53 protein-coding genes (1 of these 53 running past the window's edge) are annotated in these 57,671 nt (G+C 45.4%); 23 read left to right on the top strand and 30 right to left on the bottom strand.

The features are described 5' to 3' along the window. Positions 1-872 precede the first annotated feature (872 nt). Positions 873-2,672 (top strand): bifunctional 2',3'-cyclic-nucleotide 2'-phosphodiesterase/3'-nucleotidase, encoded by a 1,800-nt coding sequence (locus B3157_RS06565; RefSeq protein WP_292589886.1) that lies wholly within the window; start codon positions 873-875, stop codon positions 2,670-2,672. A 560-nt stretch (positions 2,673-3,232) separates the two neighbouring features. On the opposite strand, the gene B3157_RS06570 is transcribed toward B3157_RS06565, so the two are convergent. After that, complete coding sequence (locus B3157_RS06570) at positions 3,233-4,318, bottom strand: DUF4097 family beta strand repeat-containing protein (protein ID WP_214079111.1); 1,086 nt, start codon at positions 4,316-4,318, stop codon at positions 3,233-3,235. A 976-nt stretch (positions 4,319-5,294) separates the two neighbouring features. On the opposite strand from B3157_RS06570, the gene B3157_RS06575 reads away from it, so the two are divergent. Further along, positions 5,295-7,088, top strand: coding sequence for a S9 family peptidase (locus B3157_RS06575; protein WP_214079110.1), 1,794 nt, complete (start codon positions 5,295-5,297; stop codon positions 7,086-7,088). Between the two features lie 828 nt (positions 7,089-7,916). Here the strand turns inward: B3157_RS06575 and B3157_RS06580 are convergent. The 3 genes from B3157_RS06580 to B3157_RS06590 all read right to left on the bottom strand — a co-directional run bounded on the left by B3157_RS06580 (position 7,917) and on the right by B3157_RS06590 (position 10,496). Then, a complete protein-coding gene (locus B3157_RS06580; protein ID WP_214079109.1) occupies positions 7,917-8,741 on the bottom strand; it encodes a DegV family protein in 825 nt (274 codons plus the stop codon). A gap of 189 nt (positions 8,742-8,930) precedes the next feature. Next, positions 8,931-9,494 carry a DUF2202 domain-containing protein gene (locus B3157_RS06585; protein ID WP_099828628.1) on the bottom strand — a complete coding sequence of 188 codons (564 nt, stop codon included), beginning with the start codon at positions 9,492-9,494 and terminating at the stop codon, positions 8,931-8,933. A gap of 246 nt (positions 9,495-9,740) precedes the next feature. Further along, positions 9,741-10,496 carry an SDR family NAD(P)-dependent oxidoreductase gene (locus B3157_RS06590; RefSeq protein WP_292589793.1) on the bottom strand — a complete coding sequence of 252 codons (756 nt, stop codon included), beginning with the start codon at positions 10,494-10,496 and terminating at the stop codon, positions 9,741-9,743. A 100-nt stretch (positions 10,497-10,596) separates the two neighbouring features. Here B3157_RS06590 and B3157_RS06595 point away from each other — a divergent pair, with 100 nt between their 5' ends. After that, positions 10,597-11,061 carry a hypothetical protein gene (locus B3157_RS06595; protein ID WP_292589796.1) on the top strand — a complete coding sequence of 155 codons (465 nt, stop codon included), beginning with the start codon at positions 10,597-10,599 and terminating at the stop codon, positions 11,059-11,061. A gap of 507 nt (positions 11,062-11,568) precedes the next feature. Then, on the top strand, positions 11,569-12,630 hold the full coding sequence (locus tag B3157_RS06600) for an amidohydrolase (protein ID WP_292589799.1): 1,062 nt from the start codon (positions 11,569-11,571) through the stop codon (positions 12,628-12,630). 1 nt (position 12,631) lies between these two features. Here the strand turns inward: B3157_RS06600 and B3157_RS06605 are convergent, their stop codons facing one another. From B3157_RS06605 to B3157_RS06620, 4 genes are all read right to left on the bottom strand, one after another. Then, positions 12,632-13,336 carry a protein-L-isoaspartate O-methyltransferase family protein gene (locus B3157_RS06605; RefSeq protein ID WP_214061141.1) on the bottom strand — a complete coding sequence of 235 codons (705 nt, stop codon included), beginning with the start codon at positions 13,334-13,336 and terminating at the stop codon, positions 12,632-12,634. 20 nt (positions 13,337-13,356) lie between these two features. Next, a complete protein-coding gene (locus B3157_RS06610) occupies positions 13,357-14,007 on the bottom strand; it encodes a sulfite exporter TauE/SafE family protein (RefSeq protein WP_292589802.1) in 651 nt (216 codons plus the stop codon). Positions 14,008-14,105: 98 nt separating this feature from the next. Beyond that, the gene (locus B3157_RS06615) at positions 14,106-14,591 is read right to left on the bottom strand and encodes a MarR family winged helix-turn-helix transcriptional regulator (protein WP_292589805.1); all 486 of its coding nucleotides are present in this window, start codon (positions 14,589-14,591) and stop codon (positions 14,106-14,108) included. Next, positions 14,588-15,067 (bottom strand): glutathione peroxidase, encoded by a 480-nt coding sequence (locus B3157_RS06620; RefSeq protein ID WP_214061139.1) that lies wholly within the window; start codon positions 15,065-15,067, stop codon positions 14,588-14,590. Before B3157_RS06620 ends, B3157_RS06615 begins: the two co-directional genes overlap by 4 nt. Positions 15,068-15,433: 366 nt before the next feature. Here B3157_RS06620 and B3157_RS06625 point away from each other — a divergent pair, with 366 nt between their 5' ends. From B3157_RS06625 to B3157_RS06695, 15 genes are all read left to right on the top strand, one after another. Continuing rightward, positions 15,434-16,255 carry a fumarate hydratase gene (locus B3157_RS06625; RefSeq protein WP_214079107.1) on the top strand — a complete coding sequence of 274 codons (822 nt, stop codon included), beginning with the start codon at positions 15,434-15,436 and terminating at the stop codon, positions 16,253-16,255. Continuing rightward, positions 16,242-16,742, top strand: a complete 501-nt coding sequence (locus B3157_RS06630) for a FumA C-terminus/TtdB family hydratase beta subunit (RefSeq protein ID WP_214061137.1) — start codon at positions 16,242-16,244, stop codon at positions 16,740-16,742. Before B3157_RS06625 ends, B3157_RS06630 begins: the two co-directional genes overlap by 14 nt. Positions 16,743-16,746: 4 nt before the next feature. After that, positions 16,747-17,970, top strand: coding sequence for an NAD(P)-dependent malic enzyme (locus B3157_RS06635; protein WP_214079106.1), 1,224 nt, complete (start codon positions 16,747-16,749; stop codon positions 17,968-17,970). A 234-nt stretch (positions 17,971-18,204) separates the two neighbouring features. Then, on the top strand, positions 18,205-19,434 hold the full coding sequence (locus tag B3157_RS06640; protein ID WP_099828637.1) for a PLP-dependent aminotransferase family protein: 1,230 nt from the start codon (positions 18,205-18,207) through the stop codon (positions 19,432-19,434). A gap of 12 nt (positions 19,435-19,446) precedes the next feature. After that, positions 19,447-20,502, top strand: a complete 1,056-nt coding sequence (gene buk, locus B3157_RS06645) for a butyrate kinase (RefSeq protein WP_214061135.1) — start codon at positions 19,447-19,449, stop codon at positions 20,500-20,502. Then, the gene (locus B3157_RS06650; protein ID WP_214061134.1) at positions 20,499-21,398 is read left to right on the top strand and encodes a bifunctional enoyl-CoA hydratase/phosphate acetyltransferase; all 900 of its coding nucleotides are present in this window, start codon (positions 20,499-20,501) and stop codon (positions 21,396-21,398) included. Before buk (B3157_RS06645) ends, B3157_RS06650 begins: the two co-directional genes overlap by 4 nt. Next, positions 21,398-22,483, top strand: coding sequence for a butyrate kinase (gene buk / locus B3157_RS06655; protein WP_214061133.1), 1,086 nt, complete (start codon positions 21,398-21,400; stop codon positions 22,481-22,483). Before B3157_RS06650 ends, buk (B3157_RS06655) begins: the two co-directional genes overlap by 1 nt. Next, the gene (locus B3157_RS06660; RefSeq protein ID WP_214061132.1) at positions 22,480-23,154 is read left to right on the top strand and encodes a cobalamin biosynthesis protein CobQ; all 675 of its coding nucleotides are present in this window, start codon (positions 22,480-22,482) and stop codon (positions 23,152-23,154) included. The genes buk (B3157_RS06655) and B3157_RS06660 overlap by 4 nt, the downstream gene beginning before the upstream one ends. Then, positions 23,147-23,371, top strand: a complete 225-nt coding sequence (locus tag B3157_RS06665; protein WP_099828642.1) for a 4Fe-4S dicluster domain-containing protein — start codon at positions 23,147-23,149, stop codon at positions 23,369-23,371. Before B3157_RS06660 ends, B3157_RS06665 begins: the two co-directional genes overlap by 8 nt. Positions 23,372-23,384: 13 nt before the next feature. Next, complete coding sequence (locus tag B3157_RS06670) at positions 23,385-24,443, top strand: 3-methyl-2-oxobutanoate dehydrogenase subunit VorB (RefSeq protein WP_099828643.1); 1,059 nt, start codon at positions 23,385-23,387, stop codon at positions 24,441-24,443. Between the two features lie 9 nt (positions 24,444-24,452). Continuing rightward, positions 24,453-25,205: a thiamine pyrophosphate-dependent enzyme gene (locus B3157_RS06675; protein WP_099828644.1), complete on the top strand. Its 753-nt coding sequence runs from the start codon at positions 24,453-24,455 to the stop codon at positions 25,203-25,205. Then, a complete protein-coding gene (locus tag B3157_RS06680; protein ID WP_099828645.1) occupies positions 25,202-25,741 on the top strand; it encodes a 2-oxoacid:acceptor oxidoreductase family protein in 540 nt (179 codons plus the stop codon). Before B3157_RS06675 ends, B3157_RS06680 begins: the two co-directional genes overlap by 4 nt. Before the next feature lie 127 nt (positions 25,742-25,868). Beyond that, positions 25,869-26,663 carry a zinc transporter ZupT gene (zupT, locus tag B3157_RS06685; RefSeq protein WP_214079105.1) on the top strand — a complete coding sequence of 265 codons (795 nt, stop codon included), beginning with the start codon at positions 25,869-25,871 and terminating at the stop codon, positions 26,661-26,663. A 133-nt stretch (positions 26,664-26,796) separates the two neighbouring features. Beyond that, complete coding sequence (locus tag B3157_RS06690) at positions 26,797-26,997, top strand: hypothetical protein (RefSeq protein ID WP_214060456.1); 201 nt, start codon at positions 26,797-26,799, stop codon at positions 26,995-26,997. 213 nt (positions 26,998-27,210) lie between these two features. Next, entirely contained in the window at positions 27,211-27,873 is a 663-nt protein-coding gene (locus B3157_RS06695; protein WP_292589825.1) for an ArsR/SmtB family transcription factor, read from the top strand. A 13-nt stretch (positions 27,874-27,886) separates the two neighbouring features. Here the strand turns inward: B3157_RS06695 and B3157_RS06700 are convergent, their stop codons facing one another. The 3 genes from B3157_RS06700 to B3157_RS06710 form a co-directional block, all read right to left on the bottom strand. After that, complete coding sequence (locus tag B3157_RS06700; protein ID WP_292589827.1) at positions 27,887-28,303, bottom strand: hypothetical protein; 417 nt, start codon at positions 28,301-28,303, stop codon at positions 27,887-27,889. 59 nt (positions 28,304-28,362) lie between these two features. Further along, entirely contained in the window at positions 28,363-29,322 is a 960-nt protein-coding gene (locus B3157_RS06705) for a hypothetical protein (RefSeq protein WP_292589829.1), read from the bottom strand. Positions 29,323-29,809: 487 nt separating this feature from the next. Continuing rightward, the gene (locus B3157_RS06710; RefSeq protein WP_292589831.1) at positions 29,810-30,847 is read right to left on the bottom strand and encodes an acyltransferase family protein; all 1,038 of its coding nucleotides are present in this window, start codon (positions 30,845-30,847) and stop codon (positions 29,810-29,812) included. A 343-nt stretch (positions 30,848-31,190) separates the two neighbouring features. On the opposite strand from B3157_RS06710, the gene B3157_RS06715 reads away from it, so the two are divergent. Further along, positions 31,191-33,305 (top strand): hypothetical protein, encoded by a 2,115-nt coding sequence (locus B3157_RS06715; RefSeq protein WP_214079102.1) that lies wholly within the window; start codon positions 31,191-31,193, stop codon positions 33,303-33,305. 192 nt (positions 33,306-33,497) lie between these two features. Here the strand turns inward: B3157_RS06715 and hcp are convergent, their stop codons facing one another. Then, the gene (hcp, locus tag B3157_RS06720) at positions 33,498-35,156 is read right to left on the bottom strand and encodes a hydroxylamine reductase (protein WP_214061085.1); all 1,659 of its coding nucleotides are present in this window, start codon (positions 35,154-35,156) and stop codon (positions 33,498-33,500) included. An 82-nt stretch (positions 35,157-35,238) separates the two neighbouring features. Further along, the gene (locus B3157_RS06725; RefSeq protein WP_214061086.1) at positions 35,239-36,018 is read right to left on the bottom strand and encodes a hypothetical protein; all 780 of its coding nucleotides are present in this window, start codon (positions 36,016-36,018) and stop codon (positions 35,239-35,241) included. Positions 36,019-36,178: 160 nt separating this feature from the next. Between B3157_RS06725 and B3157_RS06730 the strand changes: the two genes are divergently transcribed. Beyond that, a complete protein-coding gene (locus B3157_RS06730) occupies positions 36,179-36,688 on the top strand; it encodes a winged helix-turn-helix domain-containing protein (RefSeq protein ID WP_243392195.1) in 510 nt (169 codons plus the stop codon). A gap of 83 nt (positions 36,689-36,771) precedes the next feature. Here the strand turns inward: B3157_RS06730 and B3157_RS06735 are convergent, their stop codons facing one another. The 5 genes from B3157_RS06735 to B3157_RS06755 all read right to left on the bottom strand — a co-directional run bounded on the left by B3157_RS06735 (position 36,772) and on the right by B3157_RS06755 (position 43,317). Beyond that, on the bottom strand, positions 36,772-38,016 hold the full coding sequence (locus B3157_RS06735) for a hypothetical protein (protein ID WP_214061088.1): 1,245 nt from the start codon (positions 38,014-38,016) through the stop codon (positions 36,772-36,774). A 105-nt stretch (positions 38,017-38,121) separates the two neighbouring features. Next, positions 38,122-38,751 carry a YkgJ family cysteine cluster protein gene (locus B3157_RS06740; protein WP_165775318.1) on the bottom strand — a complete coding sequence of 210 codons (630 nt, stop codon included), beginning with the start codon at positions 38,749-38,751 and terminating at the stop codon, positions 38,122-38,124. Positions 38,752-39,319: 568 nt separating this feature from the next. Next, positions 39,320-40,642 (bottom strand): xylose isomerase, encoded by a 1,323-nt coding sequence (xylA, locus tag B3157_RS06745; RefSeq protein ID WP_292589832.1) that lies wholly within the window; start codon positions 40,640-40,642, stop codon positions 39,320-39,322. 14 nt (positions 40,643-40,656) lie between these two features. Next, positions 40,657-42,132, bottom strand: a complete 1,476-nt coding sequence (gene xylB / locus B3157_RS06750) for a xylulokinase (RefSeq protein WP_292589833.1) — start codon at positions 42,130-42,132, stop codon at positions 40,657-40,659. Between the two features lie 12 nt (positions 42,133-42,144). Beyond that, positions 42,145-43,317, bottom strand: coding sequence for an ROK family protein (locus B3157_RS06755; protein WP_292589887.1), 1,173 nt, complete (start codon positions 43,315-43,317; stop codon positions 42,145-42,147). Between the two features lie 1,183 nt (positions 43,318-44,500). Here B3157_RS06755 and B3157_RS06760 point away from each other — a divergent pair. Continuing rightward, positions 44,501-44,596, top strand: a complete 96-nt coding sequence (locus tag B3157_RS06760; protein WP_258006229.1) for a hypothetical protein — start codon at positions 44,501-44,503, stop codon at positions 44,594-44,596. Between the two features lie 183 nt (positions 44,597-44,779). Here B3157_RS06760 and B3157_RS06765 read toward each other — a convergent pair whose 3' ends face one another. The 12 genes from B3157_RS06765 to B3157_RS06820 form a co-directional block, all read right to left on the bottom strand. Beyond that, positions 44,780-45,745, bottom strand: coding sequence for an alpha/beta fold hydrolase (locus B3157_RS06765; RefSeq protein WP_292589834.1), 966 nt, complete (start codon positions 45,743-45,745; stop codon positions 44,780-44,782). Between the two features lie 34 nt (positions 45,746-45,779). Beyond that, positions 45,780-46,484 (bottom strand): ABC transporter ATP-binding protein, encoded by a 705-nt coding sequence (locus B3157_RS06770; protein ID WP_099828656.1) that lies wholly within the window; start codon positions 46,482-46,484, stop codon positions 45,780-45,782. Further along, the gene (locus B3157_RS06775) at positions 46,484-47,200 is read right to left on the bottom strand and encodes an ABC transporter ATP-binding protein (protein WP_214060286.1); all 717 of its coding nucleotides are present in this window, start codon (positions 47,198-47,200) and stop codon (positions 46,484-46,486) included. Before B3157_RS06775 ends, B3157_RS06770 begins: the two co-directional genes overlap by 1 nt. Before the next feature lies 1 nt (position 47,201). Beyond that, complete coding sequence (locus tag B3157_RS06780) at positions 47,202-48,140, bottom strand: branched-chain amino acid ABC transporter permease (protein ID WP_099828658.1); 939 nt, start codon at positions 48,138-48,140, stop codon at positions 47,202-47,204. Next, positions 48,137-49,066: a branched-chain amino acid ABC transporter permease gene (locus tag B3157_RS06785; RefSeq protein WP_214060284.1), complete on the bottom strand. Its 930-nt coding sequence runs from the start codon at positions 49,064-49,066 to the stop codon at positions 48,137-48,139. The genes B3157_RS06780 and B3157_RS06785 overlap by 4 nt, the downstream gene beginning before the upstream one ends. A 70-nt stretch (positions 49,067-49,136) precedes the next feature. Then, a complete protein-coding gene (locus B3157_RS06790; RefSeq protein WP_099828660.1) occupies positions 49,137-50,372 on the bottom strand; it encodes an ABC transporter substrate-binding protein in 1,236 nt (411 codons plus the stop codon). Positions 50,373-50,472: 100 nt separating this feature from the next. Beyond that, positions 50,473-51,672, bottom strand: a complete 1,200-nt coding sequence (locus tag B3157_RS06795; protein WP_214060283.1) for an acetyl-CoA C-acetyltransferase — start codon at positions 51,670-51,672, stop codon at positions 50,473-50,475. 10 nt (positions 51,673-51,682) lie between these two features. After that, complete coding sequence (locus B3157_RS06800) at positions 51,683-52,981, bottom strand: acetyl-CoA hydrolase/transferase family protein (RefSeq protein WP_099828662.1); 1,299 nt, start codon at positions 52,979-52,981, stop codon at positions 51,683-51,685. Next, positions 52,978-54,156, bottom strand: coding sequence for a TetR/AcrR family transcriptional regulator (locus B3157_RS06805; RefSeq protein WP_214060282.1), 1,179 nt, complete (start codon positions 54,154-54,156; stop codon positions 52,978-52,980). The genes B3157_RS06800 and B3157_RS06805 overlap by 4 nt, the downstream gene beginning before the upstream one ends. Beyond that, positions 54,153-54,899 carry a 3-oxoacyl-[acyl-carrier-protein] reductase gene (fabG, locus tag B3157_RS06810; RefSeq protein ID WP_103134389.1) on the bottom strand — a complete coding sequence of 249 codons (747 nt, stop codon included), beginning with the start codon at positions 54,897-54,899 and terminating at the stop codon, positions 54,153-54,155. Before fabG ends, B3157_RS06805 begins: the two co-directional genes overlap by 4 nt. Before the next feature lie 11 nt (positions 54,900-54,910). Next, positions 54,911-55,933 carry a 3-oxoacyl-ACP synthase gene (locus B3157_RS06815; RefSeq protein WP_214060281.1) on the bottom strand — a complete coding sequence of 341 codons (1,023 nt, stop codon included), beginning with the start codon at positions 55,931-55,933 and terminating at the stop codon, positions 54,911-54,913. A 172-nt stretch (positions 55,934-56,105) separates the two neighbouring features. Then, positions 56,106-56,915 carry an alpha/beta fold hydrolase gene (locus tag B3157_RS06820; RefSeq protein ID WP_214079096.1) on the bottom strand — a complete coding sequence of 270 codons (810 nt, stop codon included), beginning with the start codon at positions 56,913-56,915 and terminating at the stop codon, positions 56,106-56,108. A 137-nt stretch (positions 56,916-57,052) separates the two neighbouring features. On the opposite strand from B3157_RS06820, the gene B3157_RS06825 reads away from it, so the two are divergent. Then, a protein-coding gene (locus tag B3157_RS06825; protein WP_214060279.1) for an SIS domain-containing protein crosses the window boundary here: on the top strand, positions 57,053-57,671 show its 5' portion. The gene runs 386 nt beyond the window's last position; the window shows 619 of its 1,005 coding nt (coding positions 1-619); its start codon is at positions 57,053-57,055; the stop codon falls past the right edge of the window.

Here is a 57,671-nt window from a genome sequence, read left to right on the forward strand (position 1 = left end):
AATCCCCCTGGGCTACTCACCGATTGGAAAGAGCATAGGACTGGTTGACCGTTGAGAGGTTCTCCGTTCTCCGAATAAAAAACCTGTTATTCGTTCCAGAGCGAAGATCTGTTCTTCGTTCTTGGGCAAGGTGATGATTCAAGAGCGTTTGGACTCCAACCAGTCATGAAAAAACAGCTCTCATCGGAAACTCTCTTCTGGTTCATGGCTTTCATAACTGACAATTTGCAACTGATCTCCACAGCTTAAAGCGGTTTCTAGATGCGAGATCCCGATCAGTTTCATATCGGGATGACCAAAGAGGAGAATAGAGATGATGTCTCTGTTAACAAAGATCAGGGGGTCCTTGATTCTTAGCACGCAGCGGTTTTTCTTCGTCAGCAGAAGAGACTGTCATCCTGTGAATGGTTCTGCACAGGACTTCGCTCTTCAAAACTCGGTTCTGATGACCCGCTTCAATAACCCGCTCCTCCTAACCCGATTTACATAACCCGTTCCTAAAGGTGGTTCTTTGCCCGCGAAGCGGAACTGGCCACCGAAGGTGACTGGCCTCTGCCGGAGGCAGAGACTGGCCAGGCGGAGCCTGACTGGCTTTCTAATCGCCTCCTGCCAAATGCAGCATCACTTCTGCTCTTGCCAGACCCTAGACCCCACGACCCCAGACCAGGTTTTTCCGTTTCCCTAATTTGATTGCCTACTTCCATTTACTGAGATGTGCTTTTTTCTTTCTAGTTGAAGCCACAAGGTTGTAGTAAAATAGTACTGTTTCGAAACATTCTTTGGAATCCTATATTATCTTCGGTAAAGCATTCTCACGGTCAGGGGGCAATCATTCGTCCGGCAGACAACAGTGCTGGCCAACCTAATTGGAGGTGGATCTATTGAACTGGAAGGGAAGAATTCCTGCAGTTGTCATCGTCCTGATTCTCGCTTTGTTACTCCCTGTAACGGTTTTTGCTAAAGTCACGGCTCATGAGCTTGTTGTTCTTGGGACAAACGATCTTCACGGTTACGTTATGCCTTTCGACTACCTGACCGTTCAGGAAGTCGAGGATTACGGAGCAGCAAAGACTTACACTCTTATCAAATGGGCAAGAGAGATCTATAGCAACACCCTGTTGATCGACACTGGCGATACTATTCAAGGAAGCGTTCTCGCAGAACGTGAAGCGAGAGTCGAACCCCTAAGTATGGGAGAAATCCCCTCGATAATTAGAGCAATGAATATCATGGGATATGATGCAGGAGCAATAGGAAATCACGAGTTCAATTTCGGTCTTGAGTATCTCGACCTCGCGATGGCAGCCGCTGATTATCCAATGCTTTCGGCAAACCTTTATAACGCCGATACTGAAGAATTAAGATACGATCCTTACGTAGTGCTTGACAGAGAAGTCGATGGCATACCGATAAAGATTGGAGTCATCGGTTTCTTGCCGCCCGAGATAATGATGTGGGATAGGGTTCTTCTGGAAGGAAGAGTCTATGTTGAACCGATTGCAGACGCCGCCGCCAAGTATATTCCTGAGCTAAGAGAAGAAGGCGTTGATCTTGTAATCGTTGCTCTCCATCAGGGAACCTCAGACGCTGAAGCTATACTCGAAAACGTCGAAGGAATAGATGCAATTATCATGGGTCACAGCCACGGGAGAGCGGCCGAAAAAATCGATGGAGTCCCCGTTACCATGGCTGGCAGCTGGGGAAACTCCCTTGGTCTAATCCATTTCCAGCTTCTCAACAGAGACGGAAAATGGGAAGTCTTCTCCTCGTTCCCGCAGCTTTGGTACGTGGATGAAACGATAGAAGCCGCTTCCGAAATAGTTGAGGCTGTGAAGGAACAGCATGAGGCAACTATTGATTATGTTATGGCTCCTGTAGGAATTACAACAGTGCCGATCACGGGATACTTCAGCAGAGTAATCGATAACGAAGTAACTCAGCTTGTCAACGAAGCCCAGCTGTGGTACGCGAGAGACTACTTCAAAGGCACGGAATTTGAAGGAATGCCTTTGCTTTCGGCCGCAGCGCCCTTCAGAACGAGCACCAATGTGGAAGCTGGCGACATAAGGATAATGAATGCGGCCGACATCTACATCTACTCGAACACTCTACACGTCGTGAGAGTGAACGGCATCGAACTCAAGGGTTGGCTGGAAAAGTGTGCCGAAAACTTCAACCAGATCGATCCAAGCAGTACTGAGGACCAGAACCTTCTGGCACGTTTCTCATCCTATAACTTCGACATTATCGAAGGAATCAATTATCAGATCGATGTTCGAAACCCTGTCGGCCAGAGGATTGTCGAGCTTACTTATGAAGGCGAAGAAATCGAAGATGATATGGAGTTCCTCGTCGTGACCAATAACTACCGCGCAGGTGGCGGCGGCTATCATCTAGTCGATGCCGACATCGTCCTCTCTTCAACAGTCGAGAATCGAAGCGTGATAATTGACTACATAATCGAGAAGGGTACTATTACCCCCTCACCTTCCTTCAACTGGTCTATAGTTCCATTTGAGACAGCAGGAAGAATCACATTCACATCCAGTGATGAAGCGGCCACTTTGGCGGAAGAACTTGGAATAAAGGGCATAAAGTACATTGGAGACCGGCTCTTCGAAGTAGACCTCATTGAGCTAGCAGAAAACGTTCCACAGACAGTCTCTAACTAGAATCACTTGCGTGAGCAAAACCGGAGGTAAATATGCCTCCGGTTTTTTGTCATTCACTTACATATTCTCGAAGCTAATATTGATGAGTAGACAGAGAATCCGCGCTTTCGCGGCAAACGCATGTTGAGCAAGACAAAATACTCTGTATGGGCATCCTTTCATCTCGCACACCCAGTCCCGAGCAGATCGGTAGTTAGTGAGATTCGACGAAGCGCTTTTTCGAGATGTCTACCCCGCTCCATGAGACTTAAATGATCAGTCCGAAGGATCAGATTCCGCTTCCTTTGCAAATGAACTCGGATTATTCTTCATCCTATGATCCACCTTCTTAACTCGATTGACAATTCCACTCTTTGTACAGATTCACATCGTGCGAGGGAGGCGACAGGCAAATAGATCCTTTGCAGCGTCACAACCCGTGATTTTGAGCCCTTTTTCTGAGATCTCAATCCTGAGTTCGAAGAAGATAATCAGGCTTACCACTCTAGGGATATTTGAAATCCACGCAACGCATGAGTTCGGTAAATGGGACCATGATTCAAATCCACCCTTTTCTGTCACTAGATCGAATCTTCAGCATTGGGCTTGTCGATGCTGATGTTCGAGTTACTGGTTTTCATAGTTATGAGGAGGCCGTTGTCGCCATTGAATGTCCCTCTCAAGCTAGTTGAACTCGAACTGATTACGCCTACGGTAAGCCCCTTCAAATTGACGGTTCCATTGGTTGTAGATGCGCTTATCTCTGCACGAATCGAGTCATCTAAAAAGATTCCTATACTTCCATTAGTTGACAGCAGTTCAAGAACACCGAAATCTGGAAGGATCGCGTCGCAGACAATCTTCGCGTTTGAGGTTTCAAAACTATTGCTATCACCGATAAGAGTGACCTCAGTGACTGTAATTGCTCCGTTCGTGGAATTCGCCGAAACACTGAGAGTTCCCCTTTCGATTGTTATCGGAGCATTACTTGTCTCAATAATGAGGGTTCCAGATATTCCCTTTCCTTCAAACGCACCGTTGGTGGATCTAAGTTCCATGACTCCGGCGCATTCCTCGACAAAAATGGGCGAATTAGAGGTTTCAAGTCTCATGCTTCCCGAGACGGAGATCAGCTCCAAACCTCCATTGCTGCTTCTGCCTCTTATTGAGGCATTAAGTGATTTGAAAACCATTGCGCCGTTGCTGGTATTCACTAAAATATCTTCCACCGTTTCCGACGGGATATTCATATAAATTGTTGTCGCCTGCCCCATGAATTCATTCGTTTGCGATAATCTGGGAACAATCACAGTGAGCTTACCATCTGCTGCGTTGATGTTCGGCCTAGTCTTTTCAAGATACTCTTCTTTGAGATTCTCGTCTGCAACCCTAACTGACTGTTCGACCCTGATTTCAACATAATCTCTATCCCAGCCCACTACTTCGACCTTTCCGTTAAGACTGTCGATTCCCAATGAGTTCGGCTTCTCGGTGATCGTCACCGAGAAGTCTTCGTTGAACTTCATTCCTGTGAATGACCTGCCAGAACCAAAACTGAATCCCATGATTTTGGGCCGGATTATCACTGCCGCACCTATCAAAAGGAGCTCTATTCCCAGCAGAAGTCCCGCAAGGGCCAGCCCTCTCTTTCTGTTGCTTTCTCTCATTTCATCACTCCCATTAGTACATCGCTGCCAATCAACTCTCGACAAAATACCACTAAACAAGAGAATTTTCAAGTCAAAAATCCCCTTTACGCACGGAAGAGAATCAAAGACGTCCTCCGTCAGTCGTCCAAGAGCAAGAACCCGTTTGCTGAAAAGAGCGACCGAGAAAGTGCGTTACCGAGAGGTTCACTGCGCTCACAAGAAGGCGAGAGAAAAGCAAGTCGGCGCACGCGGGGCAAGAGCCGCTTTTCGCTGATCGCTGAACGCTGGGAAGAGGATAAAAGACGTCCTTGGTCCTTCCCAAGTTCATGGACCCGTCCTTCGACAGGGTCAAAGGACAGATCCCGGGATGACCACAGAGTAAATCGTCTCCTTTTTGCCACACTCCAAACTTTAGACACGAGACACCCTAAAAACTTCGTCATGCCGCACCTTGATGCTGCATCTTGTTTTTGGTTATCAAGAGATGTTCGTATTTGGCGCGAGTACATGATTAGATCCAGAATAAAAGATCTACAAGATGACAGTGTAAGTCGTTCCTAAAGCAGCAGGCATTTCCTTGCCCGAAATCAGTGATTCAAGGGAACAAGAGAATTGAACGGTAATGGCACGTCTCTAAAATGGTCCGCAAAACGGTATTCGAATTTCTTGATTCTCTACAGCCAACAATCTAATACTCAGTTAATCTAGTGGGTTCAAGAGACGGCTCGGCGTGAGTAGAGACATTGTGGGAGCATGCAGTACTCAATCGTAGAAAAGAGAGTCTCAAATCCTGAGGATGACGAAATCCACTTAATGTGGCTTTGTAGCTTCTATTCACAAGAAATGTGAACTTCTTGGAAACCATCAAGCGCAATTGATGGCTACTTATTATATGATTGCAATGAGGGAGCCCAACGAACCTTTGGATCATAAAGAACTATTCCCAATGATCATTCACTGTTCATCCGCTTTAGAACGTTAAAGGAGGAATTAAATGACTGAGAAGAAGTACTCGATTGAAGAACTTATGGAGAACGAGACCATTGCGTCATTCACGGTATCACCCGATTCAAGAAGGATTCTTTACTCTTCTGACAAAACGGGCAACTACAACATCTTTGAACTAGATCAGGAGAAGGGAAAGCACAGACAGATAACATCACTCACCGAAAACGCATTGGTATCTCACGTCTACAAAGATGGGAGCTTCATTTTTGCAATGGATAAGGGCGGCGATGAACTACATCATCTTTATCTAGGAACAGAAGAGAAAATCAAAGATCTGACCCCTTTCGAGAAGACCAAGTCAGGATTTCACGTCTCCGTTGGCAATAGTGTTTACTACTACTCTAACAAGATTGATAGAAGTAGATTCGATCTATATCGGTTTGAAAAGGCTGATCTAGCAGGTGAGCTGGTCTTCGAAAACAAAGACTTGTATGAACTGGGTCCAATTTCGGATAATGAAAGGTTTCTCGCTCTTCATAAGCCCGAGACTGCAAACAACTCGAATGTATATCTCCACGACTTGCTAAGCGGAGATACAACACTTCTGTCCCCCCATGAAGGAGAAGCTAATTTCATACCTCTCTTCTTCTCAAAAGATTCGATGAAGCTTTACTGTCTATCGGACATTGAAGGGGAATTCATGACGCTTTGGATAACGGATATTGAAAGCAAAGAGCGTGAAGAGATCCTTGCCTTTAGTTGGGACATAATCGACGGGAGAATATCGGAAGACGGGAGAAGTGCTGTGCTTATAGTTAATAGAGACGGTTTTTCCGAACTTCACATAATCGATACAAAAGACAATACCCCTAAGATGTCTCCCGTTGAGACGGGTGGTGTAGTATACGATCAATACTTCAGCAAGGATAGCCGCTTCCTGTACTATCTTTGTGACTCAGCAACCTCCTCTCCTAATATCTTCATGATAGACCTCAATACAAAGGAGACAGAGCAGCTTACTGATTCTATGAGCGAAGAAGTGAACAGTAATGACCTCTCTGAAGCAAAGGTACTCCGCTTTATTTCATACGACGGTCTCCAAGTGCCTGGGATTTTCTATCCGCCCAGAAATGTTCTGCCGAACGAGAAAGTGCCTGCGATTGTATGGGTTCACGGAGGACCGGGAGGTCAGTCTCTGCCAAGATACAGTCCTGAGATCCAGTTCATTGCAAATCATGGATATGCTATCTATGCAGTCAATAACAGAGGGAGCTCCGGCTACGGAAAGAGCTTCTTCAAAGCCGCAGATCACAAACACGGAGAAGCGGATCTGGATGATTGTGTAGCCGCCGCCAAGTATTTGGCCACCCTTGATTTCATCGACAAAGAAAGAATAGGAATAAACGGTGGAAGTTACGGTGGATTCATGGTTCTGGCGGCACTTGCTTTCAGGCCGAAGGAGTTCAAGGTTGGTACGGATTTTTTCGGTGTCTCGAACTGGGTGAGAACTCTCAAAGAAGTGCCAGCTTGGTGGAAGATCGCTAAAGATCTCCTTTACGGGAAAATCGGAAACCCATTCACCGAGGAAGAATATCTCAAGAGCATTTCCCCTCTCTTTCACGCCGGCAAAATAGAGAGGCCTCTTCTAGTGCTTCAAGGAGTAAATGATCCAAGGGTACTTAAGATAGAATCTGATGAGATAGTTGAGCGACTAAAAGAGCATGGGGTTCCGGTTGAGTATGTAGTGTTCAATGATGAGGGCCATGGATTTAAGAAGAAGGCAAATAGGATAAGAGGTGCAAATGCGATGCTCGCCTTTCTTGACAAATACTTGCGCTAGAGACATTCAGTTACTGGTATTGGTGAGGGAGAGGAGTGGATTCAATCTGAGAAGACGAGAACTCAGCATATCGTGACGATAAGCAGAAGCTTTGTCGAGAGTTTCATCCTTACATACCGTTTGATAGGAAGAGACGTAACAAGAGCTGTTCGTCATTGATCAGTCGTTCCCCGATATGGTCAAAAAAACGATAAAGGAGTCCCTAATCAACTATTGCCGAAAAGGCCGTTCTTTAGATAGCCTGGCACAGCATTGACTTGATCTAGTGATGTTTTTTCGAATTGTGCAGGTTGTGCTTCAAAGAACTGGTATTTGCTGACACTGAACTTCCGGGGACGGAGAGATCTTCGATCCTTCAGGTTATAAGTAAGACTGTCAGCGGAAAAAAACAAGGGTGCGAGAAGCATCCTCAGTTTGGCACAAGAATCTGTAAGTTGGAATCGTGAGAATAATCAATTGCTCCTTGAGTTCATTGCCCAGCTTCTTTCTTAAGAAGCTGCGGGGCAGAATTCGTAATCCTTCTATTGAATTAGTTCGTCTGAGCCCAATGGAAACAAGGCAGTTTAATGAATTAACAGAAAGCCAATTCTTCCTCATGTTGAAATACTTGTAGAAATTCGATCTTATGTCTTTCTCGACTAAGAGTACGGCCTCTGTCGATCTACAGAAAATGCTTAACTGCGAATCGGCATTGCATCCAAGCACGGTCTTCCCCAGCTCTGAATTCTTCTGTCTTCCAGCTTGATTCGAAATCTTGTTCTTATGTCGCTACACGGCAACCTGTAATCTCAAGTCTTCCGGGCCTTATTGGTACTCTAAATGGTGAGTTTAGAGCGCCAATATCAGTCCGCCCTCTCCAGCATATGTGGCAATCGCAGGACCCATCTTTCCGATTATGACTTCGGAATCTCGGACACGTTTCCTAATTTCCGAAGCGAAGAACTCAGCGTCTTTGAGATTATCCACGTGAGTTATGCCGAAAATCTTCTTCCCGGTCTTTGAGGAAGCTTCTATTAACTCAATTATCGCTTCTCTGAATCTCCTGCTTCCTCTTACCTTCTTAAGGAGCTTAACTTCGCCATTTATACCGTGCAGGATAATCTTCATGTTCAATATGTTAACCAGGCTACCCTGGAATTTGCTAAGACGGCCGCCTTTGACAATATTCTCCACTGTCGCGAGAGGGATGATAATCTTCACGTTTTCTCGGTACTCCTCCAGCGCTTCCACTATTTTGTCCAACTCAGCGCCAGATTCAGCCATTCTAGCGGCTATCAGCACCTGGATGCCATGGGAGATCGAACCTGCAAGAGAATCGAATACGATCGCCTTGCCTCCGCTCATTTCGGCGCCGAGGAGCGCTGATTGATAGGTGCCGCTGAGTTTTGATGAAATAGTAATGCAAAGTGGAGTTTCACCCTTCTTCTGAATATCCTCAAAGATCTCAGCAAAATCGGCCGGCGAAGGCTGAGAAGTCTTTGGAAGTTCCCGGGATTTGCTCATTAATCGCCAGAATTCCTCTGGAGTGATGTCGATATCTTCCTTGAAAGTCATATCATCAACAGAAATGTTGAGGGAGGCAAAGGGAATACCATACTTCTTCAACGTTTCAACCGGCAGATCACATGAGCTGTCCGTCACTATCCTGACCACCGTATCCCTCCTCTGTGTTCATATAATAAGATTATATGTCATTACGAGTCCAGAGCAATGGTTGTGCAGAAAGTCGTTTAATACTTGAAACCATTTTGGTGGAAAATTGTCTCTAAAAACTACCGAATATCTAATTCCAAAAGAAAAGGGCGGATTGTCCGCCCTATTGAATCCCATTCGCTGGCCAGTCTATCTGCCAGATGCAATCTCGTTGAACCTTTCGACATCGAGTATTTCTGGAGTATAGCTACCTGCGAGTCTCTCATACTGCCTGAGAAATGCCCTGAGGTGGTTCTCAGAACCTCTAAGCAGATTCTCGTATACCGTCGCAGTCCTCGAGTCGATGTCTCCCTCAAGCAATTCTTCCAAGTCCTTAATATCTATCTCTTCTATCAGAAGACCAACTTTTACCGCATCCAGAAGAGACTTACTTCCACTCTCGATGAGTTCATCATAAAGCTCCTGAAGCGTCGCATTGGTGAAGACTCCAACCTCATTTTCGCCCACGGGATCTACCATGCCAAAATCACCGATCAGAGAAAGAACTGCTTCTGTATGAGTCTGTTCGCTTCTAGCTATGTTACTGAAGACATTCAATCCCCATATTTCATAGAGTACGGTATAGACGTCGTGAGCTAGTTTTTCTTCTTCTCTCATGAAAGCAATTCCATCTTCCTCAGTCATTAAGCTGCTGGCCAGTGTCATTGAACTGAAAATCAAAACTATCGCTATTGCATATAATACTCTCTTCATTATTTTCTACCTCCGTTTTTTGGATCTTGAATAGATGTTAACCTGTGTAACTTAAAATCTCCTGAGAATCTGGAGATCGCTCGAAGGTCAATCCTCTTGGCTTTATCTTCCCTTTTCACTCACAATCGAAGAGTTTCGCCTAACTGAATGAATATTCGTTGCAGAAATTCAGTAGTGTGTTGAGACCAGAGGTCATTGGAAATTACGAAGTTGCTCAGAGTTCTATAGCAGCCTTTCAGTCCACTATTATTCAAATACTCTTCTCGCGGCTTTCATTGCTATTGCTCTCGGTACTAACCTTGATCCGGAAGCGATTATTTTGTTGATCAGCCCGCTTACCACGCTTCTCTTTCCTTTTTCAAATGCATCAAGTGCCTTTTTCACAACTTCTTCGGGGGACATGGACCCGGGCAGCTGCTTCCTTCCTCCCGAAGCTACATCGAAAAACTCTGTTCTAGTCGGCCCAGGAGATAGAACCATTACTTTGAAGCCTTTGGGTTGGAGTTCTTCGCTAACGGCTTCGCTGAAGCTAAGTACAAAGGCCTTTGTTGCAGCATAGACCGCCATTCCCGGTACAGGCAAATAGGCGGCAGTAGAAGCGACGTTTATAATTCCTCCGCCAATGCTGTTGCGCATGAGCGCATATTTCTTCGTCAAGAAGTAAAGAGCTCCGATATTCAGCTTGATCATCTGCATTTCTCTATCCGCTTCAATATCCTCAAAGGAACCAATTAGTCCGAACCCTGCGTTGTTTATAAGAAGATCTACGTCTTTCAGAAGTTTCGAAACTTCAACCAGGTCGTTCTCATCCGTCAAATCACCTTTCAGCGGAATAGATCTAGCTCCTAGATCTCCCTCAATTTGATCGGAAATCGTCTGCAATCTTTCTATTCGTCTGGCTACAAGGATCGTTTCGTACCCACGCTTTGCAAGCTCATAGGAAAACACCTCGCCTATTCCCGATGACGCTCCGGTTATTAGTGCTCTTTTCAAAATGATCACCTCGGCTAATTATACCCAATCCAGACCACATGAGCCTCTCAATTTGAGTTTTCTCGTCACAGAAAGTTGTATGTTGGTACCAAGTTTTGAAGGTGACGATGTGAAGAAAGTTGCGGTTATTTTAGTGCTGGTTCTGGCTGCGAGCGTTTTTGCATCTTGGGTGCCACTGCAGGATTACTCTAACGTGAAGTACGTCTACAATAAGATTTCGTACTTCGAGAATGGAGAGCACAAGGAAATGATATACGGGGTGACAGTCGATCGCGATGAAAACCACTTCATCCTGAATTACGATACTATCTACTTCTTACCCCTCGACACTGAGCCCACCTCAGACATGATGTTCGACCAGCAGTTCTCAATGATGATGTACATCTTCCTCAATCCAATGCTATCATTCATTTATGACGCAATTGACCTGGAAAAACAGATGAATACGAACCTCTATGGTTTTGGCACTCTCAAGTACGAGGGAATATACTCCGTAGAAGGAAAGAATGGAACGTTTACTGGAACAAAAGTCGCTTTACACACGAGGACGGAGAGTTGTCGATGTACTGGATAATTGATCAAAACATTCCTTTCGCTCTTGAAACCTTCATGGGCGACGATTACGCGGATGACTCTATTACAATCACTCTCTGGGGCTACGCCCTTAATTGATTGAGGATTCGATCAAAAGGCGTCTTCAGGCGCCGTTTTGTTTATAATAAATCAACGAGCGGGCTGTTAAATGGTGTTCAGTATAACTTAATCAGGACGCGGTCGCAGATAGAGATTGGGGTCAAGAAAGCGTTAGGAGGATGATGGAGTTCTGTCTCTCCAGGAAAGGTATTCAAAAAGTCAAAGGTGACGTGCGATAAACTCTGGTAGAACTTGTCTTTCATACCTCTAACCTCACTCCTCTTGCTTCAGTTTACTCTTTCTCTGCGAACGAATGAACAGACCGAGGCAAATTGAAAAGTGAAAATTCTGATGCTTCGTGATAATGACGAGGTTCTAGTGAGCAAGCTTCCGACGGCAAGATCTTTTCTATCTTTACGTCAAAAGAAGCGATTTGAAGGAGGAGAGCATGGATTTATCGAGAATTAGGCATGACTTACATGAGATTCCAGAGATTGGATTCAATGAGTTCAAGACTCAAGCGTACATTATGAGTCTCCTGGATCGATTATCTGTTTCCTACGAAAAGGTTGCGGGAACCGGAATTCTGGCGAAATGGAAAAAGGTTGAAGGCCCTTTCGTTCTATTTCGATCCGATATGGATGCTCTTCCTGTTTTTGAAGAAACAGATGCTCCATTCAAATCTGCACATGAAGGTTTTATGCATGCATGCGGCCATGATGTTCATATGACAATTCTAATTGGACTTATAGAGAGAATAGTAACATGCGATCTCAATAGAAATTTTCTCTTTCTTTTCCAGCCGGCTGAAGAAGGCGGGGGCGGTGCTGCGAAATGCTTATCGAAATTGGAGCAATACGAAATAACTGAAGCCTGGGCACTGCACGTAAATGATGAATTCCCTGAAGGATCTGTTTACACAAGAGCCGGTGTTCTCTTTGCCTCGGCCTTCGAAACGGACTGCACTTTCAAGGGAAGGTCGGCACATGTTGCTTTCTATAAGCAGGGAAGAGACGCTATTGAGGGAGCTATGGATTTTCTTCAAAGGGTCTATTCGGTAGATAGGGGAGATTCCGTACTCAGATTTGGACTCATACAGGGGGGCAGAGTTAGAAATGTGGTGGCAGACTCCTGCACTCTTTCGGGAACTGTAAGAACTAAAGCTTTTGAGCTTTCAGAGGAAGCAATCATGGAACTCGAAGAGCTTGGGAGAGAAGTCGCTACTGAAAGAGGTCTAAAGTTCTCTCAGGAGATCGGTTCGAAGTATCCACAGGTTCATGTAGACGGTGATCTTTACGATAAACTGTGCGCCCTAGTCGATGTAAACCCGGTCGAAATGAAATACGTGGGAGAGGATTTTGGAGTGATCGCTATGAAATACCCTTCGGTGCTTTTCTGGTTGGGTACAGGAAGAGGAGAACATCATGGACTCCATAATTCAAGGTTTTTGCCTGCTGATTCCGTTATAGAGAAGGGTGTTGAGATTTTCTGGAAGGTCGCCAAAGGCTAAGCTAGCGCTTTCGAAATCTCCCCTCTCGAAGCTCAAGTGAGAACTTGTTATCAGTGTAAAGAGGGTCCGGTCTGGAGTCTTCCACTACCATGAAGACCGCTCCTGTTTTCAAAGTAGCTCTCAAAGTTGTCCCATCTATTTTTTCGAATAAGAAGACAGGTGTGTTCATATAGCTTCTGTGTATCGGAACGATCGATCTCGCTCCGATTTTCATCTGATTGAACAGCTCCACGGTTATTCCCGGTAAGGCTACGGTGGAGATCATAGCATCGTATGGAGCTTCTTCTTTGAAGCCATATCTACCGTCACCGATCACTATCCTCACATTGCTCAGGCGGTAGCGTCGCACGTTTTCCGAGGCTATAGATGCAACCGTTCTGGCGGTCTCCACTGATACTACGCTTCCCTTAGTCAGCATTTTTCCAAGCAGACAAGCACAGAAACCGGTTCCCGTCCCAAGATCCAGGACCTTGTTGTCTTCGTTCAGTTTCAATTCTTCTATCATGCTTATCAAAAGAGATGGCTGAGTAGAAGTTGAGCAAATCTTTCCTGAGCTTGCAAGACTTACTAGAGCTCTGTCTGTATAAGCCTCATCCGCTACTTCGGGTGAGACGAAATCCTTCCTGTCAAGTTCCATAAAGGCCGACTCCAGTCTAGTGTCGGTCAGATAACCTGTCCTCTTCAGAAAACTCAGAAGCTCTCTCATCGAAAATCTGTCACACTCCTCTAGAAGAAGAGATACTTAATGGCGTTTGCGACCACAATTATCAGCAAAATCCATCTCACAAAACCGCTGCCCTTTCTTATCGATAGCCTGGCAGCAAAATATGCCCCGACAACATTTCCTGCCGCGAGAACCAGGCCGGGAAACCAGTAAATCATCCCATTAAGGATAAAGATAACCAGAGCAAAAGCAGTGTAGATAAAGACGATAACAATCTTCGTGAAATTCGTTCTCACAAGATCAAAGCCATACGAAAAGGTAATCGCTCCAATAAGAAAGAAACCAACTCCCGCCTGTAAAAATCCCCCGTAGAAGCCCACACCGAAAAAGATTAGAGTTGAGAGGACTCCAGAGGGTCTCGAAAAAGTGAGCCGCTTCGGTTTCAGTAACACAAGCAAAACTACTGCCAGGAGAGCTACTGCGATCACTTTCTCCAGCACATCCTTCGGTATTGTCGAGACAAACATGGAACCTATGATTGAACCTATCGTTGCAGACACTATCGCCGGAAGTATGGACTTGTCAAACCTCATACCGCCGGATCGAAAGGTCTTTACTCCTATACCGCTTTCAAATATCACGCCCAGTCTGTTGGTGGCATTGGCAACGTGCGGCGGCAATCCTATCCACATAAGTACCGGGAGAGTGACCATTGAGCCCCCTCCCGCCANNCCATAACATTCATAAAACCAGCTGCGGCGCCCGCAATGTATATCGTGACAAGCTGTAGCAGTGTCATTTTGTGATTCTGCTAACTTGAGGATCCGTTTGATTCGCTCATATCGATCTTCTTCAGAAGCTTTTTGAGCGACGACATAAGAGAAATGTATTCTCTCTGAGAGATATTCACCTGTTCAGCAATCTTCATCGGAATATCAATCGCCTTATCCTTAAGCCCTTTCCCTTTCTCTGTTAGACTTATAAGTACCTGTCTCTCATCACCCTGCGATCTTTCTCTCGTAAGAAGGCTTTGTCTTTCCATCCTCTTAAGAAGGGGAGTTAAGGTTCCCGAATCAAGAAACAACTTCTCCCCGAGATCTTTAACTGTAAGTGGCTCTCTCTCCCACAGAACAAGCATTACAAGGTATTGAGGGTAGGTCAACCCAAGCTTTGAAAGCACTGGTCTGTAGAGCCTTGTGATGCCCCTTGAACTGGAATACAATGCAAAACAAAGCTGATTGTCAAGCCTAAGTAGCTCGTCTTCTCTTGGAATCGCAACCTCTTCTTTCTTGGTCACTTAACCGCCTCCTCAATTGCAGAACGAAATGACTCGGGTTCCTCCTTCGGCTCAAATCTTCCAATTATCTCACCCTCTCTGTTAATCAAGAACTTCGTGAAGTTCCATTTCACTTTTCCTGAAAACTCCTTCTTCCCACCGCCAGAAACAAGAAATTCATAAAGAGGGTGTATCTCTTTTCCCTTAACATGTATTTTCGAGAACATGGGAAAAGTAATACCGAAATTCGCATCACAGAACGCCTTGATTTCTTCTTCACTGCCAGGCTCTTGGCGAAGAAAGTCATTTGATGGAAAACCAAGAACTACAAAGTCTCTGTCTTTGAAATCATCATGAAGCTTCTGCAGACCATCATACTGAGATGTGTATCCGCATTTGCTAGCCGTATTAACTATCAATAGCACCTTGCCTTTGAAGTCCTCCATGGTCTTGTTCCACCCGTCTATTGTAGTCAGTTCAAAATCGTAAATACTCATTCTTTCACCTCCAATCTTATTGTACACTATTTAGTTGTACTATTGAACCCTTCTTTCTTGAGTAGATTTAATTATGATGCATTACGGCTTTCCATATATTGATTTCACAACAGCTGGAGAATCTAGATCGTGTAAATTTAATAGCTTTGCAGTTAAGTGGAGAAGCCCAAGTTAGTATTCTATCTAAGGCTTTTCTGAAGTATCTTTCTTCTGCTGTTTCTGAGCTTTCGTTACGAGCTGAGAATACTGACTTCCTTATGCTTCCGATTTGGAGAAATGATCATTAGGGCAATCGGGTGTCCAAAGTGTTATAAATGAATATGACGTTGCTCATCATAAGCTTTTCACAGATAATGAGGTGAATTCTTGATAAAAGCATCTTCGATAGCGGGAAAGGTCGAGACCGCATTAGTAAAGGCAAACACAATAATGGATGATAAGATCAAATCCTCTCTAAAACTCTACACCGGTCCTTTCTCATCTATTCTGAATGAGAACTCGTTACTTGCAGAAAAGCTGAAGCTTCCCCTGTGCCAGGACACAGGTTTCATTGAATTCTTTGTCTTCATCGGTCAGGAGGTATCTCTTGAGGAACCCTTATCAGACACCCTCGATACGGCTGTCAGGAGAGCGTATTCAAAAAATCCCTATCGATACTCAATTGTGAAGGACCCCCTAATACACAGAGAAAATACCGGAGACAATACACCTTCGGTCGTGCATACTTTCATGGTTTCCGGAAGAGAATTAGAGATACGTTTCCTCGTAAAAGGAGGAGGCAGCGAGAATCTCTCGAGACTGTTCATGCTCAACCCGACAACATCTCAAGAAGAGTTCATAGAAACAATTGCCAATTCAATTTCTGAAGGAGGAGCCAGGGGTTGTCCTCCACTCAGGGTCGGAATAGGCATCGGGGGAAGCTCAGAGAAATCAATGCTCCTTGCCAAGCTCGCTCTGACTAGAGAGTTGGATTCAAAGAATCCCGACGTTGACTACGCCTTACTTGAGAAGAAACTTCTGAATAAGTTCAATTCCCTCCATATCGGTTATCAAGGACTGGGAGAGGGGATGACCGCTTACTCGGTTAGCATTGAAACTGCGCCTTGTCACATTGCGATTCTTCCAGTTTCATTGGCTGTTGATTGTTATCTCTGTAGAAAGGGGGTAGTTACCTTTGAAGATAGATGATTTGTCCCCCGGTCAAGAAATCAGCTTTACAGGCAAACTCATAGTAATGAGAGACGCAGCTCAGATGCGCCTCAAGAAGTTGTACGAAGAAGGCGAGCCTTTCCCTGTTGAGCTTGAAGGGGCAATTGTATTCTATGCCGGTCCGGCCAAGCTAGTTGAAGAAAGTTGCGGAGCAATCGGCCCTACTACTTCTCTCAGGATGGACGGTTTTTTGGAAATGCTTTTCGAAAAGGGCGTTCTGGCAACCATCGGGAAGGGAAAAAGATCGGATCTGGCAGCAAATCTGTGTAAGGAATTTAGAAGAGTCTATTTGATCGCTCCAAGCGGAGCGGCCGCTTCGCTTGCGCAAAGGATCGAGTCTCTTAGGGTCATCGCTTACGAAGATCTAGGCACTGAAGCAATATTCGAGATTGATGTCAGAGACTTTCCGTTGATTGTAGCAACTGATGTTAACGGTTCGGATTTTTTTACTTTGAATAGAAGGTGATTGTGTGAATGAAAAGGCATTGAAACTTCACAAGGATCTACGGGGAAAGTTGGAAGTAAGAAGCAAAGTGAGAGTGGATAGCATGGAGGCACTTTCGCTTGCTTACACTCCAGGGGTAGCCGATGTATGCAGAGTGATTGAGAGCGATAAGAAACTTGCCTACGACTACACAAACAAATGGAATTACGTTGCAGTAGTCTCAGACGGAACGGCAGTACTTGGACTAGGGGATATAGGCCCCGAAGCTGGACTTCCCGTTATGGAGGGGAAAGCCGTCCTGTTCAAGGAATTCGCAAATGTGGATGCCTTTCCCCTCTGTATAAATGTCCATAGTTCAGAGGAGATTATCTCGTTCGTGAAGGCAATTGCCCCAACCTTTGGAGGCATAAATCTTGAAGACATCTCCTCACCAAAATGCTTCTTCATTGAAAGCGAACTTCAGAAGATGCTTGATATTCCAGTCTTTCATGACGATCAACACGGTGCAGCGATTGTCGCCGTTGCTGCGCTGAGAAATGCGCTGAAGATCGTTGGAAAGAAGATTGAGAATCTAAAGATTGTAACGGTTGGCGTTGGTGCGGCCGGAGGCGCAACAATCAAAATGCTGCTGGCGGCAGGTGCAAGGAATATTGTTGCAGTCGATAGAAATGGAATACTAAACAGAAATCAGCCAGCTACTCTCCTAAACGAATTTCATTCAGAGATCGTAAAGGAGATTAACCCCGACAATCTCAGCGGAAATCTGGAGGACGCTGTGAAGGGAGCCGATCTCTTCATTGGCACTTCTGTTGCCGGGCTTCTTTTACCTGAAATGGTGCGCAAAATGGCTCCCGAACCGATCATCTTTGCTCTGGCCAATCCCGTACCGGAGATTATGCCGGATCTTGCCCGCAGCGCAGGTGCATCGATTGTCGCCACCGGCAGATCAGACTTCCCAAACCAGATAAACAATGTTCTAGCTTTCCCGGGCATCTTTAGAGGCGCTCTTGACACACGATCAAGAGAGATAAACGAAGCTATGAAGTTGGCAGCAACCGACGCCCTTGCGTCGGCCGTGCCTGAAGAAAAGCTTTCCAGGGACTACATTTTGCCAAGGCCGTTTGAACCGGGAATCGCAAGGAAGGTTGCACTTGCCGTTGCAAGAGCTTCTGTTGACTCGAGATGTTCGAGGCTCTCCGGTGAAATAAACCTTGAGGAACTGATTGAAATAGGATTCAAGAGAATCTGAAAGTCTATTCTCGTATACATTTCTTTCAGGTGGAAATACCTCCATCGTCATGCACACGACTGCACGTATGCAATATGTTGCATGCAAAAGTATGCACCTAGCGGAAGCCAAAAGCACGGAAGCTTCTGTATTTAGCCTTCTATAAGCGATTTATACAATTGTTATCTCTTGGCATGCTATTGCTAACTGAATTATTGTGATGATTACTACGATAACTACCAGGGGGTGTAAATCGTGACAGAAAAGTTTTCAAAGATCGCACTCAGAATGAAATCGAACATCATCAGGGAACTGCTTAAGGTGACCTCGAACCCGGGTATGATTTCTTTTGGCGGAGGCGTTCCCGACCCGGACACTTTTCCACGTTCAGAGATGGCTGAAATATCAAAGGAAATACTGGAAAAGGAGTACAAGTTCACACTTCAGTACGGTCAGACTGAAGGTGATCCTATACTTAGGGAAGAGTACATCTCCCTTCTTAATAGGGAGTACGGCATTGAGGGTCTTGACATCGATAATCTTTTGGTCACAGTAGGATCCCAAAGTGCGCTAGATCTTGTCGGTAAGATCTTTCTGGATGACGACAGCATTTACTTCGTGTCGAAGCCGGTATATTTGGGAGCTGCGAGTGCCTTTTCTCTAAGGTCGAACGGGTACGAATACATGACCCTTCAAGAAGACGGTGTGGATCTTGATATAGTTGAAGACAAGCTCAAAGAAATCGAAACTCGCGGAGAACTCGACAAAGTGAAGTTCATCTACACAATCTCGAATTTCCACAATCCAGGCGGCGTAACAATGAGTTACGAAAAGAGAAAGAGACTCGTTGAGATTGCAGAAAAGTACGATGTTCTCATAGTTGAAGACGATCCTTACGGTGACCTAAGATACGAAGGAGAAGCGATCGATCCGATCTTCAAGATTGGCGGGCAAGAAAGAGTCCTGTTGTTGAGAACATTCAGCAAAATCCTGTCGCCTGGGCTTAGGCTCGGTATAGTGATCGGCAATAAGAACATAATAAGAAAGATGGTAATGGCAAAGCAGGCTTCAGACCTCTGTACGCCAAGCCTCACACAGCGTATCGCGGCAAGATATCTTCAGAGGCATAACCTCCTTGCCCAGATAAAACCAACGATTGCGCTTTACCGAGAAAAGAAGGATCTGATGCTAACTGAACTCGACAGAAACTTTGGTGACATGAACGGCTTTTACTGGACAAAACCCGAAGGCGGCCTCTTTATATGGTTCACTCTTCCTGAAGGTTTCGATACAGGAGAAATGCTAGAGCTAGGCAAGGCCGAGAACATACTTTTCGTTCCAGGTCAGGCCTTTTCACTCGACAACACCTGTCAGAACTCAATGAGGCTTTCATTCTGTCTGCCTCCTAAAGAGGATATCATCGAAGGAGTCAAGAGACTCAAGAAGGTAATTGTGGAGTACGGCAAAGAGAAAAAGCTACTCTGAGGGAGTGATTAAATGAAGATCTTGGCCATAAATCCCGGCTCCACTTCAACTAAGATTGCTGTCTACAATGACGATACCGAGATCGCCAGGGGATCTATTCAGCATGTCCCTATGATGAAGGAAGTTGATGATGATATTCAGGAAAGGGTAGAAGAGATCAAGTCCTTCTTGCGAAACGAAGGGATCGAGCTTGATTTTGACTCAATAGCCTGTAGGGGAGGAATCTTGCCCCCGCTTGAAAGCGGAACATACAGAGTGAACGAGAGAATGGTTGACTTTCTTCTGCACCATGCTGAAGTAGAACATCCCTCTAATCTCGCTGCTCCCATAGGTTTTCGCCTCTCAGAAGGAAGAGTCCCGGTCTTTGTAACGGACCCGATCTCTGTAGACGAATTCTGTGAAGAGGCACGATTATCAGGTCTTCCTCAACTGCCGAGAATCTCGAGACTTCACGCGCTGAACATGAAGGCCGCCGCAAGACAGGTTGCTGCAGATCTGGGTAGAGATGTCGATAACCTGAACCTGGTGATCGCTCACCTGGGAGGGGGCATTTCGGTCGGGCTACAGCTAAAGGGCAGAGTGGTCGACGTCAATAACGCTACTGACGAAGGCCCTTTCAGTCCAACTAGAACGGGAGAACTCCCGGTCGCCGATCTTGCTGAGATGTGTTTCGCCGGGAGATACACCGAGAAGGAACTCTTAGATAGATACCTGAAGACAGGAGGGTTGCGGGCATATCTAGGTACAGACGACCTTAGAAAGGCCCTGGAGATGTCAGAGAGTGATCCCGAGGCAGCTCTTGTCGTTGATGCAATGGCTTATCAAATAGGTAAGGAAATTGGCGGCATGGTCGCGCTAGCAGGCGGCTCAATAGACGCAATCGTTCTGACAGGCGGTATGGCATACAACTCCCAGTTCGTTCAGAAGATAAAGAGTTACGTTGGGAAATTCGCTCTGGTCGTCATCGAGCCTGGAGAGAACGAGCTTCTTTCTCTCGCTCTTGGCGCACAGAGAGTTCTTAGAGGAATAGAAACTGCGAAGGAGTTTGATCCGGAGGTGGCAACATGATCACAAGTCTTGCACAGCTAATCGACCGTGCAAAGGTGAATCCTGGAGTAATCGCTGTTGCTGCTGCTGAAGATCCTGTGGTACTTTCAGCAGCGAAAGAGGCCGCAGACGAGGGCATTGCATCGTTCATATTGTTCGGCGACAAGAACAAGATTGAAGCTATCAATGAGGAGATCGGCTTTCACGAGAAGCTTTCTGTAGTTGACTGTTCTTCAAAGATAGAATCGATCGAGAAGGCCGTAAGAGCTGTTTCGTTCAAGGAAGCCGAAATCCTGATGAAAGGAAACGTAAAAACCGGCGAACTCCTTAATGTATTCTTGAAGGATGATTATGGTCTCAAGACAGGAAGAACGATGAATTTGGTCACTATATTCGAGACAAAGAGATACCATAAACTTCTTCTCGTTACTGATGCCGGGATGGTTATTGCCCCTGATTTGGGTCAAAAGGGAGATTCGATAGTCAACTCTGCCTCAGTTGCAAAGGTTCTGGAGATCGACAAGCCAAAGGTGGCAGTTATTGCCGCTATAGAGGTCGTAAATCAGAAGATGTCCGCAACTCTCGATGCGGCGGTACTTTCACAGATGGCTAAGAGAGGTCAGTTTGGTCATGTTGAGGTAGATGGGCCCCTTGCTCTAGATAATGCAGTATCTCGTGAAGCTGCCGAGCACAAGGGTATTTCAAGTTCTGTAGCTGGAGACGCAGATATTCTAGTTATGCCTGACATTGAAGCAGGGAATATATTCTACAAGACCATGGCATTCCTCTGCGACAGTCAGCTTGCCAGTACCATAGTTGGAGGTAAAGCACCAATAGTACTTACCTCTAGAGCCGATTCCGCCAGGACAAAACTCCAATCCATCGCTTTGAATGTTCTTCTTGCAGGAGTGATATGATGCCTGTCATACTCGTTATAAACCCAGGATCTACTTCAACAAAACTTGCACTCTTCAGAAACCTGGAGATGATAAGTGAACATACCATAAGACACTCTTCCGACGATTTGAACAGATTTTCTTCACTATATGAACAGCGAATGTTCCGAAAGAAATTGATAGTCGACTTTCTGGAGTCAGCAGGACACCCTCTCAGTGAAATAGACGCAATAATCGGAAGAGGCGGTATGCTCCGACCTCTCGAAGGCGGCACATACGCGGTTAGTGAAGCAATGATAGATGATCTCAGATCTGCCAAGTATGGTGAGCACGCCTCTAATCTAGGAGCCATAATCGCTAATGAACTCTCTAGAGAAAGTGGCAGGGAAATCCCGGCATTCATTGCAGATCCAGTAGTCGTTGATGAAATGGAACCCGTCGCCAAACTCACAGGTCATCCGGACTATTCGAGAAGGTCGATTTTCCATGCTCTTAATCAGAAGGCAGTGGCGAGAGAAGTGGCTTCGAGATATGGAAAGAAGTACGATGAAATGAACTTCGTTGTCATCCACATGGGTGGAGGGATTTCCATTGGGGCTCACAGGAGAGGAAGGGTTGTCGATGTGAACAATGCTTTGAACGGGGACGGCCCTTTCAGTCCTGAGCGAGCCGGAACACTTCCGATTACAGGTCTTATAAAGCTATGCTATTCAGGGCGATACTCAAAGGAAGAAGTAAAAAAGCTTATCAAGGGAAAGGGCGGACTATTTGCCTACACCGGAACTAACGATTGCCAGAAGATCCAGCAGGCGATTGTTGATGGTGATAAGAAGGCAGAACTTGCATACAGAGCGATGGCCTATCAGATAGTTAAGTGGGCCGGAAGAATGGCTGCTGCCTTGAGCGGTGATGTCGACTCTATCATAATTACTGGAGGAATAGCCTATGACAGAAGGTTCATGGTCCCATGGCTGACCGAGAAGCTGTCCTTTCTCGCGCCAATAGATGTTGTTCCGGGAGGAAATGAGGAGCTGTCCCTTGCCGTTGCCTGTTTGAGAGTCCTTGAAGGAAATGAAATGGCAAAAGAGTACAGGAGAGCAGAATGAAGTTTTCTAAGAAAGTGCTTATCTTCATGGGTATGTTTGGCAGCGGCAAGACCGAAGTATCTTTGAATGTCGCTAGACTGCTTGCCGATAGAGGAGAAAGGGTGGCCCTCGCCGACATCGATACTATAAGTCCATACTATAGATCCCGCGACATGAGAGAGAGCTTTTCTAAGTTTGGGGTTAAAATCGTAGCTCCCAAAGGCACGCTGGCCCATGCCGACTTGCCGATAATTCCGGCAGAGGTATTCGGTCACGTTGAGAATCCGGATTACAGGGTCATCCTCGACGTTGGAGGGAACGATGACGGAGCAATAGTACTCTCTTCACTGAGCACGAGACTACCGAAAGAGGACTGTGAGACTTACTATGTCATAAATCCCTTCAGGCCGTTCAACGACACAGTCGAAAACGCGGCTTCTCACTTCCTGAGACTTCAAGAGAAGTCTAGAATGAAGATCAACTATTTGGTCAACAACTCAAATATTGGATCTGAGACGACAGACGAGAATATTATCGAAGGAGAGAAGTTCGTTAAGCTATTATCCGAGAGGGTCTCAACACCTGTGGCCTTCACTGTTCTGATGAACGGAACGAGAAATGGAAATGGGATGTTCGATCAATTTTGGATTGAGAAGTATATGAAGAATTCATGGGAGGTAGAAAATGAGTAAAGACTTCGTGAAAGTAGACGAAGAGCGATGCAAGGGCTGCGGTCTATGCATCAACTTCTGCCCTAAGAAAGTGCTGAGCTTCTCTGAGAAGTTCAACTCCAAGGGCTATCATCCGGCACAGCAGCATGATCTCGAGAATTGCATTGGCTGCGGATTCTGCTACATGATGTGTCCCGATACCGCAATAACTGTCTTCAAAGAGACAGCAGAAGTATAGGGGGGAAAATTAGATGGCCGAAAAAATGATGGTTAAAGGTAACGAAGCAATGGCTGAAGCTGCAATAAGGGCCGGCTGTAGGTTGTATTTTGGTTATCCGATTACTCCTCAATCGGAGTTTACAGAGTATATGGCTCGGCGAATGCCTGAAGTAAGCGGCGTATTTCTTCAGTCCGAGAGCGAAGTAGCGGCGGTGAATATGGTTTACGGAGCCGCAAGCACTGGTCACAGAGTTATGACTTCAACTTCGAGTCCCGGCTACAGCCTCATGCAAGAGGGGGTATCTTATATTGCTGGAGCAAGGCTTCCTACGGTTTTTGTGAACGTTGTACGAGGGGGACCTGGACTGGGAGATATTCAGCCAGCACAGAGTGACTACTTCCAGTCAACGAAGGGCGGGGGGCATGGTGACTATCATTTGATAGTTCTAGCGCCCGGCAGCATCCAGGAAGCGGTAGATCTTATGGAGTCTGCTTTTGATTTAGCTGACAATTACAGAGTTCCGGTAATGATTCTTGCAGATGGAATGCTTGGTCAAATGATGGAGCCTGTTGTCTTCCCCGAGTTTGTCAAACTTGATGGAATCAACGACCATTCCAGTTGGGCATTGAGGGGAACAGAAGGAAGGGAACCTCATAAGGTAACTTCCTTTGATATCGATCCTGTAAGACTTGAAGAGATGAATATCGTTGTCCACAAGGGATACGATGAGATAAAAGCAAAGGAAGTCAGATATGAGTCTCATGATCTTGATGATGCAGATTACGTTCTAGTCGGCTATGGAACGATGGGAAGAATTCTAGGCAGTGTAGTGAAAATGGCAAGGAAACAGGGAATCAAGGTTGGATTGTTCAGACCAATCTCGTTGTGGCCGTTTCCATACGCAGAGTTAAAAGAGGCGGCAAGAGGAAAGAAATTCTGTCTGGATGTGGAAATGTCTATGGGGCAGATGGTCGAGGACGTTCGCCTTGCAGTCGAAGCAACTCTTCCGGTTCATTTCTATGGAAGAACCGGAGGAATGGTTCCAACGCCTGACGAAGTGTTAAGAGAACTCGTCAGACTTATAGGATGAGGTGATTGTATGGAACAGGCTACTTACAAGAGACCAAAGTCACTTGCTAGAAACGAATTCTCGTATTGCCCTGGTTGTCACCACGGCATTATCCATAGACTCATAGCAGAAGTAATTGATGAACTCGACATTCAAGGAAAGACGCTAATGGTTGCTCCCGTTGGATGCTCAGTCTTCGCCTATCAGTTCTTTGATGTAGACGGTACCGTTGCCCCGCACGGAAGGGCTCCAGCAGTAGCTACGGGAATGAAAAGAGCGATGCCTGATAGAATCGTATTCACGTATCAGGGAGATGGAGACCTCGCGGCCATAGGAACCGCCGAGATAATTCATGCCGCAAATAGAGGCGAGAAGATCACCACGATCTTCGTCAACAACGCGATCTACGGTATGACAGGCGGCCAGATGGCACCGACGACCTTGCTTGGAATGAAAACCACTACTTCTCCGTATGGGAGAAAAGCAGAGACGGAAGGGTTTCCGATTCATGTTTCAGAATTGCTGAAAGAAACCGCCGGAATTGTCTATCTGGAAAGAGTGGCTGTGAGTTCTCCTCAGGAAGTTAGGAAGGCAAAGGCTTCAATAAAGAAGGCCTTTGTCGCACAACAAAAAGGGCTGGGCTTCTCATTGGTCGAGGTTCTTTCGACTTGCCCGACAAACTGGGGCCTCAACCCGGTGGAGTCAATCAACTGGCTAAATGAAAACATGAAGAAAGAGTATCCCGTCGGGGTATTTGTCGACAAGGTCGGTGATTTCAAATGAGTGAGCATCTCTTGGTTGCTGCGGGATTTGGGGGACAGGGAGTGATGCTGATAGGACAGATTCTTGCAACGGCGGGAATGTTCGACAACAAGCACACTACCTGGCTACCGTCATATGGTCCTGAAATGCGAGGCGGGACTGCGAACTGCACGGTTGTCGTTAGCGATGAGCCGATTGGCTCACCTATTACGAATACTCCAAACGAGTTGATAGTAATGAACATCCCTTCTCTTCTGAAGTTCGAGAAGGAGATTCAACCTGGCGGACTCATGGTGATAAACACATCTGTTGTTGATAGAGATACGAGTAGAAACGATATTTCTGTCGTCAAGATCGATGCAAACTCGGTCGCTGAGAAGCTCGGTAATCTCAAGGTTGCAAATATGGTAGTTCTTGGTGCATACCTTGGCAGGGCCGGAACGGTCACTCTCGATGGAGTAAGAAAGGCACTGGAGAAAAAGCTAACAGGAAGAAAAGCAGCACTCGTAGATTTGAATATCCGTGCCATAGAAGAAGGCATGAAGTCAGTTAAGTGATCTTGAATAGACGCGCCCAGAGCGCGTCTTCTTTAGATCTTTTGGCTCATCAAAAATCTATGCAGAATGACCGCCAAACCAGTGAAGAAATGTATAATCTTTCTAGCGGACTATATGGAGGATTGCGATGCAACTTGACAATTTCTGGCCAGCGTTTTTTTTGACTGTTTTTGCGGGGCTTTCCACCGGGATCGGCAGTATTCTTGCGATCTTCGCAAAAAAAACCAACACAAAGTTTCTTTCAGTTTCGCTTGGCTTCTCCGCCGGTATAATGATATACGTATCCTTCGTCGAGATCTTTGTAAAGAGCGGTGAATCTCTCCAGAAGTCTGTGGGAAGTGGCATAAGCGACTGGATTAATGTAATCGCTTTCTTCGGAGGTATAGGCATTATTGCCCTGATCGACTTCCTTGTACCTTCCGCAGAGAATCCTCACGAAATGAGAGACGTAGATGAAATGCAAGCCAAAAACAAAACTCTCTTGAGAATGGGGCTTTTCACTGCGTTTGCCATTGCTGTCCACAACTTTCCTGAAGGGCTCGCAACATTCCTTGCTGCCATGAAGGATCCGTCGCTTGGGGTACCTATTGCGGTTGCGATAGCAATCCACAATGTCCCAGAAGGGATCGCTGTGGCTGTTCCGATATATCACGCAACGGGAAGCAGGAAGAAGGCTTTCATGTATTCATTTCTTTCGGGTCTGGCAGAACCGGCTGGCGCTTTGATAGGATTTACGCTGATAAATATCCTTTTCACCGACATTGCATTCGGGATTGTCTTTGCCGGAGTTGCAGGGATAATGGTTTACATATCTCTAGATGAACTCCTTCCTTCGGCAGAGAAGTATGGAGAACACCATCTCTCCATATCGGGATTAATAGCCGGAATGGCGGTCATGGCGGTCAGTCTGCTCATACTGTAGTTCATTCTGATAGAATCGTGTTGCAAGTGCTTGGACAGAAAGAGACATCCATTTATCAATGAGATTCATGTTGTTCTTCGCTTTATAGTGATAGACAATTCGCGTTAGTGTGAGTCTTGGGGGGTGGTAAGTTTTGAACTGGATTGACAAAGTGGAAGTTTGCTCCAGCACAGCCTGCGATCTTCTCCATGGTTTGTTCAGATTGAATAACAACGAGAGATTTCATGAGTTGTTTGAGTCTTCACTCTATAAGGGCAAGTTTGAACCAAATAGGGATATTCAAAACTGGGTTTCCGAAACAAAGAGTATTTTCACTCCGGACATACTTGAGTAGCTAAAGGAGTTCTTTGCTTGGGAGACTTTTTTTTGGAATGTGCTTTCTTCCGGATATTACGCACAGCAGCCTCAAAAATGCAAGACAGCTAATTGAACACTTAAGAGAAATGCCCGAAAGGGTTTTGCTCATTTCATTTATTCCGGTTACGGTCCGAGAAAAGGCGCGGTAGATATTAACACCTTCGAAGGAATAATTGAAAACGACAATGAAATGCTTCTCTTTGTCTCGAAAGACATGTCATTCTCTCCGGAAAGAAAAGCCGTTCTCTTCGAGATGCTTTCTGGTCCGGAGAAGGCCAAAGAGGACTTCATTTACTTGTATGAGTGGTTTTACGAAAACTCATTTTCTGTGATAGAACCAAAGCTCGAAAGGACGCTTCCAAAAGTAGTAACTGATCTGAAGAAAGAGATTGAAGCTTCCGGCATTAAGTTTCTGAAGACACTCATAAAGAACATCGACTATACGAGTTATGAAGAACTCGAAAAAACTGTGATTTGTCCCAGCTACTTCTCCGAATTCCTGGTCTCAAACGCAGCAATACCTTTTGTAAAGGAAGATATGTATACTGTGGGATTCCGCTTCAGAGAGGTAATGACCACTCCCAAGAATCAGCTGGAAACGTCTGACGATACTTTTGATGCTCTTGCTCATGAGAAAAGACTCGCCATAATTAGGCATCTATCGATGGGCCAATCTTCCGGACATGAGCTCGCAAGAGCGTCAGATCTTTCTAATTTCGAGATTGGAGAGCACATCGACATCTTACGTGAAGCAGGTATGGTCAGCGTGGAGAAGATGAATCAAATGATGTATTTCTCTCTCAACAAGGAGGCTGTCGTCTTAAGATTGGTAGAGCTCTTGAAGGCTTTATAGAAGTCAATGAAGGTTAGGTGTTCTCTTCCAGTTTTCGATGAATCACCTCTATTTCAAGCAGGCGGAGCCTATTGAAAATCCTTTCGTCCTTCTTGTTTTTTAGGAGTTGAAGAGCGACTTTTGCGCCAATCGAAGCCAGACTTCCAAGTGTCTTTCCGGTCGTGTACCATTGCTTCAGCGGAGTCTCTTTAAGAATTATCTCAACGAGAGTCACTTCTTCCTCTTTCATAACTACACTGTGAGGCTCCAAACTTCTCTTCTGCATCTCGAGCTTCTTTTCCAGGTTTTCATATATCTTTCTTATACTTGACAGCGAGACCAAGCTCTCAACTGAATATTCGTTTGCTCTCTTAACAGGAAGAGAGTTGTCGAAAATCTCGAGCGCGCCTTTAAGATCGTCTTTTTCGGGGATCTGACCTTTCCTTTCCATCTGGAAATCGAAGCGAGGCTGGATTCCAGTACTCTTGAGCCGAATCCTCTTCTCACCGCTCATATATCAAGAGTATCCTTTTCCGTCTCGGCCATGATTCTAGTTACTTCAAACTTCAGATCTTCATCTATCAACGAGAAAATATAACCGTAGACGTAATTGAAGTACTGCATAGTTGGACCATCGAAATAAGAGGTGTTCAGTGTTCCAATGTATTCTTTCAAGGTTACAGGGAGTGAACTCCCGCTTCTGGAAAGTTCCTTCTCATTCTCAGTGAACTCATCAAGGAGCTTCTTCAACCTCTCTATCGCTTTTCTGTTGTATCTGGAGTACCTTGCACTTCTCAGAGACTCAACCTTTTCTTCAGCCATTTTGTAGAAGCCGTTTTTCACATCTCTGTATCTTTCATTCTGGCTTTCATCGACCAGCGAGAGGTCCATACCCGTTTCAAGTCTTGCGGCATTGTTCATAGCATCCCTTATGGCCATCTCATCATTTGACGCTCTGATACCTTCCAGAATGTTCTCGAGCTCTTTCAAAATCTCTTCATTTCTCTCCCGCTGTCTTCTCTCGATCTCAAGATCTCTTTCCTTTCTTAAAGAGTAAAACTCTTCCTGTGCCTGTACCAGTCGCTTCGAATACTCGGTTAGAAGCGATATGGAGTCTGTGCCGGAAGCCGCTCCAAATTCCTTTATGAGGCTTTCCCCACGCGTGAATATTTCTTCTACTTCTTTCTCTGTCTGGGCCGTCTTGAGATCTGTGAAGACTTTGTCCATTGCAAGCCTGAAAAACTCAATGTTATTAGGAAACTTACTGGTGGCTGCACTCAACACCAACCTACTCTCGAAATCCTGTTTCCCCTGCTGAAGCTCTTTCAAACGTTGTAGAAACTCGTCGGGACCAGGGTCTTTCCTGAACTTAAACTCATAAGGTCCAAGGAATATACCCCCCTCTCTCAGGATAAGCCTATAAGCAACATAGCCTAACAAAACAGCAATAATGATCAGTAACGCAGTCATAGGAATCCCTCCCGAAACACGCCTTCAAATAGGATGATACCATTTTTTGATAGTCACCGGACAGAGGGCGATATGCAGAGTAAAGTTTTACGGTTGGATCAACAAATAGTATAAGAGCTAGAATCACCTTTTCTAAACAGGACTCTCTTTGACAGCACTCTCAGATTCTCTGAAAGATCGACCTCCAATTGTCTAGTTATTGGCCAGGAATAACAGAACAAAAGTCACCGGAATGTCATTCGCTACGAGTGGATTCCGTTTGGTGGAGAATCTCTTTTATTTATAAAGCATTCCCAGCGATCATCTGTTATCATCCAGACTGAACAAACTAAAGGAAATAGCCCTTAAAAAACATGAACTTTCCCGTCTTCTACAACGGAATCTGATGTGCACAGCGGCCCGCTGTGTGTTATCAAATAAGTCTCGAAAACTGCAAGTCGAAACTGACTCTTCGCATACTCTGAAGCAATTCATCTCATCATTCTCACTAAACTAATTCTGTGGAAAGACTCCTGCGTTTCACCAGGAAGGTGCCTGACATAATCATCATAGCCGGTTTGGGGATTAATCTGATCATCAGATAGATCACAGCCATGTTCATAAACCAGTATATATACCAAAACCTTTGCATGATCTCAATCGGATCCCCGAACACATCGAATATGGGATAGACGAGAAAACCTGCGGCTATGTGATAACCTAGTATGAAAAGAGTATGTTTGCCAAAGAGAGAGAGGATAGACCTCGCAAGCTTGACCTTCTCAAGAATCTGAGCTAGACCGCATACAGCTATTATCCCAACCAGTGCAGCAATTACGTATAGAAGAGGTGACGAGCCGAAGTAGTCTTCCATCAGATAGACTTCGTTAGAAAAAGCAGCTGTTGAAACGAATAATGCACATGCAGTTACCGTAAGGAGAACAGGGATTCTTTTTGAAGAAAGTCCCAATGACTTCACCACTTTACCAACGGCAAAATATGGAAGCACGGCAAGCGCAACATCAATTTTGAAGGGCAGAGCCCCGTAGAAGAAGAACATCGACACGAAACCTAGAACAATTCCAATCGGTAGAATATTCAGCTTCTTCAGAACTGAATAGTAGATCTCCGTGACGAAAACGGCAGGAACAAACCATAATGGAATGATGTTCAGTGGAATTATCCCCACGGCAGTACGAACGGTCAGAACATTCACCAAAACTGAGCCAATGGAGAAATTTAGTTCTTCTCGCGTCACCAGCAGTTTGACGATCAGCCAGATTAGTATGTTGAACCCGGCCATTGTGTAGTAAGGCACCATTAGCTGCTTAAGCCTCTTCTTTACGCCCTTCCTAATTGGCAGTTCCTTAGAGAAAAGACCGGAAAGAAAGAAGAAGGTGCAGGCCGCCGGGTTTATTAGATTAGCAACTATCTGAGGGGGGAGAGTGTGATACATAATCACCAGTGCCATAAGAAAACCCCTGGCAACATCAATCCAGACGATACGTTCGCCGCTTAGTGCAAATTCTGCTGGTTGTTTATTCAAGAGCGACACACTCCGCTGAAAATCTCACTGACAGTATATCACAGGTGAAAGAGGCTTGGTTAATCATTTGGTGGCAATGGTAAAATGCAGACAGTGGTGACGTGTGAAAAAATATCAGTACTTCAAACCAAAATATGCTCGAAAATTAGCTGTTTCTTAGGGTGTTTGTCTCCGATAGACTGTGTTTGGAAGTTTCGATTAGTAGAGTGCTGAATTATATGGCTCACGTTGTTATACTTAACATTATAGGGAAGTGAAACACATTGGGTCCCGAAGCAAATGGAAGTACAGTCTGTTTGAAGGAATTCGCTGGCCAAGCGGCCGTCTGGCAGGAGGTATGCTTATGAAAAAAGTTCTTATCTTTCTAATTGTCTTGATCTCGGTAGTTACCCTGGCCCAAGAATATGATGAGTTGTTCAACAGTCTCTTGTCAAGGAGTGATGACTTCGTTTCATTCTCTGGAGCTGGCTTTGATGCGAGATTCGTTCCTGCTTATGCTGCTACCGACTCCGAATCAAAGGTTATCGGCGATCAGAATCTGCTGGGCATACTAATCATCAGATCTACGAGAGTGATGGACTTAGAAGTGAACAACGTTGCGATAATTGACAGCGAAAGCGAAGAGAGAGTCCCTTATCAAATCTACAAAGTTGAAGATCTCTCCGTGCCCTTGCAGTTACCCTTTTCCCTTCCATCTGGTGGAGTTCTGGTATTGACTTCAAAATCAGAAGTTAAGGACTACTTTATGGACATAAGAATACAACAGATTCTTCTCCCGTGGAGAGTGAAGACCACAGAACCTGGAAAGATAGTCGAGATGGCACCCGTAACCCTTGATGAAACAACGCCGGTAGTTGACGTCCAGGAGACATATGATTACGATTCAATAGTTGAAGGCATGGCCGATCTTAACGACAGACTCAACTTCCTTCAGGACAACGTCGAAGGACTGAACCTACAGTTCAGGAGGCTAAACACATTATTTCTGGATACTCAAGTCGCGCTGGCAGAATACAAAGCAGCGGTTGACAGGGGAGCTTTCGACATTGAAGAATTCGCAGTATCGATAGAAAACAGGCTTGTTTCTCTCGAAGATGCGGTTGTCGATAATCCTGTGCTTAGAATTGAGTTCGAAGAACTCAGTGATTCGCTCGAACGACTCTATTTATCACTTGTAGAATGGAGTGACGAGATTTCTAGAATAGAAACGCTTGCAGCATCACAAAGCCATCTTAACGACAGAGTGAATAGCCTTCAGGACTCGATTGAGGATGTGAGAGCCTCTGCAGCAGAACAGACGGACTCTGCAGTTATTCTATCCATAAACGAGAAAATTGATGAGATCTCCGAAGTCTTGTCAGCAATGAAATATGGATTTGAAGAGCTGGAAAACTCTGTTGAAAAACACTCGGGCGAAATAGAATCAATCCACGAAAGACTAGTAATGGAGTTGGATGTTCTGGATAATCGATTTGAGGTTGTTGAAACAATGTTTGAGTCCAACACCGAAGCCATCCTGAATAATAGTGAGCTTCTGAATGAAGTGGCTTTGGAACTCGATGGATTGTCAAAATACGTTTCAGAGATTTCTCTAGCTCAGATGGAAAGAGTTAGTTCATTATCTGAGACTCTCTTGTACATCGAAGAGAGAGTATCGGCTACTGAACTGTCGCTAGCTGCTCTAGAAGAGATAAGAGCTAGACTAACCGCTTCAGAATCAACTGCCAAAACTCTCTCTAATAGAATTGATACTCTCGAGGAACATCGTTCTTCAATCGAAGGTACTTTGGAGGTTCTTGAGGAAAAGATTGAAGATCTCGAAATCGGTGTATTTGGAACCGGAGCAATAAACTTCGCTGAACTCGAAACCGAGATACTTGAACTCCGCGGAATAGTCGACAGTTTGTCTAGGGGATTCGTGAGATTCAACTCAGATTTGATAAGTCTCGGAGAATCGATTCCGCCCGCAGGAGTATCTGTAGAGGTTTTTGGAGAAGCATACGATGAGTTGACCGGGAGTATTGGAGAACTAAACTCTGAGCTCTCGGACGTAAGAACCCTTTTGGTTGACCTTGATCGTTCGATAGAACTTCTCGAAGAATCTCTGGGAGTTGTATCCGTAGATCTCGACAGTATGAAGGGGAATTTTGATGGCTCGGTTGCTGCAATAGATAGTAATCTGAAGGCAATTCAACGGCTCCAGAATGATCTATCCAAAACGAAGGAAGAGCTAGCCGCAACCGCGCAGGAACTCAGGAGTCTGTCATCGGAACTGACGGCGGTAATTGTTACCAGGGATGAGATCACTGAAATAACTGAAGAGGCAGTTAAGCGAGTTGGAGAAGAAACAGCGCGCGAGATCGCATCACTGAAAAGGACGAATAATATCTGGTTGACGGTAGCTGTTATCTCGTCGCTTGCAGCGCTTGTTCTGGGAGTAATAAACATACTCCCTTAATTGACATCATGTTTCCATAGGACGAGAGTGGCTCGGGGGGGGGGAGACCCAAGTTACCAAGGTGATCGGTTCCGTCCCACACTTCGTTGGGTCCGACAAAGCCAGGCACTTAGCGGCGCCCGGCTTGGGAGATATTGAGCCTAATCTTACTCAAGGCTTGTTATGGATGGTTCTTCTTTATCTTGCCACAGACTAACCAACAATAGCTTTGAGATCCTCTTCCGCCGTCGTAATTGGTTTTATATCGAAGTTATCCACAAGAACCTTGAGAACGTTAGGTGATACGAATGCGGGAAGAATCGGTCCAAGACGTATTCCCTTCACTCCCATGTAGAGAAGTGCGAGAAGAACGGCAACCGCCTTCTGCTCATACCACGCGATATCGTACTCTATCGGCAGATCGTTTATGTCATCAAGTCCAAAGGCATCTTTGAGCTTGAGAGCCGTCACCACTAGTGAGTACGAGTCATTACACTGGCCCGCATCTACAACTCTCGGTATACCACCGATATCGCCAAGATCAAGCATATTATATCTGTACTTTGCACAACCTGCAGTCAGGATAACCATATTGTCAGGCAGTTTCTCGGCGAGTTCAGTATAATACTCGCGTTCTTTCGAGTGACCGTCACAGCCACCCATTACCACGAATTTCTTTATCGCCCCCGACTCGACCGCGTCGATTATCTTATCCGACACTTTGGAAAGCTGATCATGAGCAAGACCCACAACAATAGTCTTACCTGGTCTGGCACCTATATCACCGATTTTGAGAGCCTCTTCTATGATCTGCGAAAAGTCCTTCTGCTTACCATCCATCCTGTTAGGGATATGTGCAACGCCCGGCCAACCGACAAGGCCCGTTGTGAATATTCTCTCCTTGTAAGAGTCCCTCGGTTTCTGAATGCAGTTCGTGGTCATTAGAATAGGACCTCCAAACTCTTCAAATTCCTTCTGCTGATTGTACCAGGATGTACCGAAATTCCCCTTTAGGTGATTGAACTTCTTAAGGTTCGGATAGGCATTTGCAGGGAGCATTTCGCCATGAGTGTAGATGTTTATTCCCTTTCCTTCGGTCTGCTTCAGGAGTTCTTCGAGATCCAGGAGATCATGTCCGCTCACCAGAATTCCAGGTCCCTCAACTGTTCCCGTATATACGGAAGTTATTTCGGGATTTCCGTAGCTTGTCGTATTCGCTTCATCCAGCAAGGCCATAGCCTTCACCGCATACTCTCCTGCTCTTAAAACAAGGGACACATAGTCGTCGACACTTAGCGAATCGTCGAGACAGGCCGCCATTCCTTCCTGAAGAAAATCAAGGATCGAACTTTCCGAGTGTTTCAAAATGTACGCGTGATCAGTGTAAGCGGCGATTCCCTTAAGTCCGTAAGTAAGAAGCTCCCTGAGTGATCGGATGTCTTCATTTCTTGTATCCATAACGCCAACTTCGGCACCTTTCATTTCGTAAACATCAAGCCCACCGGAGACTCTCCAGGTGCAGGCTTCTGGAACTTCTCCGTCAAACTCCTTACCATGTACTCTCTTGAATGATTCTCTGAACATCATTTCGATCCTGTCTCTTGCGGCCAGAGCCTTATCGATCTTCTTACCAAGACTCACAGGATCGAAGTCGACATTTGTTATTGTTGTGAACAGTCCTTCAGCGATGTGGAGGCCTGTGTCGGAATCGTTTATCCCGACTTCTCTCGCTTTCACTCCCCAAAACGAAGTTCCTTTTAGAATCCAGATGAGAAGATCTTGAAGATTTGCCACTTCCGGCTCTTTTCCACAAACACCTTTGACGGTGCACCCTGTTCCCTTCATCGTTTCTGAACACTGAAAACAGAACAAGTGAATCCCTCCTTCGCTATCATAACTATCTTACATCCGCTGAGGGGGCTGTATCGGTAACATATGTTACACATCATCCGAATCAATAGTATATGAACTCTCTTGAGTAAATGAACTCCTCAGGAGGATTGGAGCCATCTTGAAATTCCGTTCTTCTAAGCTCACGGGTGGGGTTGCCGTTTTCGTCTCTCAGAAGTATGTCAACCCTCGTTCGGTATTCAGTGGAGTGTTCCATGCCTTCTTTTCTGATTCTTACTATGGTAGTCTCGCTCTTGAGGAATCCGTTCAGATCATAAGTGAATCTACTCTCAACGACTATATTCACATCCGTTCCAAGGTCTTCAACGCTCTCTCTAACAATGGAATAACTCTTTGTCTTTCTTCCGCTGTCGTCGAAGTAGAGAGTGTTAGTTGAAGACCCTGTTTCCGTTGATATGGAAAAGGAAAGCGTTCTTTCGACCAAATCCAACCAGTAACGAGTTCTCTCAAGTTCATTCCCAGTGCCGTCAAAGGCAATGGCTTCATAGAATTCATCGTCATAGATTACTTCAACCGTCTGGAAGACCTCACCTTCATCGTCTATGAATTCCTTCCTGACGAGCCTGTCAAACTCGTCATAAACGTAGATGATCTTCATACTACTTCTTTCACTGGCGATCAGCAAACCCGACTCGCTAAAAGAAAGCGTCTCGGGTTCCGAAACCAGTAACTGGGCACCTAACCTGGCGATTTCGACTCTGACACTCTTCAGATCTCCAACGAAACCGAATTGTTCTGCAGTCAATTCCTCTTCCATGAAGACTGCTGATAGTGCAGTAAGTACGACAAAGGTTGAAATGAAAATCAGTAATGCTTTTTTCATGCTTCTCTCCTCGCTTTGCTCTTTGACCTATGCTAATCATATCAAATTACTGGCAAAAGGATATCGTCAAACGCTCAAACTCAACAACACTCCGCTCTATCTTCCCAATTCTGATATACTGAGTATGAAAACAAAGACGCTTCTGTTGGGGGGACCTAAGGTGAATTTCAAAGAACTCTCTGAAGCAAGTGGAATAAAATACGAAACGGTGAGGAACTACGTTAAGGTCCTCATTGAAGAAGGACTGATTGATGAAGTCAATGAGGAAGTGGTTGAAGTCGTCAAGAAGATGCCCGGTTTCACTTCGCAAGGTCTGACAGTTGTTGAAGCCGCGCACAGGGCTACAGGAAAAGCGGACTCCAAAAGTTCTCTCTCCGAAGAAGTATCCGAACTTCGAGAAAGAGTTCACACCCTTCAAGAGGAGAACGAACAGCTTAGGAGAGAGCTTCAGGAAGAGAGGTCTCTCACTAACTATCTGAAAGAGAACCTAGCATCCTTTGAGGATCACACTAAGAACTCTTCTGGAATTACAGTTTACGGAAAAGAAGCAAGTACAGCTGCGGATGCTCTTAAGAGCGCTATAAAGTCTGCCGGAAGCGGTTTTTTACAATTCCTACAGTGGCTTTTCGACACCGAAGAGAAAGAAACTGCCGAGAAAACTGACCAGTAACTGACTAACTTCCCTTGAAAGTAAACCAAAAAGACAGGCGCCCCTTCTCAGGTGCGCCTGTCGAATCGTCATTTGCAAACGAACTAGAAGTCTAGCGTTGCGAGAATTCCGGTGTACCATTTAGCCCAGTTTTCTGCATCCTGCGAATCGGCCAGTCCAACCAAAGCAAAGTACTCTCCTGGACCGAACACTTCGGCATCAACAGATTCGGAGAACAGTGCTATCCAGCAGAGTTGTCCAGAGAAGTCCAGAGCGAAAACGTTTACCGTTGACTCCCGACCGATATTTCCAGAATAGCTATCAACTACCTCGAAATTACCAAATCCACCAAGATACTCATAAACGAGCTCATTAAGTACGCCTTCAGTACTTGTAGGTTCGTCTGTCTCACCGACAAAAAGCTTGCCGACAATAGTTCCACGCAATCCTAAATCGGCCACCTCAAAATAGTCGGAAAGGTAAAACTGCACTGAGAATTCTGGCGGCATCAAGAATCCGAAATAGTCGCCTTCAACCTCTAGCCAGTCATCAATATTGATATCAATATCATCTTCTTTGAGAAGTGAGTCGATCATTTTGACGAAAAGATCTGTATGTTCACTCTTTTCCAATTCAGGAACAACTACTTCTTCTTCCAATTCTTCTTCCACATCGATAAAGCTTCCAACGATTTTGGAAATGATTTCCTTCGCCATTTCGAGTTCTGAACCTTGGTAATTCGCGAGCTCGAAAACGAACATCGTTACCGGTCCCGGTTCCGTCACATCCAGTTCCTCAGATGGATAGTACACGGCAATGAATGGATACTCTGCTTCCGGTTTCACCTTTAATGATGCAAGATAAGCAACGAGCCCGCTCTCAAGTTCTACTGTCTCTTCATATGCCCTGTCAGTCGAAGCGCTCTCGCCATAAAGAGAAGCGACCACCGCCTCAACCAACTCTTCACGCTCATAAGACTCAAGCTGATAGAAGAAGAGCCTACCGAACAAAGCGTTGTCTTCATCGAAGATTTGAGCGTCGTAGTTCAAACCCATCTTCTCCTGGAAGATCGAGTAACTATCGGGTATCATTATTTTCGAAGTGCCAATTGTCTCGGTCTTCCACGCAGGATCATCCGGGCCTTTCCACCCTTCTCTGAAGGTTACCAGTAGTGAATCTACAGTTCTTAGAGTAAGAGCAGGCAACCCTTCCGGAGCGGGAGGAACCGCCTCCAAATCAGTAGCTTCGATGGTTTCTGTAGGCTCGGGAGTAAGAGTCCTCAATCCGAGCTGTGCAGAAAGGGTAGCAGCAACAAGAATCATCACAAAAATAATGAACAGTCTTTTCATACGTGCGCCTCCTCTTTCTTTGAGTCTCAAACGCAAAGACTTCTTAGAAGAATTCTACTACCAGAGCTTGGTTTATGATACTCAAATCGGGACCCTAATACGAACTTACGCCGTTCTGTCGAAACCTTTTGTCGTGTAGTCAACTCTCATGCCCACATACTCAAGCGCTCTTCTCAGAGCCACGTTAATTGAATAAGTCCTTGTTCCCATATAAGGATCAACTCCCTGAATACGACTGGAGAACTCGGAAAATACTGGAATTCGCGACCCTTCAGAAATCCTTTCAAGTAGCTTGCTGACACATTCTGGACAGTTTGTCTTCAAAAGCCTGCATATCGCCGGAACTACCTTACCGAACTTGTCCATTACACCTGAAAAACCAAACATCCTGCATAGCAGTGGCCTGTATCTGTATTCTGTGCATCCGCCTTCCTTGCTCAATTCTGGTGAGCTCTCAAAAAGAATACAACTATCGTCGTCCAAAACGGTCTCCAATGTCGAAAGAAACAGCTCGGCTCTACCCTCATTCCAGAGTTTCAAAGAAAGCGGAAGAAATTCGGTGATTGTTACCTGAATAGCATCGCCGCGAGTTCTACAGCATTCTCTGCAGGAGGGGGGGCATCTTAAGCCGGTTTCGATCCGGATTTGATTTGTTAGCTCTTCAACTGAATCAAACAGCTCCTGTACTTCGAGTGCCTTTCCATATAAGTCTTTGAACGACAGATCGATTATCAATGACGTTCCTCCTCCAGACACGCTGGAGAAATCTTCTCACCTCTAGCAGCGCAAATCAATCCTTCACAAGTAAATTCTGCATGGAGTTATCGCGAGTGTGTGATGACAAAACTATCACAAAGAGGCAGTTATACTTCCTAAGCAAGGCGCTTGTTCTGTACTTTCTCGTGAGAGCTTTGTTGGCATTTCGCTTGCTAAACTGCCTGTATCAACGTCGATCTGGAATGGTTGGAAGATCCACATCTGCCGAGATTACGGAAAGACGAAGATATGAGTTACAACCTAAGAAGAGCTGAACTAATCGAAACACTAAAGATGTGGCTGTTGCGGTTTTCCTCTTTGACAGAATCTGTGGGCATTTAAAAGTACTTTGTGTATGCTTGCTTGCGCCGGCTGATTCACGTCAACGCCCGCGAATCATTCTCACGCGTGAACCTTTTATAGAACCGAAATTCGGATCTATAGCAACGCGCACTGACATCTCTAGAAACTCAGCGGGTTCCTCTACATTCCGAAAGGAGAGCAGTCTCAAGCAGCTGCTCTCCAAGATTGCTCAGGAGTTCTCCAATTATCTACCTGCAGAAACGATCGACCAGTTGACTAATCTTTCGAGATACTCCTGTCTAGAAGGCTCCGGAAGGGGACTCTCTTTATCTATGATGTATTCTTCAAGCGACTTGAAGCTGGCTCTACCTTCTTCAATCTCCTTTCCTATTCCTGAATCGAAGCTTCTGTATCTTTCTTTCAAGAGGTCTTCCAGCGTGCCCTCCTGCAAGAGTTTGGCGGCGGCCTTCAGTCCCAGAGCGAATGTATCCATACCAGCTATATGGCTTGAAAAGAGATCTTTCTCTTCATAAGAACCCCTTCTCACTTTAGCATCGAAGTTCAAACCACCGGGATTGAGACCCCCGTTCTTGATTATCTCGTACATTCCTAGTGTTGTGGAGTAGACATCTGTCGGAAACTGGTCCGTATCCCATCCTAGAAGCAAGTCTCCCTGGTTTGCATCAACACTTCCAAGAAGACCATTGATCCTGGCAAATCTCAGTTCATGCTGAAAGTCATGTCCGGCAAGGGTTGCGTGATTGGCCTCAACATTGAACTTGAAGTGCTCTTCAAGACCGTACTTTCTCAGGAAAGACAATGCATTTGCCACATCGAAATCGTACTGGTGCTTCGTAGGTTCCATGGGTTTCGGTTCTATCAGGAATTGGCCTTCGAAACCAATTTCCTTCGCATAATCTACAGCCATGTGGAAGAATCTGGCAAGATTTTCTATCTCTAGACTCATATTGGTGTTAAGAAGAGTTTCATACCCTTCTCTTCCTCCCCAGAATACGTAGTTTTTACCGCCCAGCTCTTTTGTAACTTCAATCGCTTTCTTCACCTGAGCAGCAGCATAGGCATAGACATCCGCATCGCAAGATGTGGCAGCCCCATGCATGAATCTCGGGTGCGCAAACAAGTTTGCCGTTCCCCAAAGTATTCCGACGTTGCTTGTTTTTAGATGATCGGAAATATGTCTCACTATCTCATCGAGATTGTTGTTTGTCTGCCGCAGAGTATTTCCCTCAGGGGCAATATCTCGATCATGAAAACAGAAGTAGTCAATGCTTAGCTTTTCGCAGAACTCAAACGCTGCATCGACCTTAAGCTTTGCCAGAGTCATAGGATCCTTAACGCTGTCCCAGCTTCTTCTCGCTGTCGGCTGACCGAACATGTCTAGTCCATCACCCTTGAAGGTATGCCAGAAAGCCACAGCAAATCTCAGATACTCTTTCATAGTGGTCCCCATGATTGTCTCTTCAGGGTTGTAGAAACTGAACGCAAGCGGGTCGCGATTATCCGGCCCTTTGTACTGAATTCTCTCTATCTTGTCGAAAATGCTCATTGCAGTCCCTCCTTTCAGTTGACAATATCCTGCTGCAAGCGGCTAATCTCTCCGAAACGTTCTTTCATGCTAATATATAGATCCTTGTATATCCTGAATACCCTGTCGTATGCACTCTTCGCGTTTTCGTTTGGTCTGTATTCTCTCTTCATCTTTATCCACGATGAAGAATCCAGACCCAATGCCTTAGAAGCAAGGCGAGCAGATCCGTACGCGGGACCTTCATCGACTTCGGGAAGCCAAATCGTCTTCCCAAGGTTATCTGCTACTATCTGGCACCAAGTATCGCTTCTCGAACCTCCCCCGACGATTCTCACATCATTCATGTCTGATCCTAGGCCCTCAATCAGCTCAGCCCCTTCTCTCAAGGCATAAACCACACCCTCGTAGATGCTTCTGAAAACATCCCCCTTGCTGTGGAAGGATGACAAGCCGAATATGGTACCTCTAGCATTCGGATCACGATGAGGAGTCCGATCGCCGTTCAGGTATGGAAGAAACACAACTCCGTTCGAACCCGCCGGCGCATTTTTTACTAGATTCTCCAAAGCATCGAAAGAGAGACCCGCACCAAACCTCTCTTTGAACCAGTTTAAGGAGTTTGTCGCGGACAAGATCACGGCCATATGATAGAAGTCATTGCCGGTAACATGCCGGAAGAGATGAACCGCACCTTTGGGGTCGGGTCTTCCCTTCCTAGTCAGTGCAACAACAGTTCCAGAGGTACCGATACTGACCATTGCGTCGCCCGGATTCTCGACACCGCATCCGTAAGCCGATGCCGCGTTGTCGGCACCACCTACTACAACAGGAACGTTTCTCAGCTCAGGAAGCGAAGCGCTTGTTACCGTTCCCGCTATTTTGGCCGATTCGATCAACTCCGGACTTGCTGACTCCTCAATACCTACGATCTCCATAATACTTCTGTCGAAACTGCCATCAAGATCGAGCATAGAAGTACCGGATGCATCTGAGAAATCAGTCACAGATCTTTCTGTGAGTTTGAAGACTATGTAGTCCTTTGGCAACATCCACTTACGTATCTTCCTGAACTTATCGGGCTCGTTTTCTGCAAGCCAGAGGATCTTGGGAAGCGTGAACCCTGTCAACACAGGATTTCCAAATCTCTCAACGATCTTTTTCTCCCCGCCATACAACTCGGTAATTGTTTCACACTGTCTTTCAGTTCTCTGATCACACCAGAGAATCGCCGGATACACAACGTCTCCATCTTCATCTAATGCGACAAATGAATGCATCTGTCCGCTGATTGATATCGCATCGGGAATAACTCTGTTTCTTTGAACTAAATCCTTTAAGACGACTTCGGCTGCATTCCACCAGATCTCGGGGTTTTGTTGAGCCCAGCCCGGCCTCGGCGTCTCCATTGAGATCTCCTCCGTGGAAGAAGCGATAATCCTCCCATTTTCGTCGACCGCTATTCCCTTCACAGAGTTTGTTCCTATGTCTATTCCTAAGAAAATGCTCATAGTCGTACTCCTTTAAACAAAATCGATGGTCTTCTTATCAATTATGTGAAGAGCCGCCCCAATCATCTTGGAACTTGCTCTTCCCTTTTCGTGAAGTACGCTTCTTATGACTCTTATGTTCTGTCCGGTGGCGTATAGAACCCTTGAATTGACCAGATCAACAAGGTTGCGCAAAGATCTTTCGGGAAGCATTGACGCGACGCCGCCCAAAACGACAACTTCGGGATCGAGTGAATTAACTATGTTGATTATCCCTACACCCAGGCTTCTTTCAACCTCCTCAAGAAGGTACTTATATTCTGGATCTGACGAACTCAACACACCTAGATACTTCTCGTTGTTACTACTTCCTCTCAGAGCAAATCCCATCTCTTCTGCCCGACCAACTATTGCTTCGGTAGAAGCTATAGTCTCCCAGCAACCAAAGTTTCCACAATAACATTGCTTCCCATCTGTCTGAACCGTCATGTGCCCCAATTCGCCTGCAGAGTAGTCCCGGCCTCTATAAATCTGCCCGTCGAACATTATCCCGCACCCGATTCCCTCTGACACATATACAAAAACGATATCTCCTGCATTTGCAAGAGCGGGGTTATTCCACTTCTCGGCAATCAAAGAGAGATTTGCTTCATTGTCAAGAAATACAGGGTAGCGTCTGGATAGCCTTTCTTTGAGCACAAGATCTTTCCAGTTCAGATGAGGAACGTATACTATTCTTGAGTTCTCAACATCGACAATTCCAGGGACTGATACGGAGTAACCGAGAAATCTATACTTAGGGATATTTTTGGAAATTACCGAAACCTTCTCGGCAAGAATTTTCATGAACTCAGAGAAATCGGGAGGTGTTCTGAATTTGCTCATGACCGAAACAGACCCATCGAAGAATCCTTTACCTACTGTAGTCTCTTCGACGCCAATATCTATTACAATAGACATGAAGGCCTTTCTGTTGAGGCGAAGAACGATGGCCTTTCTTCCAATACGACCGGTCTCCTCCGCTCTTACTTCTTCACAGAGCCCAACAGACAAAAAGTCCTTTATTATTTTTGTTATGGTACTGGGGTTCAGACCCGATGCAATTGCAAGGTCTCGTCTAGTTGTGACAGGACTCTTCCTCAACAAATGAAGAATCAGCTTTCTATTAGATCTTCCAATGTTTTCTGAATCCAGCTTCTTTCCCACCAAGGCGAAATCCCCCTTTCTACTCTAGCTTACTACCTAATACAGATTAGAATAAATCTCAACAGGAGCATTTAGAGGCGGTTGTTAAGGAATATCACTCTTAACTTGTCTTTTCCTAATTTATTTATTGCCGCAAAAAAATGAAAGAGTTTTTCACTGTTGGTATCCTCTGATAGTTCTTATTTCACTGCTTGAGAACAATTCAACCTTATTGCATGACAATTCTAACAGAGGGAAAGGATGAAGACAGAGAAAAGAACCATGTTTGATTAAGGATAAATAATCAAAAACAATCGGCTGAGCATTCTCATTCCAGTGCTTATTTCTCTATCGGTAACTGCCTCAATAATTCACTTGGATGATCAGCCAAAGGTTGTCAGATTAGTTGAGAAGGATCCATGAATGCCATTCCGCAGAAACATCTTTCTTTACCTTCTTCCCAAACCTTCGTTGTATTCAGCCAAGAATGCGTTCAAATTCCTGTATGAATCTTTATAACCTTCTTTAACGATGACTCTGAATATGCTGGCTATTGTCTTTCTTTCATGATTAAGAGTGATTATAGTTTCTTTGTATGGGTTCATTGATGCTTTGCAAAGCAGAATTCTGAGAAGAGCACTCGGACGTTTCCTCAGGACTTGATTCGGTTCGGACATAAAAGAAAGAGATGATTCTCAGTTTGAAGAGTTGATAGAGAAACCGTAGACGAGAAGGAGATGCTACTTTTCATAACTGAGAGCGCGATTTTATCATCTGTTCAGAAAGCAAATCTCCTTGAACTGCTTGAAAACCCGTCTCAGACAAAAGAGGATCTCTTATATCTATTTGAATGGTTCCTGAAAATGTTTTCAATAAGATCAGGAATGATGTAAGGAAATCTAACCGGAAATATCTGAGATTGCTCGAAAGACATGTTGAAGATGATGGAACATCATACCTTGAGAGTCAAAATGTCGTCAGTCTTTTTGATGTTCTTGAAACAGTCACTACTCTAGAACTAAGTGTCTCTCCTTTTCTTGGTTGGTCTCGACCAGGCAAGTTTGATGATCAATAAAGACAGGTATCTTTTCATTCTTGGCTATGACAGAATAGAAGTACCATTCAGAGAAAAAGACGAGCGTTGGAGTGTATAGATTTTTCTGACGCACTTGCCAGCAAGGAGAGACTTGCTATTTTGAGAGAAGTGAGCAGAGAACCACATCGTCCAGTTAGGCTTGCAAAGAAACTGAAGATCTCCGCCGGAGATCTAAGCAACCACCTCGAAAAACTGAAGAAGTGAAGGCTTTTGGAGAGTGTCTATGATGGTGAACATGTGAAATACACCGTTAGGGCCGACGAAATTAAGAGATTGGCCAGCGATAGACTAGACAGACTACTCAAGGAAAAGACCGAATGAATATCGATTATGAACTTACACTCCAAACAAACGGGGCCAGAGGCCCCGTAATCATTTGAAAGAGATTCATTTACCAACGAAATCAATGAACAAGTCCATAAACAGCTCAGTGTTCTCAACGATAATACTGTGTCCATACTCTTCAAGGACCTTTACTTGCACATTCCTAATGACTCTTTCAAATTTCCTCGCCATCTCTTCTGAGATTATCTGATCTAGCTTTCCCACGATGATCAGAAAGGGAACTTCGGTCCCTTTTAGCTCTTGAGTAAAATCGTATCTGTCAAGAGCCCTGGCATTTTCGACAAAACACCTTCCGTCCATCAGGAGCGCCTCTTCAACCAGAGCCTCTAGAAACTCGTCCTCCGCTCTTGTCGGCATAACCCCAACAAGAGCCTTCTTCAGGAGGTCTCTGTTGCCCTTATACATCTCAAGATATGGATAGGCCTCTTCAGGTGTAGTAAGTCCGTCAGGCGGAGCCGGATCGACAAGAACAACCCGGTCGATCAGATCGGGTCTCTTCACAACCACGCTCTGAGCAACCGCTCCACCTAAAGAGTGACCGACTAATACTACTCGGTCAACTTTCATCTCAAGTATGAAATCAATAACATAGTTCGCGTAATCTTCAATACTTACTTCTTCAAGCCTATCCGACCTTCCGAAATTCGGCAAGTCAATTGCATAACCTTTGAATCTCCGCGGAAGAATCTCTAGAGAAGGCTCGAACCATTTGCTCGAGGCGAAGTTTCCATGGACAAAGACCACTGGAATTCCTTCAGAATCCACGGTTTCAAGATAGAAGATCTTCTTGTCGACAACTTTAACGTACTTCTTAGCAATCTGCCTCTTCATGAATAACTCCCTCCCGTCTAGCAAGTTGGTTTCTCGATCATTATCTTTCGTATTAACATCTTTGAACACAATCGAAGCACTTTCACCAACTTCCAGCGCAAAAGCATTTCTCTCAAAACCGATTGTCATGAAGACCAGGTAGGTCATCAGAACCACTGCCAACTGCTTCTCTCGCATTTCAAATCACTTCTAAGAAGCCTCTTAGTCTACCCTACAAACCAAGATAAGAGCGCTTGACATATTCATTATGCATAAGGTCTTCCGCAGTACTCTCGATTGCAAGAGTTCCGTTCTCTATGACGTAACCCCGGTCGATTACTTTCAGACCCTGCCTAACGTTTTGCTCAGAGAGAATCATAGAGACTCCTTCAGATTTTATGGCTAAGAGTTTCTCAAAGAGCTCTGAAACCAGAGAAGGTTGGAGTCCCACTGAAGGCTCATCTAGAATCAGAAGTCTAGGAACCGCCATCAGAGCACGGCCCACTGCAAGCATTCTCTGCTGACCTCCGCTCATAGTTCCCGCCAGCTGATAAGCGCGTTCCTTAAGAATCGGAAAGATCTTGAATACAAAATCAAGCCTCTCTTCAATTCTATCTCTCGCCTCCTTGATGTAGGCAGCTCCAATCTTCAGGTTCTCGAGAACGTTCATAATAGGAAAGAGCTCACCGTCCTGAGGCACTACAGATATACCTTTTCTTATTATCGTATGGGTTTCGTACGGGATGAGAGATTCCCCTTCAAACAGTATTTCTCCGCTCGTAGGTTTAACCAAACCAATGATTGAGTTTATCAGGGTGGTCTTTCCCGCTCCATTGGGGCCGAAAAGTCCAACGGCTTCTTCTCCAACCGAAAAAGAGAAGTCCGTTACAACCTGAATTCTCCCGTATGAGACGTTTACGTTCTTGACTTCAAGCATCAGGCATCCTCCCCCAAATAAGCGGTGATCACGTTGTGTTGCTGTGAAACCTCACTATATGGACCTTCAGCGATAATTGCTCCTCTGTCTAGCACAATAACTCTCTCAGTAATCTCTCTAATTACACTCATGACGTGCTCTATTATGCAGATTGTCACACCTGTATCTCTAATCTTTCTTACAGTGTCTATCATCTCTCTGGTTTCATCCATATTCAAACCCGACATAACCTCGTCTAGAAAAAGAAGCTTTGGCTTTGTTGCCATAGCTCTGGCGATTTCGATCTTCTTGATATCCAAGACAGTTATCTTATCAAGGACTTCATTAGGTTTAGCAAGACCGATCGTTTCGCAAAGCTTAATCGCGCTCTTTCGACCATCCTTTAGCTTTTCTCCGTTTCCGAACAGCCCACCAACCATAACATTTTCAGCTACGGTGAGATTCTTAAGGGGGCGCGCAATCTGGAAAGTTCTGGCTATACCCAAATGGCATCTCTTGTGAGTAGGCAGAAAAGTAATATCCGTACCATCAAAGAATATTCTGCCTTCACTCACAGTATGTAGTCCCGATATCACATTTGTAAGCGTTGTCTTTCCTGCGCCATTGGGACCTATTAGCCCTAGAATCTCGCCCTGCCGAATCTCCATTGTGACATCATCTACAGCTACAAGCCCGCCAAAGCGCTTAGTTACTTTTTCAACTTTGAGTATACTCATGTTATCGTTCCTCCAGACGGCGTTTTCTGAAACCAAGAACATCTTTGATTGCGCCATATACACCGTTGGGTAAGAAGAGGACTACCACAACAATAATCACACCGTAGATTATCAGGTGGCCGTACGGCATGATCAGTTTAAGATACTCAGAGGATAGCCCAAGAATTATCGCTCCAATTACTGAACCTATTGTTGAGTAGATTCCCCCAACCAGGGCCATCGCTATCGGCAAGAGAAGATAATGAGCCGAAAAGCTGCTCTCGGGGAAAACGAAGCCGTACTGCAGAGCGTAAGTCGCGCCGACCACACCCTGAATCATCGAAGTTACAACAAAGACGAATATCAAATACTTGTATATGTTCACTCCGTGAGATTTAGCAACGGTCTCATCCGCCCTGATAGAGTCAATGGCGAAGTGTATTCTGGTTCTTTGGAATACTTCTGAAATTACTATTGTAATCAAGGCAACACCCAGCATAAACCAGTAGACCTTGTTGGAATCGTAGTTGAAGAGGGTGCTCAAAACGACTTTACCGCTCGGACCACCCGAGATCTTGTGAAGGTTCCTTATGATGACCATAAAAACGCTCGCTAGAGCCATTGTAGTAATAGCGAAGTAAAGACCTCTAAGTCTGAGGATTGCCATACCCAGAACCAGAGATACAACTCCGGCGACAAGTCCACCGATTATGATTCCTGTGATAGGATCAACTCCAAGATCAGCTGCAGCGATGATTCCTGCGTATCCTCCCAGACCAAAGAAGCCTGCTGTGCCAAATGACAATTGACCCGTTCGTAACATCATGTCCCAGCTTAATGCAAGAGTCATGAACGTAAGTATCGTTATGGCAACACTTATGAAGTATGCTTCCGTGAGCAGTGGCAGCATCACAGCCGCTGCGAGAACAATCAGAAGGAGAATCGGTTTAATAATCTTCATAGTGATTGCCTCCTTAAGGATCTAATCATGATAACTGCTATCAGTACTCCAAAGAACACGATGTCAGACCAACCGGCATATCCGGGAATCGATTGAACGATTGCCTCTCCCACTCCTAGAACAATACCACTTATCAGAATCCCGGTTAGGTTACCGAGACCTGCCATTGCAACTAGACTGAATGATTTCATAGTGAATGCCGCGCCCACAGAAGGAAAGATTGCAAATCTCGGCACCATTACCCCTGCTGCAATACCAAGTATGGCGACCGATAAACCAAAAACAAAGAGATAGACGAAATCGGTGTTTATCCCTACAATCTTTGCTCCGCGAGGATTCTGACCGACTGCAAAGGTAGCCTGCCCTAATCTTGTCTTTTTTAGAAAGAGTTGAAGAGCGATTAGCACTGCAAACGCTAACACAACGTAAAGCAACTCGTAAGTACCGAATCTAACGCCGGCAATCGTCGTTGAGGACGAAGAATAGTCAACATAGACGCTTCTTGGCCGGGTAGTCCAGATAACCTTCATGAGTTCCAGAACTATCATCGATATCCCGAAAGTGAGAAGCAGCTGGTTAAGGTGTCCTGCTTTAAGAACCCTGGTTACCGTAAGCTTATAGATAACAACTCCTAGAATGAATAGCAGGAAAAACGCGGGGATTATCGAAACAAGAGGATCCATACCGGTATTGACTGCAAATAGATAAACAATATAAGTTCCCAGCGATAGCAAATCGCCGTGGGCAAGGTTCATTATTCCGACTACTCCGAGAGTTAGAGCCAGAGGAAGCCCTATCAGTGCATAAAGACTACCTCTCTGAACGCCATAAATCGCGGCTAGCGGCCTCCAGACCGCGACAACCACAAGTATCGCGACAAGTATCAAAATGCCTCTATGCTTTCTCAAGAAAGAGATCTTTTCCAAGTCTTTCACCACCCTGGTAGCAACTTTTTCAGATAATAAGGTCGGGCATTGCTGCCCGACCTAAATCAGACTATCTCCCATCCCAGGAAGGGAATGGATATTCAGGTTCAGCTGTCTTTAACTCTAGAGGCCATATTACGTGCTGTTCGCCACCCTGCCACTGAAGTATCTTCTGAGCAGTGAAGCCCTGGTGCTTTATGACGTTACTTGGCGCAATCTTCAAGACATCACCGATTGGAGACGCATATTCCACCTGCTCCAGGGCCTTGATAAGCGCAGACTTCTCAATAGTACCTGCAGCCTTGATTCCTTCTGCAAGGAAGTAAATGTTAGTGTAACCGAGAGGAGCAAAGTAAGTTGCCGGCTCTTCCTTGAACATCTCAATGTAGGCATTCCAGAAGTGCTCGGCTACGGGGCTGATTCTGTTGATCGTTGGAGCCCACATTCCGTATAGGGTAACTCCTTCTGCCAGGGGAGAGTCGCCGAAATGTGCCGGCCATCCTGGAGGTGCTCCAACAAAGAACTTTGGTGAGAACCCGACTTCCTTTGCCTGCTGGAGCATTGGAAGAGCATCCGCGTCATAACCCGCCCAAACGAAAAGATCCGGGTCATATTTCTTCGCCTGCTGAAGCATCGCTCGGTAATCTCCTCCGCCAAGTGCAGCACTCTTGAACGAAACTCCCATGTAGTCGCTCATGACTTCTGCCCAAGCTCCCTGGCCTTCTGCAGCCAGTGCCTGAAGGACCAAATATGCTTCATGAGAACCGGTGCCGAAAGCTCCTTCTTCATACGCCAGGAAGACTTTGTTGATCTCAATATCAGGATAGGCTTCGGCCAGATCCGTCCAACCCTGGCCGTAGCTGGCTCCCTGCTGATAATCCCATGGATGCAGATGGAAATACCAGTCTGCGTCCGGACCGACTGCAACCTCACATTGCGAACCGGCAGCACCTATCCAGATTGTGACCTTCTGGAAGCTCTTCATAACAGGAATCTGCGCGAAGTGAACTCCAGTGCTCATACCACCGACAAAAAAGTCCACTCTATCAACGGTAGCAAGCCTGGAGATCGCTGCCGCACCCTTCTCCGGCGTCATTTCGTCATCAATTACTATCAACTCCAGAGGTCGTCCTAGTAAACCGCCTTCTGCGTTGATTTCACTTACTGCAAGTCTCATTGCCTTTGCAGCCTGATCTCCGGTGATGTCACCCAAGGGAAGAACAGCACCGATCTTGATCGGAGTAGCTGCAAAAACGATTAGTGAAGTTACAGCAGCCATAAGTAGAACCAAAAATACCTTTTTCACTTTCCCACCTCCTACGTAGGTTGTACTCCAGATGATTTCAAAAGAACGTTGGAACAAGAAAACTCTTTCCCAAAAAGCGGCATTACCTGTGATTCAGAAATTAGACTCTCCTGACAACTACTGCGGTTCCCATTCCTCCGCCGATGCAAAGGGAAGCAAGCCCGAATTCGAGATCTCTCTTCTCCATTTCGTGGACGAGCGTAACGATGATTCTGTTCCCTGAGGCTCCAATGGGATGACCAAGAGCAATTGCACCTCCATTAACATTGGTTCTTTCAATCAGCCATTCCTTTGTGACTCCGTAGATCTCCATAAGTCCTCTAATCACGGAAAGCGCCTGAGAAGCGAAAGCCTCATTGAGCTCGATAAGCCCTACATCCTTGATGTTCATCGCAGCTTTATTGAGAGCCTTTTCAACGGCTGGAACAGGACCGTATCCCATATATGCTGGATCGACTCCCGCCTGAGCAAATGAGACTATCTCTGCAATCGGTTTAAGCCCGTACTTCGTTACTGCTTCTTCACTTGCCAGGACGGTTGCACTTGCACCGTCATTGATTCCCGATGAATTCCCTGCCGTTACTGAACCATCCTTCTTGAATGCAGGTCTCAGCTTCGCCAAAATCTCCATGCTTGTATCTCTAGGATGCTCATCGGTATCGAATACAATGTCTCCCTTTCTATGCTTTATGACAACGGGAATGATTTCATCCTTGAACTTTCCTGCGGAGATTGCTTCTTTTGCCCTCTTCTGGCTTTCAAGTGCAAATTCGTCTTGCTCCTGTCTGCTTATGCTGTATTTTGCTGCGAGATTTTCCGCAGTAACGCCCATGTGATAATCGTTAAAAACATCCGTTAGCCCATCTCTTATCATGTGATCCGTTATGGAGCCGCTGCCCATTCTGTAACCAAACCTTGCCTTGTCCAGCATGTAAGGGGCTATAGACATGTTCTCCATACCACCTGTCAAGACCAGATCGGCTTCGCCCGTAAGGATATCCTGGGCCCCGATCATCGTCGATTTCATTCCGGATCCGCATAGCATGTTCACTAGATATCCGGGACTCTCGATAGGTACGCCTGCTCCGATTGAGACCTGCCTTCCCGGTCCCATACCTTGATTGGCAGTCAATATGCAACCCATTATGGTTTCTTCGATGTTCTTGGGGTCTACCTCTGATTGTTCTATCGCAGCCCTTGATGCAGTAACACCAAGCTCGACCGCCGGAACATCTTTCAAAGCCCCTCCGAAAGTACCTATTGCTGTTCTCTTTGCACCAACTATGAAGACCTTCTTCATCAAAAACCTCCTAAATCAATCCAACCTCGCTGGCCTGTTTTCTTAACTCAGATCTAAAATCGGGATGAGAGATGTTAAGCAAAGACTCTACTCTCTGGAAGACATTTAGACCCTTTAACCTCGCGATTCCAAACTCAGTGACAACATAATCAGTATCCTGCCTAGGCACAGTTACCGGAGAACCCAGAGGGAGAAGAGGAACGATTGTGGAAACGGTTCCCTTCTTGGCGGTGGACCTCAGAGCAATTATCCCCTTTCCGTTCTTCGCCATAGAGGCCCCTCTGTGAGTATCAAGCTGTCCTCCTGTGCCACTATAGTGCCTTGTTCCGATTGCTTCCGAACACACCTGTCCTGTTAGATCAACGGATATGGCAGTATTTATGGATACCATGTTATCGTTTTGCGCAACGACGTAAGGATCGTTCACATAGCTCCCTCTAAGCAAAAGAACCCCAGGATTGTCTTCCACAAAGGAGTACATTCTCTTCGTTCCAAGGGCGAAAGTAGCAATGAACTTTCCTTTCCAGAGACTCTTTCTCGAATTCGTTATCGCTCCCTTTTCGAAGAGATGAATCATGGACTCCGTGAACATTTCGGTATGTATTCCAAGTTCATGCTTGTCTTCCATCAACTTGGCAACGGCATTTGGAATACCGCCGATTCCGATCTGCAGAGTGGCGCCATCTACAACTAATGACGATATATGCTCGCCAATTCGCATCTCCGTCTCCGAGGGTTCGGTATCGGGAAGCTCAGGAATATCAAAACTGTTCTCTATCACATAGTCAACTTCGCTTATGTGAACATGTGTGTCCCCATGGGTTCTTGGAGCCCTGTCGTTTACTTCCAGGATCACCATTTTCGCGTTCTCAACCATGTCCCTCTCGTAAACGGTAGAAAGGGAAACCGTCATGTAACCATTCTTGTCCATGGGAGATGCGACTCCCCAGAATATGTCGGGTTTGTTGGCCATAATACGTTCCACGCCAGCAGTATGTAGATTATTCGGAATGTAGGTTACAGTCCTCAGTCCGTTGCTAACTGCCTTCCTAGCACCCGTCGAGTGGAACCATGATTCATTAAGGAATCTTCCTTCGTACTCTCTGTTAACAAAGAAGGGGTACTCGCCAATGTTCAAACAAGTTGCTACTGCTACGTTTTCGACACCATCAACCCTGTGGAGATTTTCAAGAAGACCCCGAGCTTCCATAGCGGCCATGCTGGTCACGATTTTTGTACCAGATCTTACGTTCCTGAGGCCTTCTTCTATGCTAATTCTCTTCTTCTTATATTCATCCTTCCAATTCAACTAAAAGCACCTCCGTACCCTTTTGCCATTAGCGAAGCAAGTTCTATCAGATGCTCGTCCCATTTCTCGTATTCCTTTTCATTCCTAAAGAGAAGATCCAGACCCATGAAGTGTCCGATCCCCATCAAGAAGACTCCAAGATCTCGCGAGTCAATCTGTCTAATCTCATTCTTGAATCTGGCCTCTTCAAGCGAACTTATGTATGATGTGAGGAGTCTTTCATAGTAGAAGCGGCCTGTCTCCGGCTGCACAAATTCCGACTCTCTCACGATGTTGTAGAGCTCCTTGTGAACATCCATGAACAGAAGAAACGCCTTGTAAGACCTGATCTCTCTGTTTAGTCTTCCTTCAACGCCGGAAACGGCGTCTCTCATTGTTCTCCTGAGATTCCTGTTTGCCTGATAAACAAGCTCCTGAAGGAGTTTCTCTTTGCTTTCGAAATGCAAGTAGAATGTACCTTGACCGTAACCTGCCCTACTCGTGATATCGTAAATCGAAGTCTCGAAATACCCTTTCTCGCCCATAAGCCTTTCCGCAGCAAGAAGAATGACTTCTTTCGCCTTGGTACCTCCGCTTGCCATTGTTCTGTCAAAAGTGAAATCAAGTGCTTCTCTGTCAAATTGCTCAGATTTAACAAATCCACCCAGAGTAAAATCAACCAACGACTCTACAGTGGAATCAGGAACCCTTGTTCCGTTGTAGATAATCCAGTAGATAGCAGTAAATCTCGAACTACCAACAAGAAACCAAAACTCGGGCATTGAAAGTGTGGACTTGCCTATAGAGATAGTTGAAAGAAGAGAATCCTTATAGGTCTTGTCGACCGAACTCTCAACATCGGGAAATCTATACTCGGCTTCGTGGAATGCGATAAATTTCTTCCTCGATCCCCAAAGAATATTGAAGACAGTTCTATACAGATTGAAGAGTCTTTCTCTGGAATCACGACCGGTTATCGAGGTTGTTGCGGCCTCGAATTCAGCCTTAATGTCCTGTACAATTTCCTTAAACACCTGTTCTTTTCCTGCGTAATGTCTGTAAAAGGCTCCATTAGACAATCCGCAGGTCCTACATATATTGGCAACAGACGTCATCTCAAAACCAAGACGACTGAACAGCTCTTCAGCCGCCTGCTTTATCTGTAATCTTGTTCTCTCACTTCGAGAGATCTTCAAATCACGAGTCCCCCGTCGACACCGATCACCTGACCGGTTAAGTAACTTGCTTCGTCAGAAATCAGGAAGAAGTACACATTTGCAATCTCCTCGGGAAGACCCATTCTCTTCAACGGTATCCTCTCTTCGAGCGCTGTAATTATCTTCTCGGGCATTTTCTCAGTCATTGGAGTCTTAATGAAACCAGGAGCGACAGCATTAACTCTGATCTTGGCTCCTTTTCTAGAAAGCTCTTTTGCCCAAGTCTTTGTCATGGCTATTACTCCTCCTTTGGAGGCGGAGTAGTTTGACTGACCGATATTTCCAAACACTCCGACAACTGAAGAGGTGTTGACAATTGCACCATAACCTTGATCAAGCATCACAGGCGCAATAGCCTGTGTCATGTTAAATACACCCTTCAGATTCACGTCGATAACTAGATCCCAATCTTCTTCCGTCATTCTCTGGATCAGTGCATCCCTAGTGATTCCAGCGTTGTTAACAAGCCCATCAATGTGACCATACTCACTCTTGATTTCGTTGACCAAATCAGCTATTGCCTTTCTATCCGTCACATTCAGCTTCTTTGGTATTACCTTTCCCGGGAGCTCGGCGAATTCATTCTTCAAGCCTTCAAGACCTTCAGTATCCATATCGCAGGCATAGACTATCGCCCCTTCTCTCGTGAATCTCTCAACTGCTGCTTTACCAATACCTCTTGCGCCACCAGTAATGATGACAACCTTACCTTCCATTCTCACCTTTACGCCTCCTAAACTTTGCCCCATTTTACGGTTGTTGCGGCCCAGACGAAGCCTAATCCGGCGCCGACCATAACGATCACATCACCGTCTTTGATCTTTCCTTCTCTCAAACCCAATTCAATTGAGAGAATTTGATCATTTTGTCCAAGATGGCCGTAGTAATCAAGGTACGTACTCTGATTTTCCTTCAGCCCAAGCTCTTCAAGAACTGCAAAATGAGCCGATCTTTTAAAATGTAGAATTGCTAAATAATCGATATCACTTTCAGAGTAGCCGCTCTTTCTTAGAGACTCTCTGATAACCCAATAGAAGTTGGGCATTGTCGTCTCTCCAAGACGCTTCTTGAATTCTGCTGTGTCTCCCTGGACACGAAAATGGTATTCCGACACATCTTCTCTGCTCATCGGCCATTTTTTTGTTCCGCCTACCGGGACGACACAAAGTTCGGAAAAGGAGCCGTCACCTTTGAATGCGGAGGAGAGAACGACATTTTCGTTATACCCTTTCTTCATGACTACTGCCGCTCCGCTTGCTCCAACATCCAGCATAAAAGAAGTAGAGGGCTCGGAGAGATTCATCAGATCAACATTCCTATAGCCGCTTACAAGGAGCACTGTTTCCACGTCGTCTCGCGCTATCATCATGCTCTTTGCGATATCCATGCCAGCCATCATCGAGCCGCACATGGCTTCCATATCGAACGACCAGGCATTTGTTGCCCCAATCTCGTCGGCCACCTTTAATCCGGCCAACCAGCAAGGATAATCCTTGTGTTGAGCTCCATTCCAGATTATCAAATCGACATCTTTGGGATGAGTACCGGAGTTTTCGAGAGCTTTCCTTGCGGCTCTTATTCCCATGCTACTCGTTGTGTCTTCTGGTCCTGGAAGCAATCTCCTCTTCACCCCGAACTTCAGTTCTATCACGTCTCGAGGAATTCCAGTCGCCTCAGCTATCTGGTCGGGCGTCATGTAACTGTCGGGTATGTATGTCCCGATTCCCGCTATGCCAATTACCGGAACTGAACTCACCAAGATCACCCCTCACACTTTGCGCGGCGTGATTCATCTCTCATAAATGAAAGATGAATCATCTCTCACTTTAAGAATACACTAAACGCGTTGAGATTCTAAGTTCGATTTGAGCCGTTTAACGAGGATTATTGTCGAAGTAAGATGAATAACTTCTACATTGTCTTGTTTACTAACAATTCTTTAGAACAAAGCCTATTACAGCCGTAATGAATTCTCCTGACTTTTCGAGGAAAGCTCCGTGACCCGCATCTTTAATAACCAAAAACTCGGAGCCTTTTACTTTTTCGTGAATCATCTCTATCTCTTCAATTGGGGTAATAATGTCTCTATCAGCACCAAGAAGTAACGTTGGACACTCAATCTTGTGAAGCTCATCCAGCACGTTGAAATCAGGATTTGAAGAGACAAGCCTTATGAAACCTTCAAACCATTCCCGATTGAGAGTTGACTTAAAGGTCTTCTGCCTTTCTTTCAGCCAGTTCAGGTTTCTGTTATAGAACAAGTCGGAGTATATAAACGGAATTGCAAGTTTGAAGAACCTCTCCCCATCGTATAGCATTGCGGCTTCCTTCCACGCTTCGCCTAACTCAGCAAGGAAAGGTGAGATTCTTGGAGGGGTGTTCGCGAGGACCAATGATTTGACCCTCTCTGGATACTTTATTGCAAACATCTCCGCCACCTGTCCACCATAAGAGAGACCTACTATATTTCCTTTAGAGATATTCAGAAAGTCAAGTAGATCGACAAGATCATTCACGTGAACAGAGATATAGTATTGTGACTGCTTCCTTTCGGACCGTCCCTGATCCCTGAAATCCATGAGTATCAGTCTGAAATGCTTGGAGAAATCTGTCAGAAAACCCGCCCATGAACTCGTGGACATCATTATCCCGTTAAGAATGACAAGCGATGGTCTGCTCTCATCTCCATGTTCTTCGTAATATATCCGGGTACCATCTTTTGTTGTGACTAACGACATAGCTTCACCTCCGCACTAATTATGGCACCAATACCACCGATTAGTCAAAACACTCTTCCGAGATGATAAACTCTTAATGGTGAGCTATTATCAATTCCTTTAGGATCGAGAATTCCCACAATGAAAGGATGATAAACATGTCGAAATTCATGCAGGATATGCTAGAGCAACCAGATGCCGTTAGAAGACTCCTTTCCTCTTCTGGCATTATCTCGAAGAAGGCGAAGAGTCTTAATTTCGAGAGGGTACTTTTTACAGGGATGGGAGCTTCACTCCATGCGGCGGAGACGGCAGCTACCTTTCTAAAATCATCAGGGGTAGACGCCGCAAGTCTTGAAATGTCCGAACTTATATCTTACTCATCCAGGGAGCTCCTCAAACTGTATTCCACCATCTTCCTGATCAGTCAGTCTGGTGAAAGCGCTGAGCTGCTGAGGTTCATTGAAGATAACACGGAACTACTTCCAGTGATGGCATTGATCACGAACAATGAACAGAGCAGTGCCGCGAATTTTCTTCCAGGTGAAAGGGTTTTCCTCCTTGAGGCCGGAAATGAAAGATCTATGGGTGCTACCAAGACTTTCGTAAACAGCGTAGTCTTAATGTTGTTGATTGCTGCTTCAAAGACGGGAAGATCGTTGAATTTCTCTGAACTGCCTTCAAGAATAGAAGAGGCGATTTCTCTTGATTTGTCTTGGCTCGCCACTCTTCTTTCTGAGAAGAGGGAGAAGATTCTTGTCGCAAGAGGGTACGGCC

The sequence above is a fragment of the Mesotoga sp. UBA5557 genome, from assembly GCF_002425715.1.
Taxonomy (GTDB): Bacteria; Thermotogota; Thermotogae; order Petrotogales; family Kosmotogaceae; genus Mesotoga.

Excerpts from the sequence above, each read along its gene's own strand:
- B3157_RS06570 (WP_214079111.1), bottom strand. The coding sequence starts at position 4,318 with ATGAGAGAAAGCAACAGAAAGAGAGGGCTGGCCCTTGCGGGACTTCTG.
- B3157_RS06575 (WP_214079110.1), top strand. The coding sequence starts at position 5,295 with ATGACTGAGAAGAAGTACTCGATTGAAGAACTTATGGAGAACGAGACC.
- B3157_RS06585 (WP_099828628.1), bottom strand. The coding sequence starts at position 9,494 with ATGAAGAGAGTATTATATGCAATAGCGATAGTTTTGATTTTCAGTTCA.
- B3157_RS06600 (WP_292589799.1), top strand. The coding sequence starts at position 11,569 with ATGGATTTATCGAGAATTAGGCATGACTTACATGAGATTCCAGAGATT.
- B3157_RS06605 (WP_214061141.1), bottom strand. The coding sequence starts at position 13,336 with ATGAGAGAGCTTCTGAGTTTTCTGAAGAGGACAGGTTATCTGACCGAC.
- B3157_RS06610 (WP_292589802.1), bottom strand. The coding sequence starts at position 14,007 with ATGGTCACTCTCCCGGTACTTATGTGGATAGGATTGCCGCCGCACGTT.
- B3157_RS06620 (WP_214061139.1), bottom strand. The coding sequence starts at position 15,067 with ATGAGTATTTACGATTTTGAACTGACTACAATAGACGGGTGGAACAAG.
- buk (WP_214061135.1), top strand. The coding sequence starts at position 19,447 with ATGAAGATCTTGGCCATAAATCCCGGCTCCACTTCAACTAAGATTGCT.
- B3157_RS06650 (WP_214061134.1), top strand. The coding sequence starts at position 20,499 with ATGATCACAAGTCTTGCACAGCTAATCGACCGTGCAAAGGTGAATCCT.
- buk (WP_214061133.1), top strand. The coding sequence starts at position 21,398 with ATGCCTGTCATACTCGTTATAAACCCAGGATCTACTTCAACAAAACTT.
- B3157_RS06660 (WP_214061132.1), top strand. The coding sequence starts at position 22,480 with ATGAAGTTTTCTAAGAAAGTGCTTATCTTCATGGGTATGTTTGGCAGC.
- B3157_RS06665 (WP_099828642.1), top strand. The coding sequence starts at position 23,147 with ATGAGTAAAGACTTCGTGAAAGTAGACGAAGAGCGATGCAAGGGCTGC.
- B3157_RS06670 (WP_099828643.1), top strand. The coding sequence starts at position 23,385 with ATGGCCGAAAAAATGATGGTTAAAGGTAACGAAGCAATGGCTGAAGCT.
- B3157_RS06675 (WP_099828644.1), top strand. The coding sequence starts at position 24,453 with ATGGAACAGGCTACTTACAAGAGACCAAAGTCACTTGCTAGAAACGAA.
- B3157_RS06680 (WP_099828645.1), top strand. The coding sequence starts at position 25,202 with ATGAGTGAGCATCTCTTGGTTGCTGCGGGATTTGGGGGACAGGGAGTG.
- zupT (WP_214079105.1), top strand. The coding sequence starts at position 25,869 with ATGCAACTTGACAATTTCTGGCCAGCGTTTTTTTTGACTGTTTTTGCG.
- B3157_RS06695 (WP_292589825.1), top strand. The coding sequence starts at position 27,211 with ATGCTTCTCTTTGTCTCGAAAGACATGTCATTCTCTCCGGAAAGAAAA.
- B3157_RS06700 (WP_292589827.1), bottom strand. The coding sequence starts at position 28,303 with ATGGAAAGGAAAGGTCAGATCCCCGAAAAAGACGATCTTAAAGGCGCG.
- B3157_RS06705 (WP_292589829.1), bottom strand. The coding sequence starts at position 29,322 with ATGACTGCGTTACTGATCATTATTGCTGTTTTGTTAGGCTATGTTGCT.
- B3157_RS06715 (WP_214079102.1), top strand. The coding sequence starts at position 31,191 with ATGAAAAAAGTTCTTATCTTTCTAATTGTCTTGATCTCGGTAGTTACC.
- B3157_RS06725 (WP_214061086.1), bottom strand. The coding sequence starts at position 36,018 with ATGAAAAAAGCATTACTGATTTTCATTTCAACCTTTGTCGTACTTACT.
- B3157_RS06735 (WP_214061088.1), bottom strand. The coding sequence starts at position 38,016 with ATGAAAAGACTGTTCATTATTTTTGTGATGATTCTTGTTGCTGCTACC.
- xylA (WP_292589832.1), bottom strand. The coding sequence starts at position 40,642 with ATGAGCATTTTCGACAAGATAGAGAGAATTCAGTACAAAGGGCCGGAT.
- xylB (WP_292589833.1), bottom strand. The coding sequence starts at position 42,132 with ATGAGCATTTTCTTAGGAATAGACATAGGAACAAACTCTGTGAAGGGA.
- B3157_RS06765 (WP_292589834.1), bottom strand. The coding sequence starts at position 45,745 with ATGCGAGAGAAGCAGTTGGCAGTGGTTCTGATGACCTACCTGGTCTTC.
- B3157_RS06770 (WP_099828656.1), bottom strand. The coding sequence starts at position 46,484 with ATGCTTGAAGTCAAGAACGTAAACGTCTCATACGGGAGAATTCAGGTT.
- B3157_RS06775 (WP_214060286.1), bottom strand. The coding sequence starts at position 47,200 with ATGAGTATACTCAAAGTTGAAAAAGTAACTAAGCGCTTTGGCGGGCTT.
- B3157_RS06780 (WP_099828658.1), bottom strand. The coding sequence starts at position 48,140 with ATGAAGATTATTAAACCGATTCTCCTTCTGATTGTTCTCGCAGCGGCT.
- B3157_RS06795 (WP_214060283.1), bottom strand. The coding sequence starts at position 51,672 with ATGAAGAAGGTCTTCATAGTTGGTGCAAAGAGAACAGCAATAGGTACT.
- B3157_RS06820 (WP_214079096.1), bottom strand. The coding sequence starts at position 56,915 with ATGTCGTTAGTCACAACAAAAGATGGTACCCGGATATATTACGAAGAA.